Origin of the sequence: Pseudomonas sp. DC3200b2, from assembly GCF_049895785.1 — a bacterium.
In the GTDB taxonomy this organism is placed as follows: domain Bacteria; phylum Pseudomonadota; class Gammaproteobacteria; order Pseudomonadales; family Pseudomonadaceae; genus Aquipseudomonas; species Aquipseudomonas massiliensis.
In genome coordinates, this window is record NZ_JAFCTA010000003.1 from 161,286 (window position 1) to 216,857 (window position 55,572).

A 55,572-nucleotide genomic window follows, 5' to 3' on the forward strand; every position below is an offset into this window, starting at 1 on the left:
TGTCCCCTTCGTCTAGTGGCCTAGGACACCGCCCTTTCACGGCGGTAACAGGGGTTCGAGTCCCCTAGGGGACGCCAATAAGCGGGAATAGCTCAGTTGGTAGAGCACGACCTTGCCAAGGTCGGGGTCGCGAGTTCGAGTCTCGTTTCCCGCTCCAGTTACTCAGGCTTCGCCTTTGGCGGTGCCAGTAAACCCGAGGCCTTCGTGGTCGCGGTTGCTGAAATGGCCGAGGTCATTTCGGGCAGTTGTCCCCTTCGTCTAGTGGCCTAGGACACCGCCCTTTCACGGCGGTAACAGGGGTTCGAGTCCCCTAGGGGACGCCAATAAGCGGGAATAGCTCAGTTGGTAGAGCACGACCTTGCCAAGGTCGGGGTCGCGAGTTCGAGTCTCGTTTCCCGCTCCAAATTGCAGGTCCGAGCGTGTATGACTCGCTTGGGCCCAAAGAAAAAAGGACCTTCGGGTCCTTTTTTCGTTTTTGCCTCGCATGCGCTTCAGGCCTTGCACAGGTTCCGCCCTTCGGTAGTTTCGCTACCTCCTACGGTACGCATTATTCCCGTGGGACCCAGCGCCAGCTGGGGAAGGCCGCTGGAAATCTCTACATCCGGTTACGGCCCTGGCGCAACGTTGTCAGTGCCTGGGATCGCTATCGGGCAAGGCCAGCAATTGCTTTTCCTGAGTCCAATCGAACGGCTCGCCGTTCAGTTCGGCTTCGTGCCGACGCTCTTCCAGCTGTTGGTAGAGGTCGATCTCATCATCGGGCATGTAGTGCAAGCAGTCGCCGCCGAAGAACCAGAGCAGGTCTCGTGGCACCAGGTGGGCGATCTGGGGGTAGCGGGTAAATACCTGGCAGAGCAGGTCCTGGCCCAGATAGAAATTCTCCGGGGCTTCATCGGCCAGGGCAGCGATCAGCTCATCGAAACGCTCGACGAACAGATCATGGCTTTCCTCGGGCACTTGCTCGGCTTCGCCCAGGGCCACGAGGATCCCGCGCAGGTGGCGCAGCAGCGCCAGATGATGCTCGATGATGGGGTTGGCCATGGAGTTCTCCTGATGAAAAAGCGCGGCAGTATAAGCGCCGCCGGGCCAATTGTCCCGGACTGGGTCAACGCACCTGCCTATCGGCGCGGGCGAACCTTCCCTAAGCAGGTCATCGACGTCGATTCCGCTCAGCGCTGCGCGGAACAGCCCCGCCTGGCGCGCCAATCCCGGCATCCGTTGAACGGCTCAGGTCCTACCGGGTACGACAGGGCATGGCGTGCCCTCGAGACGCCGGGGAAACTTAGCCCACTGCTTTCCGGTCGGTGCTTAGGCAGCCCAGGCGCGCGCAATGGCCTGGGGCTGATAGTGACTATCGACACCCTCGACTGTACGCGCGCGTCTGGCCTGGTCAGCATCGGGCTCAGAGAAGCATTGAATTTCACCCCGGCGAGCCTTAAGTTTCCGGCCACCTTCTTATCGGTAATCAATCTGTGACCAATTCCGCACTGTCTATCCGGCAGCTAACCAAGACCTACGGCAACGGTTTCCAGGCGCTCAAGGGCATCGACCTCGATGTGGCCGAAGGCGATTTCTTCGCCCTGCTCGGCCCCAATGGGGCGGGCAAATCCACCACCATCGGCATCCTCTCTACCTTGGTGAACAAGACCAGCGGCAGTGTGAATGTGTTCGGCCATGATCTGGACCGTGACCCCGCGCGGCTGAAGCGTTCCATCGGCGTAGTGCCTCAGGAGTTCAACTTCAATCAGTTCGAGAAGACCTTCGACATCGTCGTCACCCAGGCCGGTTACTACGGCATACCTCCGAAGATCGCCAAGGCGCGCGCCGAGCAATACCTCACCCAGCTCGGCCTGTGGGAAAAACGTGACGTGCCGTCGCGGTCCTTGAGCGGCGGCATGAAGCGTCGCCTGATGATCGCCCGCGCGCTGATCCACGAGCCGCGTCTGTTGATTCTCGATGAGCCCACCGCTGGCGTGGACATCGAGTTGCGTCGCTCGATGTGGTCGTTCCTGACGGAGCTGAACCGCAAGGGCATCACCATCATCCTGACCACTCACTACCTCGAGGAAGCCGAGCAGTTGTGCCGCAACATCGGCATCATCGATCACGGCACCATCGCCGAGAACACCAGCATGCGCGAGCTGCTGGGCAAGCTGAACGTGGAAACCTTCGTGCTCGACCTGCGCCAGGACCTGGCCTGCGCACCGCAGCTGGCCGGGTACCCGTGCCGCCTGCTCGACCCCCACACCCTCGAGGTGCAGGTAGGCAAGCAGGCCGGTATCACCGAGCTGTTCGGCCAGCTGGCCGCCAGGAACATCGACGTGCTGAGCCTGCGAAACAAAACCAACCGCCTGGAGGAGCTGTTCGTGTCCCTGGTTGAAAAGAACCTTTCAAAGGTGGCCCTATGAGCACGGAGTTTTCCCACAACCTGGTAGCGCTCAGGACCATCGTGTACCGCGAGATCCGGCGCTTCATGCGCATCTGGCCGCAAACCCTGCTGCCTCCGGCCATCACCATGGTCCTGTATTTCGTGATCTTCGGTAACCTGATCGGTCGCCAGATCGGCGACATGGGTGGCTTCAGCTACATGCAGTACATCGTACCCGGGCTGATCATGATGTCGGTGATCACCAACTCCTACGGCAACGTGGTTTCCAGTTTCTTCGGGGCCAAGTTTCAGCGTTCCATCGAGGAGCTGATGGTATCGCCGGTATCGGCCCACACCATCCTGATCGGCTATACTCTCGGCGGCGTGCTCCGTGGCCTGGCGGTCGGCGTCATCGTGACCTTGCTGTCGCTGTTCTTCACCCATCTGCAGGTCCATCATCTGGGCGTGACCCTGGTGGTAGTGTTGTTGACGGCGACCATTTTCTCCCTGCTGGGCTTCGTCAACGCTGTGTTCGCACGCAATTTCGACGATATTTCCATCATTCCGACCTTCGTGTTGACGCCCCTGACTTACCTGGGCGGGGTGTTCTATTCCATCAACCTGCTCCCGCCTATCTGGCAGACCATCTCCCTGGCCAACCCTGTGCTGCACATGGTCAACTCGTTCCGCTATGGCATCCTCGGCGTGTCCGATATCCGGATCGGCACCGCCCTGACCTTCATGGCCGTGGCTACGGTAGTGCTGTATTTCGTCTGCGCGCGCCTGCTGGTCAGCGGCCGCGGCATGCGCACCTGAGTTTCGCCGGCCTCATGGTCGGTAACAGGGCTACGCTTCCCCGGCGCTGCGCTCACCCTTAGGCTATCTCGGTAGTCGTGACTCACGGACGAGTCGGGGAGGGGAGGAGATGGTTCGGGCGCTGCTGGCCTTGGCCTGTGGGATTCTCGCGGCACGTGCCTGGCCGGGGCCGCCATCGTCCTGGGTAGCGAGCTTGCTAGCCAGCGCTGCCCTGGCACTGTTGGCGCTAGCCTGGCGTCCGGCCCTGTGGCTTGGCCTGGGCTTGGCGGGCCTGGCCTGGGCCTTGGCCGCAGCCCTTCAGGTACAGGCTGACCAGTTGGCCACCAGCCTGGAGAACAGAACCCTGTGGCTGGAGGGGCGAGTCGCCGGCTTGCCCAGCCGTGCCGGGGGCGTGACCCATTTCGAACTGGTGCAGGCCCGATCCCGGCGCGCAGCGTTGCCTTCCCGCGTGCGGCTGCGCTGGCACGGTGCGCCCACCCTGCGCGAAGGCGAACGCTGGCGTCTGGCCGCTACCCTTGCCCGGCCCCGGGGCCAGGTCAACCCCGGCGGGCTGGACTACGAAGCCTGGCTGTTCGCTCGTGGCATCGGAGCAACAGGCAGCGTGAAGGATGGCCAGCGCCTCGAAACCCGTGCAAGCAGCCTACGCGAACGGCTTCGCCAGCGCTTGCTGGAGGCTCAGGCGCATCCTTTGCTGTTGCCCCTGGTACTGGGCGATGGCTCCGGCCTGACCGAGCGACACTGGCGTGTGCTCCAGTCCACCGGCACGGTGCATCTGTTCGTGGTCTCCGGCCAGCATGTGGGCCTGGCCGCGGGCCTGGCCTACGGGCTGATCGCCGGGTTGTGGCGCCTGGGGCTGTGGCCCCGGCGCTGGCCGTGGCTGCCGTGGGCCTGCGGTTGTGCGCTGCTGTCCGCTCTTGGCTACGGCCACATGGCAGGGTTCGCGGTGCCCGTTCAGCGTGCTTGCCTGATGATCGCCGTCGTCCTGCTCTGGCGCTTGCGCTTGCGTCAGCCAGGCGTGTTCACCCCGCTGCTGTTGGCCCTGGTCGCTGTTCTGGTGGCCAGCCCGCTGGTCATGCTCATGCCGGGTTTCTGGCTTTCCTTCACCGCCGTGGGCGTATTGCTTTTCGGCTTCGCCGGCCGACTCGGGCCCTGGCCCTGGTGGCGAGCCTGGGCACGCGCGCAATGGCTGGTCGCCCTTGGGCTGGCTCCCGTGCTGGCGCTGCTGGCCCTGCCCATCAGCCTGAGCGGGCCCTGGGTGAACCTGTTCGCCGGGCCCTGGATCAGCTTCGTCGTGCTGCCCCTGGCACTCCTGGGCAGCGTGGCGCTGGTGCTTTCGCCCTGGGGCGGGGAAGCGCTACTCGGGTTGGCTGGGCGAGGGCTGGAGGCATTATTGAAGGTGGTGGCGCCCGTCGCCGACCTGGCGCCTGCCTGGCTGGGCCCGGGCCTGCCCCTGTGGAGCGCCGTGCTCGCCCTGCTGGGCGCTCTGCTGCTGTTACTACCAATGGGCCTGCCGCTGCGCGTGCTGGGGCTGCCCTTGCTGCTTCAGCTCGGCTTTCCAAGCCTGGCGCGGCCACCCTGGGGCCAGGCCCAGGTGATGCAGCTGGACGTTGGCCAGGGCTTGGCAGTGCTGGTACGCACGCGAGACCATGTCTTGCTGTTCGATGCCGGGCCACGTTATTCCAGCAATGACGCCGGAGAGCGTATCGTAGTGCCGAGCCTTCGCCGTCTGGGTATCTCACGTCTGGATACACTGATCATCAGTCATGACCACGCCGACCACAGCGGCGGCGCCCAGGCGGTACTGAAGTCCCTCAAGCCAGCCCGGGTACTGGCGGGTGAGCCCCTGGCCGCCCCGGATGCATGGCGCGCGCAGCCCTGTGAAAACGCTGCCGGTTGGGAATGGAACGGCGTGCGCTTCCAGACCTGGCGTTGGAGCGCGGCACAAGACAGCAACCCGTCTTCGTGCGTACTTCTAGTGGAAGCCGAAGGCGAACGCCTGCTATTGACTGGCGACATCGACGCCCGCGCCGAACGAGCCCTGGTATCAGCCTGGCCCGGCCTGCAAGCGCGCTGGCTGCAGGCGCCCCATCACGGCAGCCGCACCTCCAGCTCCGCGCTGTTGCTCGATAGCCTGCAGCCAGAGGCGGCGCTGATTTCCCGCGGCTGGAACAGCCGGTTCGGCCATCCTCACCCCGAGGTAGTCCGACGCCTGGACGAGCGGGGCATTGCCCGCTGGGACAGCGCATTGCACGGAGCGGTGGAACTGCGCTTGGGCGCGAGCCAGCCTGCCCAGGGCTGGCGGCAGCGGGCCAGGTTGTGGCGGGCGATGGCCGCCGACGAGGCGCAATAGGCGGCGGGCTTGCCTGTGGACGGTTGTGATAGAGTGGCGCAATTTGCTGGAGAGGGACTTCATTGTGTGGGAACTGGTCAAAGCCGGCGGCTGGATGATGCTGCCGATCATCTTGAGCTCCATCGCAGCCCTTGCCATTGTGGCCGAGCGCTTGTGGAGCCTGCGAGCGAGCCGGGTCACTCCGCCAAACCTGGTTGCCCAGGTATGGAAATGGATCAAGGACAAGCAGCTCAACAATGAGAAGCTGAAGGAGCTGCGGGCCAATTCGCCCCTGGGGCAGATACTGGCGGCGGGCCTGGCCAACTCGCGTCATGGCCGCGACATCATGAAAGAGTGCATCGAGGAGTCGGCCAGCAGTGTGATCCATGAGCTGGAGCGCTATGTGGGCGCCCTGGGGACCATCGCCGCGATGGCGCCCCTGCTCGGCCTGCTGGGTACGGTGCTTGGCATGATCGATATCTTCAGCGCTTTCAACGCCAGCGGCAACACCACCAATGCGGCGATTCTCGCCGGTGGTATCTCCAAGGCACTCATCACCACGGCCTCCGGCCTGATCGTGGCGATCCCCGCCGTGTTCTTCCACCGCCTGCTGCAACGGCGCATCGACGAACTGGTCGTGCGCATGGAGCAGGACGCGGTCAAGCTGGTCGAAGTCGTGCACGGTGACCGCGAAGTGGATATCGAGGGAGGCCGAGCGTGAAGTTCCGCCGTAGCCGTCGACGGCGCGAAGACATCGAGATCAACCTGACGTCCCTGATCGACGTCGTGTTCATCCTGCTGTTGTTCTTCGTGGTCACCACCACCTTCAAGCGGGAAAGCCAGCTGCAGGTCGACCTCCCCGAGGCGGTGAGCGGCGCGCCCGAAGACCACCCGCCCAAGCGGTTGGACATCGCCATCAGCGCCGATGGTGACTATGCCATCAATGACCATCGCTTGCCCAAGAGCGACCTGGATACGCTGATCAGTGCCTTGCGTGCCGAATCCGGCGGCGATACCAGCCTGCCACTGTCGATCAGCGCCGATGGCAAGACGCCTCACCAGGCCGTGATCACGGCCATGGACGCGGCGGGCAAGCTGGGCTTCAGCCGCCTGAGCATGACTACGGTCGAGGCCCAGGGGACACCCTGATGGGACTATCCGATCGCCTGCTGGCCGCCTGGTACCACGGCCATCCAGCCCTGGCCTTGTTGCGCCCTCTCGAGACGCTGTACAAAGGGGTCGCGCTAGGCCGCCGGCGTGACTTCCTGGAAGGGCGAAAGCCTGGCTGGAAAGCTCCCGTGCCGGTAATAGTGGTAGGCAATATCACTGTTGGGGGTACCGGCAAGACCCCGACCATTCTCTGGCTGATCGAGCATTGTCGTCGCGCGGGCCTGCGCGTGGGGGTCATCAGCCGCGGCTATGGCGCCCGGCCGCCGCGCTTTCCCTGGCTGGTCAGCACTCAGGACAGCGCCAGCGTGGCGGGGGATGAGCCCCTGTTGCTGGTCCGTCGCTCCGGCGTGCCCTTGGCCATCGATCCTGACCGCGCCCAGGCCGCCCGGGCCTTGTTGGCGGCGCATCCCCTGGACCTGATCCTCTGCGACGATGGTCTGCAGCATTACCGGCTCGCCCGCGATCTGGAACTGGTGCTGATCGACGCGGCCCGTGGCCTCGGCAACGGCCGTTGCCTACCGGCCGGTCCCTTGCGCGAACCGCCGCAGCGCCTGGCGGCGGTGGACGCAGTGCTTTGCAATGGCCAGTCAGGCGATACCGCTCTGGGCTATGGGATGACCCTGGCACCGGTGGCCCTCGTCAATCTGGTATCGGGCGAGCGCGTCGGCCTGGATCACTTTCCCGCCGGCCAGGCCCTGCACGCAGTGGCCGGCATCGGCAACCCGCAGCGTTTCTTCTCCACCTTGCAGGGGTTAAACTGGCGGCCGACCGAGCATGCCTTTGCCGACCATGCCCTGTACAGCGCGGCGCAGTTGGCCTTCGAGCCGCCGCTGCCGTTGGTGATGACCGAAAAAGACGCGGTCAAGTGCCAGGCCTTCGCTGGTCCTGACTGGTGGTACCTGGCAGTGGACGCCCAACCGTCTCCCGCTTTCGTGGCCTGGTTCGACGCCCGCCTCGCACAATTGATGGCCGGCGTGCCTCCAGCCACCGGTTCTCCCTGACCCAAGGATTCCTATGGACACCAAACTGCTCGACATTCTCGCCTGCCCCATCTGCAAGGGCCCGCTCAAGCTCAGCGAAGACAAGACCGAACTGATCAGCAAGGGCGCTGGCCTGGCATACCCCATTCGCGATGGGATTCCGGTGATGCTGGAAAGCGAAGCCCGCACCCTTACCGATGACGAGCGCCTGGAAAAATGACTGTCGCGTTCACTGTGGTGATACCTGCCCGGTATGGCTCGACCCGCTTCCCGGGCAAGCCGCTGCAGGCCATCGCCGGCAAACCGATGATCCGCCACGTCTGGGAGCAGGCCCAGCGCAGCGCGGCCGCTCGAGTCGTGGTCGCCACCGATGATGAACGTATCGCCCTGGCCTGCCGGGAATTCGGCGCGGAGGTGGTGATGACCCGCGCGGACCATGAGTCCGGGACCGATCGCCTGGCCGAGGTGGTGGCGGTCCTGGGCCTGGCCAACGACGCCATCGTGGTCAACGTTCAAGGCGACGAGCCTTTGATCCCGCCGGCGGTGATCGACCAGGTAGCCGCCAACCTGGCTGCCAATATCGAGGCCCGCATGGCCACCCTGAGCGAGCCGTTGCTCGAGGCCCGGCAACTGTTCAACCCCAATGTGGTGAAGGTGTCCACCGACCTGGCCGGCCTGGCGCTGACCTTCAGCCGGGCGCCCTTGCCCTGGGCTCGTGACGCGTTCGCCCAGCGACCCGGCGAGCTGCCCGAGGGTGTGCCCTACCGCAGGCACATCGGCATCTATGCCTACCGCGCCGGCTTCCTCAGCGATTTCGTGGCCTGGGGGCCTTGCTGGCTGGAGAAAACCGAGTCATTGGAGCAGCTCCGCGCGCTTTGGCATGGGGTACGTATCCATGTGGCCGACGCCGTGGTAGCGCCTGCGCCGGGGGTGGATACTCCCGAAGACCTGGAGCGCGTGCGGCGCCTGCTGGAGGCCGAATGACCCTGGCTATCGGCCGGGGCGTGTCGCTCAAGCCCTACAACACGTTCGGCGTCGACGGCCAGGCGGAGTATTTCGCCGAGGTGGCCGATGAGCAGGCGCTGCGCGAAGCGCTTGCGTTCGCCGAGGCGCATCGGTTGGACGTCTCCCTGCTCGGCGGGGGCAGTAACCTGCTGCTGCTCGGTGATGTGCCTGGCCTGGTGATCCGTATGGTGGGGCAGGGCCGGCGCCTGCTGCGCGAGGAGGGCAGCAGGGTGCTGGTGGAGGCGGAGGCGGGCGAGCCCTGGCATCCTTTCGTCACCTGGACCCTCGGGCAAGGCTTGGGTGGGCTGGAAAACCTCAGTCTGATCCCCGGCACCGTGGGGGCGTCACCCATGCAGAACTTGGGTGCCTATGGGGTTGAGGTGAAGGACCTCTTCGCCGGCCTGACCGCGCTGGATCGCCATACCGGCGAACTCTGTGAGTTCGGCCTGGCCGATTGCCGTTTCGGCTATCGTGACAGCCTGTTCAAGCAGACCCCCGGTCGCTGGGTCATCCTGCGCGTGCGTTTCTGGCTGGACCGCCATGGCCCGCTGCGTCTGGACTATGGCCCCGTGCGCGATCGCCTGCGCGAGCAAGGGGTGACGGAGCCAACCTTCGCGACGGTAAGCGCGGCCATCACTTCCATCCGCCAGGAAAAGCTGCCCGATCCGGCCCGTCTGGGCAATGCCGGCAGTTTCTTCAAGAACCCGGTCGTGGACGGCGCCATGGCGGCTGCCATCAAGGCGCGCTGGCCCGGTCTGGTGGTTTATCCGCAGCCGGGCGGGCAGGCCAAGCTCGCCGCCGGTTGGCTCATCGAACAAGCAGGGTGGAAGGGCTACCGCCGCGGTGATGTCGGCGTGCACAAGGACCAGGCCTTGGTGCTGGTCAATCATGGCAACGCCACGGGCGCCGAATTGCTGGCGCTGGCCCGAGACATTCAGGGCTCTGTCGAAGCACGTTTCGGTGTAGCGCTGGAAATGGAGCCCAACCTGCTGCCACGCCCCTGAACCCCAGCGCTTCGTTGCCGTCCGATGCTTGGAATTCCTGGCTGGCGAGACATGAAGGGGCAAGGGCATGAATAGCGTCGACCTCGGCGTTTTGCAGGATGTACGAACCTGGGCGGACGAGGGCCGACAGGTTGTCCTCTACACCGTAGTGCAGACCTGGGGCAGCGCGCCTCGTCCGCCCGGTGCCCTGCTGGCCCTGCGTGACGATGGGGTGGTCAGCGGATCGGTGTCAGGTGGGTGTATCGAGGATGACCTGATTGCGCGCCTGCGCGATGGTCGTCTGCGGCAGGAAAAGGAGCGCGTGTCCATGGTCACCTACGGGCTGACCCTGGAGGAGGCCGCTCGTTTCGGCTTGCCCTGTGGCGGTACCCTGCGCCTGACTCAGGAACGAATCGAAGACGCGGCCTGGGTGGACGAACTGCTGCTTCGCTGCGCCAACCATCAGGTGGTGGTGCGTGAGCTGGACCTGGCCACCGGAGCGGTACGTTTGGTCACCGCCGGTCGAGAAGCGATACATGAGTTTGATGGCCAATACCTGCGAACCGTTCATGGTCCCCGCTGGCGCCTGCTGCTGATCGGGGCGGGGCAGTTGTCCCGGTATGTGGCGGACTTGGCGACCATGCTCGATTTCGAGGTTCTGGTGTGCGACCCGCGCGATGAGTTCAGCCAAGGCTGGGAGAGCAACCACGGCCGTTTCGTCACTGGCATGCCCGATGATGCCGTGCTATCCATCGAACCGGACGAGCGCACCGCCATCGTGGCCTTGACCCATGATCCTCGTCTGGATGACATGGCCTTGCTCACCGCCCTGACTTCCCGCGCCTTCTATGTTGGCGCCCTCGGGTCGCGGATCAACAGTGAAAAGCGCCGCGCCAACCTCGCTGCCCTGGGGCTTGCCCCGGAAGCGCTCGCCCGGCTTCATGGCCCCGTTGGCCTGCCTATCGGCAGCCATACGCCCGCCGAGATCGCGCTTTCCTTGATGGCGGAAATCGTCGCCGTGAAGAACCGAGTCGCATGAAGTACCCCTGCGCTGTGGTACTGGCCGCCGGTTATGGTCGGCGCTTCCGCGCCCAGGGCGGCGCCGGGCCTCACAAGCTCCTCATGCCGTGCACCGGCCTGGATGGCAGCCTTCGCCCCGTCGTGGAACATGCCCTGGCGCCTTTGGGCAACTGGCCTGGCGAGCGGTTGCTGGTTATCCGTCAGGGCAGCGATGAGCGGGAGCGGTTAAGCGAACTGGCTCGTCGGCACGGCTTCGAAACCCTTGCAGTGCCCTCCGCTGGCATGGGCGATAGCCTGAGCGCGGCCGTACGCGCCCGGCCGCAAGCCTGCGGCTGGCTGGTGCTGCTTGGCGACATGCCTTGGATCCGCTCACAAACCCTGCACCAGGTGGCCGCTGCCCTGGCTCAGCATTCCATCGCTGCGCCCTTGTACCAAGGGCGGCGAGGGCATCCGGTGGGTTTCGCGGCGAGCCAGCGGGCCGGGCTGGAACAGCTTAGTGGGGACGTCGGCGCCCGTCAGTTGCTGTCTCAGCCCGATGTAGGCTGGGTGGAGGTCAGCGACCCCGGCGTGGTGCGTGATGTCGACGTACCTGCCGACCTGGAGGGTGCGCGTCAGCGCTGACACCTACGCTGAATCGCGCCCAAGAAAAAGCCCCTGCGATCTTGCGATGGCAGGGGCTTTTTCTACGTCAGGCGCTTATGCCAGGGGCTTGGGCGTCTTGTTGGCTTCCTCAGCCTGCTCGGTCCCGGCAGCAGCTTCCTCGGCGGTCTTGACGTTTTCGTCCAGTACCAGGGAAGGCTCGGCCTGTGCAGCTTCACCTTGCACAGCCTCAGGGGCTGCGACTTCGGCGTCTGCCGCCTTGGCCTGAGTTGGCACGGCCTCGGCCGGAGAGACCTCGATCGGCGCCTGCTGCACGGGCTCGACCTGTGCATCAGCCGCGGCGCGGTGCTCGGCCGCTGCGCTCAGGGCCTCGGCGGCAGCCTCAGTGGCGACAGCCTGGTTGGGTTCAACCTCGACCGGAGCGGCCACTTCAGCCTGCACCGGTGCTTCGGCTTCGGCCAGGGCGGTGGCGCCGGCCAGGCGAGCGGCTTCCTCGGCTTCCCGCGCGGCAGCGGCGGCCAACTCGGCTTCACGCTTGCGACGGCGGACTTCCCGCGGATCGTTCGGTGCGCGGCCGTTGCTGAGCATCACCGGCGCCGGAGCTGGCGCCTCGACGACAGGCGCCTCGGTGGCCGGAGTGGCTTCGGTGAAGCGTTCCTGCGAGGGCACCATGGCTTCGCTTGCGCTAGCGGCGACAGGTGAGTCCGCCACCGGGGCGACGGGTTGTTCGGCGGCCGCGGTCGCCGCAGGCACCTCTACCTGTTCTACCGGCTGCTCCACCACAGGCGCGACCGCTACCTCAGGCAGCGGCTCTGGTGCTGGCTCGGCGGCTGCCGGAGCTTCGACCAAACGCTCCAGAGGCGCTGGCACGATAGCGTTCGCCTGTTCGGCAGGGGTGGCCACGATTTCCGGCGCGGCGGTGGCCTGGTCGCCTGGCTTGCTGGCTTCCCCGGTGGCAGGCAGGCTGGCGGTGGCGGCCTCGGCGCGTGCGTGAGCCTGGGCTTCGGCGGCGGGGCTGATAGCGCCTTCCGCGGCCGCGGCGGTAGCGGCAAGGGCGGACAACTCGGTGCCTTCCGCTTCCTCGCCTTCACCGCCGATCAACTCGCCGTTGGCGTCACGCTGACGCTCGCGACGGTTGCTGCGGCGACGCTGGCCACGAGAGCGGCGGCGTGGACGTTCGCCTTCCTGACCTTCCTGGTTGTCGTGATTGTCGTCCAGCGACTCTTCATTGAGCGCGGCTTCCTCAGTGGCGGCCGACTCGGAGCTGGCAGCGTCCTCGCGGGCGGGACGCAGCTGGCGTTCCTCGCGAGGAGCACGCTCCTCACGTGGCGCGCGCTCTTCACGCGGGGTGCGCTCCTCACGACCTTCCCGTGGGCCACGCTCTTCACGCAGCTCACGCGGGGCCCGCTCTTCACGAGCGGGGCGTTCGCTGCGCTCGGCACGGGCCGGGGCCTCGTCACGCGCCGGGGTGGCCGGAGCGTCCAGAGGTTCACGCAGCTCACGCACAGGGCGGTCTTCACGGCCACGGCGGTCTTCACGGGGAGCGCGACCTTCACGCGCTGGGCGGGGCGCGCGTTCCTCGCGAGCGACTGGCGCTTCCTCGCGGGCGACACGTTCTTCACGCGGGGCCCGGTCCTCACGCGGCGCACGCTCTTCACGCGGGGCACGTTCCTCACGCGGTGCGCGCTCCTCACGACCCGCGCGCTCTTCGCGTGGCTTGCGCTCTTCGTCGCGCCGGCCGTTGCGGTTGCGGCTCTGCTGGCGGCCGTTGCGGCGCTCTTCGTTGCGGCTGCTCCGTTCGCTGGTCGGCTTGGGGGTGGCGGCGGTGGCCACGGGCGCCGGGGCGGCAGGGGTTTCCTTGCCGGCGAACAGGCTGACCAGCGACTTCACCAGGCCCTTGAACAGGCTAGGCTCGGCGGTAGCCGGCGCGGTGCTCGGCACTGGCTCAGGCTGGGCCTCTTCAGTCGCGGGCATCGGCGCGTTGGCGCGGGCCGGGGCGGTCTTGACCGCGGCTTCCTGGCGGACCAGGGTGCGGGTAGCGGCCACTGGCTGGACATCCTCGGCCTCGGCCGCGGCGATTTCGTAGCTGGATTGGGCGTTCAATACTTCGGGATTGTCGTCGCGCAGGCGCTGGACTTCGAAGTGAGGGGTTTCCAGGTGGTCGTTGGGCAGGATGATGATGCGGGCCCGGGTGCGCAGCTCGATCTTGGTGATGGAGTTTCGCTTTTCGTTGAGCAGGAAAGCGGCCACCGGGATAGGTACCTGGGCGCGTACTTCGGCGGTACGGTCCTTCAGGGCTTCTTCCTCGATCAGGCGCAGGATGGCCAGGGACAGGGACTCCACGTCGCGGATGATCCCGGTGCCGCTGCAGCGCGGGCAGACGATGCCGCTGCTTTCGCCCAGGGAGGGGCGCAGGCGCTGGCGGGACATTTCCAGCAGGCCGAAGCGGGAGATGCGCCCCACCTGCACGCGGGCACGATCAGCCTCCAGGCACTCACGCACACGCTCTTCCACGGCACGCTGGTTCTTGGCCGGGGTCATGTCGATGAAGTCGATGACGATCAGGCCGCCGATGTCGCGCAGGCGCAGCTGGCGGGCGATTTCCTCGGCCGCTTCCAGGTTGGTCTGCAAGGCGGTTTCTTCGATGTCGCTGCCCTTGGTGGCGCGCGCCGAGTTGATGTCGATGGACACCAGGGCTTCGGTCGGGTCGATCACGATGGAGCCGCCGGAGGGCAGCTCGACCACGCGCTGGAAGGCGGTTTCGATCTGGCTTTCGATCTGGAAGCGGTTGAACAGCGGGACGCTGTCTTCGTAGAGCTTGATCTTGCTGGCGTACTGCGGCATCACCTGGCGAATGAAGGTCAGGGCTTCTTCCTGGGCCTCCACGCTGTCGATCAGTACCTCGCCGATGTCCTGGCGCAGGTAGTCGCGGATGGCGCGGATGATGACGTTGCTTTCCTGATAGATCAGGAAAGGGGCGGCGCGGCCCACCGAGGCTTCCTTGATGGCCGTCCACAGCTGCAGGAGGTAGTCCAGGTCCCACTGCATCTCTTCGCTGCTACGGCCCAGGCCGGCGGTGCGAACGATCAGGCCCATGTCGGCCGGCGCGACCAGGCCGTTCAGGGCCTCGCGCAGTTCGTTGCGCTCCTCGCCTTCGATACGGCGTGAAATGCCCCCGGCGCGTGGGTTGTTCGGCATCAGCACCAGGTAGCGGCCAGCCAGGCTGATGAAGGTGGTCAAGGCGGCGCCCTTGTTGCCGCGCTCTTCCTTCTCGACCTGGACGATGACTTCCTGGCCTTCGCTCAGTACTTCCTTGATGTTGACCCGGCCTTCCGGAGTCTTCTTGAAGTATTCGCGGGAAATTTCCTTCAGCGGCAGGAAGCCGTGGCGCTCGGAGCCGAAGTCCACGAAGGCGGCTTCGAGGCTGGGCTCGATACGGGTGATGCGGCCCTTGTAGATGTTGGCTTTCTTCTGCTCGCGTGCGCCGGATTCGATATCCAGGTCATAGAGCCGCTGGCCATCTACCAGGGCGACACGCAACTCTTCGGGTTGAGTTGCGTTAATCAACATTCTTTTCATGTAGTACCGTCGGTTTCCGGGCTGCCGGAAACGGCGTTCGGCACACACGACTTCTCACGGTCGGTGTTCAGGTGCGAGGAAGGTAGCTCGCCTTCCTGCCAGGAACCAGGCTCTTTCCGGGCCCTACCTGGCGACGCGTCCTGCCTTTGTGTGGTGTCAAAAGCACTCAGTCAGGAGGAGGAATCAGACAGCGCGCCGCGGAAGCCTTCGAAGGCGTCTGCGCGGGGCCGACCGTGCCGTGGTTCGATTGCTGGGGCGGCCGGAAGTACTTCGTTCGGTAAGGCCGGGTTGAACACAGGCCGCCAAACCACTCCATCTCCACCCAGGTCGATCCTGGCAGGGCTCGGTGCCACACGGCACGTTACCTGTGCATCTCCACCCTACACGTATCCCTGATAATTCGGGTGCTGCCGCGCGCTGAATCCGCAACGGGTTGGCATTTATCACGGCGCCGGTGGGCTGCCGCACGTAAAAAATCAAGGCTTGTATTTCCGAAGCCAACAGCTTGGGCCGGGCATGAACGGCTGGGCTCTTGTCATAGCCACAGGTTCGAACACCCAGGGCTGATAAGACTACCCTGCTGGTATCGACTCGTTCTGCCAGGCCGCGCCCTTGGTGCGCCCAGGGGGCACCGCGCGCTGAAAGCCCCGTCGGACGGCCTCGCGTCCTGTTTGACCAACTGGGTAAGCGGCGGTCGTTTACCGTCTGTCACTCCCCAGCCGCTTATGGCGGCGTTCGGGACTATAGCAGCAAACATTAAGTGCTTCAAATGGCTCAAAAATTGATATTATCCGCGCCATGACCACGACCTCTCCTCCAACTTCAGGCGTCCAGATGCTTGAAGTTGCGCCGGAACTTGCCGGCCAACGCATCGACAATTTCCTTATCACCGCGCTCAAGGGCGTTCCCCGGACGCTGGTATATCGCATCCTGCGCAAGGGCGAGGTGCGAGTGAACAAGGGGCGGATCAAGCCTGAATACAAGTTGCAGGCTGGCGATATCATCCGCGTGCCGCCGATACGCCTGCCCGAGCGCGACGCTCCGGTCCCGGTGGCCCAGGGCCTGCTCGAGCGGCTGGAGGCGGCCATTGTCCATGAAGACAAGGGGTTGATCATTCTCAACAAGCCCGCGGGCATCGCCGTTCACGGCGGCAGTGGCCTGAGCTTTGGGGTGATCGAGGCCTTCCGTCAGCTGCGGCCCGACGCCAAGGAGCTGGAACTGGTCCATCGCCTGGACCGCGATACCTCCGGGCTGCTGATGATCGCCAAGAAGCGCAGCATGCTGCGGCATCTGCACGAGGCTCTGCGCGGGGATGGCGTGGACAAGCGCTACATGGCCCTGGTGAGAGGGCACTGGCCTACCGGCAAGAAACAGGTCAGCGCGCCCTTGCTCAAGAGCAACCTGCGCTCGGGCGAGCGGATGGTCGAGGTGAATCCGGAAGGCAAGGAGGCGTTGACACTGTTCAAGGTGCTGCGCCGCTTCGGCGATTTCGCCACGCTGGTGGAGGCGCGCCCGGTCACCGGGCGCACTCATCAGATCCGCGTCCATGCCTTGCATGCTGGCCATTGCATCGCCGGCGATCCAAAATACGGCGACGAAGCCTTTACCCGCGAGCTTCGTGAGCTGGGTGGCAAGCGTCTGTTCCTGCACGCCTACGCTTTGTCGCTGACCCTGCCCGATGGCAGCCGGCTGGAAGTCAAGGCGCCGGTCGATGATACCTGGGCCTCGGCCGTGGAGCGCCTGGCCAGTGCCTGACTATGACCTGCTTGTCTTCGACTGGGACGGCACCCTTGCCGATTCCATCGCCCGCATCGTCGATGCCATGCAACATGGCGCGCGGGCCATGGGCCTGGCGCCCAGGGATGCGACACAGGTCAAGGGCATCATCGGGCTTGGCCTGCCCGAGGCCATCCAGGCCTTGTATCCCTTGCTGGATGAAGCGTCCATCCCGTTGTTCCGCGAGCATTACGCCGAGCGCTACATAGCGCTTGAAGCCACGCCTTCGCCGCTGTTCGAAGGCGTGGCCGAAGGGCTGGTCGCCTTTCGTCGGGCGGGCTATCGGCTGGCGGTCGCCACCGGCAAGGCGAGGCGCGGGCTGGACCGAGTACTGAAAGGCCACGACCTGGCCGATTTTTTCGATATCACCCGCGCCGCGGATGAAACCCGCAGCAAGCCGGACCCTCTGATGCTCGAGCAGATCCTGACTCACTGTGGCGTGCGCCCGCAGCGGGCCCTGATGATCGGTGACTCGGCCTTCGACCTGCAGATGGCGCGCAATGTCGGCATGCCTTGCGTGGCGGTAGGTTACGGCGCCATGGAATTGAGCGCGCTGATGGCTTATGAGCCAGTGCTGGCGATCGAGCATTTTTCCCAATTGACCGTCTGGCTGCAGCCGGGCGGACCCTTATCAGCCAAAGGTGAGTAGACGGATGTCGGATGAATGGAAAGCGCCTCCCGCCGCGGATGAGTCCGGTCGCGCAGGCGATGAACGCAGCTGGAAGCTGCTGGAGAAAACCCTGCTGGCCAGCGTGCAGGAACAGCGCCGCGCCCGTCGATGGGGGATCTTCTTCAAAAGCCTTACCTTCCTTTACCTGCTGGGCATGCTCATCCTCTTTTCCCCCATTGGGAAGCTGGAAAAAAGCGCTGGCAAGGGCGACAGCTATACCGCGCTGATCGATGTGAAAGGGGTGATCGCCGACAAGGAAGACGCCAGCGCCGACAACATCGTGACCAGCCTGCGCCGGGCCTTCGATGATCCTCGGGTCAAGGGTGTGGTGCTGCGCATCAATAGTCCGGGCGGCAGTCCGGTGCAGTCTGGCTATGTGTATGACGAGATCAAACGTCTGCGCGCGTTGCATCCAGGTATCAAGCTCTACGCGGTCATCGCTGACCTGGGCGCCTCTGGGGCCTATTACATCGCCAGTGCGGCGGATGAAATCTACGCCGACAAGGCCAGCCTGGTGGGGTCCATTGGTGTGACTGCGGCAGGCTATGGTTTCGTCGGTGCCATGGAAAAGCTTGGGGTCGAGCGTCGGCCCTACAGCTCAGGCGAGCACAAGGCCTTCCTCGATCCGTTCCAGCCGGCCAAGGAATCGGAAACCCGCTTCTGGCAGGGCGTGCTGGACACCACCCACAGGCAGTTCATTGCTCAGGTCAAGGCTGGCCGTGGCGAGCGCCTGAAGGACAAAGACCACCCCGAGCTGTTCTCCGGGTTGGTCTGGTCGGGCGAGCAGGCGCTTGCCCTGGGGCTGATCGACGGGCTCGGCAGCAGCAGCTACGTGGCCCGGGAGCTGGTCGGCGCCAAGGATCTTGTAGAGTTCACGGTCGAGGAGTCCCCGCTCGATCGCTTCTCCAAGAAGCTGGGTGCCAGCGTTGCCAGCGAAATGGCCATGTGGCTTGGCTTCAATGGTCCCACGCTGCGCTGAAGCCGGTCAGGGCACGGCGATACCTGCCGCGCCCAGCATCCCGACCAGGCGTATGAGTGGCAGGCCTACGAGGCTGGTGGCGTCCGGCCCTTCGGTACGCTCGAACAGACTGACCCCAAGGCCCTCGGCCTTGAAGCTGCCGGCGCAGTCATAGGGCTGTTCGGCCCTCAGGTAGCGAGCCAGGACGTTTTCCGGTAGCTGGCGCATGTGTACGGTGAACGGCACCACATCTACCTGGCATTGACCGCTGTGGCTGTCCAGCAGGGCCAGGCCGGTGAGAAAGGTCACCACGCGTCCGCTGGCGGCGATCAGTTGTTCCAAGGCCTTTTCGAAGCCGCCGGGCTTGCCCAGTACCTGGTCGCCCAGCACTGCCACCTGGTCCGAGCCGATGATCAGGTGGTTCGGGTAGCGCTTGGTCAATGCCCTGGCCTTGCTTTCAGCCAGGCGTGTCACCAGGGCGCTGGGCGGCTCGCCTGGCTCGCGCCGTTCGTCCACGTCGGGCGCCTCGGCCTGGAAGGGCAGGCCCAGGCGGCTCAGCAGGGCGTGGCGGTAGGCTGAGCTGGAAGCCAGGATCAATGGCGGCATCGGGGTCTCTCCTTGTAAGGGGGGGGGCTTGATTCTACCCGGCCACTGTCGGGCTGCCGATGGCCGAATTTCCTTTGACACAGCCAGGGGGCATCCCTAGAATGTCGCGCCTATGTTGAATGACCCGATTCCACCTCACGTTGACCCGCGCAAACTGGCCGATCGAGGCGCTACCCTTGAAGGGAGCCTGCCGCTCGCCCAGTTGCAGAGACTTTGCGACCTGCTTTCCGATGATGTCGGTACAGTCCAGGGTAAATTCATCTTCGAACGAGACGAAGACCATACCGTGGTGATCCACAGTGATCTCGACGTCGAAGTGAAGATGGTTTGCCAGCGTTGTCTTGAGCTGGTCACCCTTCCCATCCACAGCGAATGTACATACGCGGTGGTGAAGGAGGGTGCGAATACCCAATCGTTGCCGAAAGGTTATGACGTGCTGGAACTGGGCGAGGATCCCTTGGATCTGCGGGCGATGGTCGAAGACGAGCTCCTGCTCGCGCTGCCGATCATCCCTGCTCATCATCCGGAAGAATGCCAGCAGCCGGCGGGCCTTCAAGAGCCCGAGCCGAGCGAGGACGAGGTAACGCGGTCCAACCCGTTCAGTGTATTGGCGCAGTTAAAGCGTGACCCAAACGTTTAGGAGTTAATCAGTTATGGCTGTTCAGCAGAACAAAAAATCCCGCTCTGCCCGCGACATGCGCCGTTCCCACGACGCCCTCGAGGCCAATGCGCTGTCCGTTGAAAAGAGCACCGGTGAAGTTCACCTGCGCCACCACGTTTCGCCAGAAGGCGTTTACCGTGGCCGTAAGGTGATCGACAAGGGCGCTGACGAGTAATCCTTGTCCGCTCAGATCATCGCGATCGACGCAATGGGCGGGGACTTCGGTCCCCGCGGCATTGTTCAGGCCTGTGTGGCCTGCCTGTCCGAACACCCCTCGCTGTACCTGGCCCTGGTCGGCCAACCTCAACTTCTTGAAAGCCTGCTTGCCGCCTACCCTGGCGTCGATCGCGCGCGCCTGCAGATTCTTCCCGCCAGCGAAGTCATCGCCATGACCGACAAGCCGTCCCAGGCCTTGCGAGGCAAGCCGGACGCCTCCATGCGCGTCGCGCTGCAAGCCCTGCGTGACGACAGGGTGCAGGCCGTGGTAAGCGCGGGCAACACCGGGGCGTTGATGGCATTGTCGCGCCACGTGCTCAAGACGCTTCCGGGAGTGGATCGTCCCGCCATGGTCGCGGCCATACCGACCCGCTCCGGCCATTGCCAGTTGCTGGACCTTGGCGCCAACGTGGATTGCGACGCCGAGCATCTGCACCAGTTCGCCCGGATGGGCGCGGTGTTGGCCCAGGCCCAGGGCGTGGACCGACCCCGGGTGGCCCTGCTCAACGTGGGCACCGAAGACATCAAGGGCAACCAGCAGGTTCGTGCCGCTGCGGCCTTGCTGCAGGACAGCGGGCTCAACTATGTGGGTTTCGTGGAAGGCGACGGGCTTTATCGCGGCGAAGCTGACGTGGTGGTATGCGATGGCTTCGTGGGCAATGTGCTGCTCAAGGCCAGCGAAGGTTTGGCCAGCATGATCGGCGAGCGCATCGAGGCTCAGTTCAACGCCACCTGGGCTACGCGCCTTGCTGGCGCCGTGGCCTTGCCCTTGCTGAGGCGGCTGCGTGAAGAGTTGGTGCCGGCCCGTCACAACGGCGCAAGCTTCCTGGGCCTGCAAGGGATAGTGGTGAAAAGCCATGGCGCCGCGGGGGTCGAGGGCTTGCGCGCGGCCATCGAGCGTGCCCGTCGCCAGGTGCAGGATGACCTGCCACGCCAGCTCGCCACAGGGCTGGCGGCCTGGAGTGCGCCGGGGCAGGCTGGCGAGGGTAGAATGTGACCGGCCGGTTCCCACTATCATCCAACTCTGGGTTTATCGTTCCATGCCGTGGCCTGGAACACTTTCGACCACAGCATCAATAAGGGCGCATCAATGTCTGCATCCCTCGCATTCGTCTTTCCGGGGCAAGGTTCCCAGACGGTTGGCATGTTGGCCGACCAGGCTGCGCGACACTCTCTGATCGGCGAGACCTTCAAGGAAGCGTCCGACGCCCTTGGTTATGACCTCTGGGCCTTGACCCAGCAAGGGCCGGCCGAGACGCTGAACCGCACCGACAAGACTCAGCCGGCCATTCTTGCGGCATCCGTGGCCCTCTGGCGCCTGTGGCAGGCCGAAGGCGGCGCTACGCCAGCCTACGTGGCAGGGCATAGTCTTGGTGAATACAGCGCGCTGGTAGCAGCCGGCAGCGTCGGCCTGGCCGACGCGGTTCGCCTGGTCGAGCGACGCGGTCAGCTCATGCAGGAAGCCGTGCCGGCAGGGCAGGGCGGCATGGCCGCCATTCTGGGTCTCAAGGACGAAGACGTGATCGCGGCTTGCGCCGAGGCAGCCGCGGGCGAAGTGGTCAGCGCGGTGAACTTCAACTCTCCGGGACAAGTGGTCATCGCCGGCAGCGCCGAGGCGGTCAACCGCGCCATCGAAGCCTGCAAGGCCCGCGGCGCCAAGCGCGCCCTGCCATTGCCGGTCAGTGTGCCCTCCCACTGCGCGCTGATGAAGCCGGCGGCCGAGCGTTTCGCCCAGTCCATCGAGGCCATCGACTGGCAACTGCCGAACATTGCCCTGGTGCAGAACGTCACCGCCACGGTGCCGGCCAACCTCCAGGATCTGAAACAGAACCTGCTGGCGCAGCTGTACATGCCGGTGCGCTGGGTCGAATCCGTCGCCCTGCTGGCACAGCAAGGCGCGCGGCAGCTGGTGGAGTGCGGCCCGGGCAAGGTGCTGTCGGGGCTGAACAAGCGCTGCGCCGATGGCATCGAAACCTTCAATCTGGATACCCCCGATGCCATGGCCGCCGCCCGCGCGGCCCTGGCTTGATACAGGAGAAGCTGGCATGAGCCTGCAAGGTAAAGTGGCACTGGTGACCGGTGCGAGTCGTGGCATCGGCCAGGCGATTGCCCTGGAACTGGGCCGCCAGGGCGCGGTTGTGGTCGGTACCGCAACCAGCGCTTCCGGGGCCGAGCGCATCAGCGCCACCCTCAAGGAGCACGGCATCGACGGTATCGGCCTGGAGCTGAACGTCTGCGATGACGCGTCCGTGGCCGCGGCCCTGGCCAGCATCACCGAGCGCTTCGGCGCGCCTGCGATTCTGGTCAACAACGCCGGCATCACCCGTGACAACCTGATGCTGCGCATGAAGGACGATGAATGGTTCGATGTCATCGACACCAACCTGAACAGCCTGTACCGGCTGTCCAAGGCGGTTCTGCGGGGCATGACCAAGGCACGCTGGGGCCGTATCATCAGTATCGGCTCGGTGGTGGGTGCCATGGGCAACGCCGGCCAAGTAAACTACGCCGCGGCAAAGGCTGGCCTGGAAGGGTTCAGCCGCGCCCTGGCGCGTGAAGTGGGCTCGCGCGGGATCACCGTCAATTCGGTGACCCCAGGGTTCATCGACACGGACATGACCCGCGAGCTGCCGGAAGCGCAGCGTGAGGGGCTGCTGAGCCAGATCCCTCTGGGCCGCCTGGGCCAGGCCGAGGAAATCGCCAAGGTGGTGGGTTTCCTGGCTTCCGAGGGCGCCGCTTATGTCACTGGCGCGACCGTTCCGGTCAACGGCGGCATGTACATGTGATCCAGCTCAATCGGGCGTGGCGGAAAAAATGTCATACATAGCGCCCGAAAATCCGTTATAAAGCTGCATCCGATTATCGAGGTCGCTGGCCGGTGTTCAGCGGGGGCGCATTCAGCTTGAAATGCGGTCCCCTTCCTATAAACTTACACACCGGCCAGTTGCCAGACTATCCACTAGGAGTGAAAACTAGGTATGAGCACCATCGAAGAACGCGTCAAGAAAATCGTTGCCGAGCAACTGGGCGTGAAAGAAGAAGAAGTCAAAAACGAGTCGAGCTTCGTTGAAGACCTGGGTGCCGATTCTCTTGACACCGTCGAGCTGGTAATGGCCCTCGAAGAAGAATTCGAAACCGAAATTCCAGACGAAGAAGCCGAGAAGATCACCACCGTTCAGGCAGCCATCGACTACGTCAACGCCCATCAGGGCTGATTGTCGCACTCGACGCTTCTTGTCTTGGGAAAACCGCACTGCCTTCGTGGGCGTGCGGTTTTTTCATTAAATGAGGCAAGAAGGTGAAACAAAGTATTGAAGGAGAACCCTGTGTCGCGTAGACGCGTCGTGGTCACTGGAATGGGCATGCTGTCGCCATTGGGCGTGGACGTGCCGAGCACCTGGCAAGGCATTCTGGCCGGCCAAAGCGGCATCGGTCCTATCGAGCATACGGACCTCTCAGCGTTTTCCACCCGTTTTGGCGGTTCGGTCAAGGGTTTCGATGTAGCTCAATACCTTGCACCGAAAGAAGCGCGCAAGCTCGATCTTTTCATCCAGTACGGCCTCGCCGCCGGCTTTCAGGCCGTGCGCGATGCCGGGCTGGACATCACCGACGGCAACCGTGAACGCATCGGCGTGGCCATGGGTTCCGGCATCGGTGGCCTCACCAACATCGAAGACACCAGCCGCACCTTGCATGACCAGGGGCCACGGCGGATATCGCCCTTCTTCGTGCCGGGCTCGATCATCAACATGATCTCAGGCTTTCTGTCCATCCACCTGGGCATCCAGGGGCCGAACTATGCCATCTCCACGGCATGCACCACGGGCACCCATTGCATTGGCATGGCCGCGCGCAACATCGCCTATGGCGAAGCGGACGTGATGATCGCCGGCGGTGCCGAGATGGCTGCCTGCGGCCTCGGCATGGGTGGCTTCGGCGCGGCACGGGCATTGTCCACGCGCAACGACGAGCCTACCCGGGCCAGCCGTCCCTGGGACAAGGGCCGCGATGGCTTCGTGCTGTCCGATGGCGCAGGCGCCCTGGTGCTCGAGGAACTGGAACACGCCCGGGCCCGTGGCGCACGGATCTATGCCGAGTTGGTGGGCTTCGGCACCAGTGGCGATGCCTTCCACATGACCTCGCCACCCGAGGATGGCGCCGGCGCCGCCCGCTGCATGGCCAATGCCCTGAAGGATGCCGGCCTGGCGCCGGAAGCCGTTCAGTACATCAATGCCCATGGAACCTCGACCTCGGCGGGTGACCTGGCCGAAGTACGCGCGATCAAGACAGTCTTCGGGGAGCATGCCCACAAGCTGGCGGTGAGCTCCACCAAATCCATGGTTGGCCATCTGCTGGGCGCCGCGGGCGCGGTGGAAGCCATCTTCAGCGTCCTGGCGATCCGCGATCAGGTGGCGCCACCCACCATCAACTTGGACGAGCCCGACGAAGACTGTGACCTGGACTTCGTGCCCCATGAGGCACGCAAGATGCCGATCGATGTGGTGTTGTCGAACTCGTTCGGCTTTGGTGGTACCAACGGCTCCCTGGTATTCCGCCGGTTCGCCGAGTGATGGAACCCTGGGTCGATGGCCAGCCGGCGTCCGACATAAACCTGGCCAATCGCGGCCTGGCCTATGGTGACGGGCTGTTCGAAACCATCGGTGTGCGCGGCGGCCGGCCCAGCCTGCTGGAGCGCCACCTGGCTCGCCTGGCCCTGGGATGCCAACGGCTGGGGTTGGCCTACGACGAAGCGGTCATCCGCGATGAGCTGCGGGTCTATGCTCTGAGGCTGGGCAAGGGTGTGCTCAAGCTTATCCTCACCCGGGGCGACAGCCCGCGCGGCTATGCGGCGGATGACGCCACCGCGCCCAGGCGCATCCTCCAGGGGGGGCCCTGGCCGGACTACCCAGCGCAGCGGCAGCAGGAGGGCGTCGCGATCTTCCCGTGTCGCACACCGCTGGCGCTGCAACCCGCCCTGGCAGGCCTCAAGCATCTGAACAGGCTGGAACAGGTGTTGGCCCGCGCCGAGTGGCAGAGCCCGGAGTACGCCGAGGGCCTGATGCTCGATACCCAGGGCCGGGTCATCGAAGGTGTGTTCAGCAACCTCTTCCTAGTGCATGAAAAGCGCTTGCTCACCCCGGACCTGCGCCGTTGTGGAGTAGCGGGTACGCTGCGTGCCGAGCTGCTGGCCCTGTGCGCCGCCGAGGGCGAGCCTGTCGCGGTCGAGGACGTGTCCCTGACAAGACTCGGGGAGGCCAGCGAAGTGTTCATGTGCAATAGCCTCTATGGTATCTGGCCGGTGCGCCGTTGCGGCGGGCTGAGCTGGCCGGTAGGGCCGCGCACCCGTAAACTCCAGCAGATCGCCCGCGAACTTGTGGATACCTGATAGTGCTACGCAAATTTCTGCTGCTACTTGAAACCCTGGTGATCCTTGCGGGCATAGCCATCGGCCTGGCCGTCTGGCGGGTACAGGCAGTGTTGGACCAGCCACTGACCCTGCCTGGCGAGCAGTTGATCGATGTTCCCCAAGGCGCGTCGCCGGGGGGCATGCTCAATCGGCTGGAAGAGCAGGGCGCACTCAGTGGCGCGTTCTGGGCGCGGCTGTACTGGCGCTTCAATCTGGATGGCCAGCCGCTGCATGCCGGGGAATACCGGGTCGGCCCCGATACCAAGGTACGTGAACTGCTCGGCCTGTGGCAGCGTGGCGAGGTGGTGCAGTACAGCCTGACCCTGGTGGAGGGCTGGACTTTCCACCAGGCACGCGCGCTGCTGGCGCGCCAGGAAAAGCTCAAGCAAACCCTCACCGGGCTCAGCGACGAACAGGTGATGGAAAAGCTGGGCCATCCCGGGGTGGTGCCGGAAGGGCGGTTCTTCCCGGATACCTATCGCTACGTCAAGGGGATGACCGATGCCCAACTCCTGGAGCTGGCGTTTACCCGCCTGGAGACGGTGCTCGCCCAGGAATGGCAGAACCGGGCGCAAGGCCTGCCCTACAGCGACCCTTATCAGGCTCTGATCATGGCCTCGCTGGTGGAAAAGGAAACCGGCGTACCCCAAGAGCGCGGGGAGATCGCCGGTGTCTTCGTACGCCGCCTCGCCGCCGGCATGCTGCTGCAAACGGACCCGACCGTGATCTACGGCATGGGCGAGCGCTATACCGGTCGTATCACTCGCGCCGACCTGCGCGAGCCCAGCCCGTACAACACTTACCTGAATCCCGGCCTGCCGCCGACGCCGATTGCCCTGGCCGGGCGCGAGGCGATCCATGCCGCGCTCAATCCGACCGAAGGCAGCAGCTTGTATTTCGTTGCCAAGGGCGATGGCAGCCATGTGTTCTCCGATGATATCGAGGCGCACAACCAGGCCGTGCGCCAGTATCAGCTCAAGCGCCGAGCCGATTACCGCTCCAGCCCAGCGCCATTGCCCTCGACCGATTCCGACGGTCAGGGGCAACCGGCCCCGGAAACGCCTGCCGAGGCTCCGTCACAACCATGAGGAATGTCTGCTTGAGCGGTTTGTTCATCACCTTGGAGGGCCCGGAAGGGGCCGGAAAAAGCACCAACCGCGAGTTCCTCGCCGCGCACTTGCGTGCCGCCGGGCTGGAGGTCCAGCTCACCCGCGAACCAGGTGGCACGCCCCTGGCCGAACGGATCCGCGAGCTATTACTGGCACCCAGCGACGAGTCCATGGCCGTGGATACTGAATTGTTGCTGATGTTCGCCGCCCGCGCCCAGCACCTGGAGCAGGTGATACGGCCTGCCCTGGAGCGCGGCGCCATCGTGTTGTGCGATCGTTTTACCGATGCTACCTACGCCTACCAAGGCGGCGGCCGTGGCGTACCGCTGGCCCGCATCGCGGAGCTGGAGGCCTTCGTCCAAGGGCCGTTGCGCCCTGACCTGACCCTGGTGTTCGACCTGCCGGTTGAAGTGGGCCTGGCCAGGGCGGCGGCACGCGGGCAGCTGGATCGCTTCGAGCGCGAGGGGCAAGGCTTCTTCGAAGCGGTGCGCCAGGCCTACCTGGCCCGAGCCAAGGCTGACCCACAGCGTTATGAAGTCATCGACGCCAGCCAGTCCCTGGCCGAGGTCCAAAACCGCCTGCTGGCAGGCTTGCCGCGTTGGCTGGAGCGCGCCCGTGGCTGAGCTCTACGCCTGGCAGGCTGCGCTCTGGGCTCAGCTCAGCGGCCGTCGGGAACACGCCCACGCGTATTTGTTGCAAGGGCCTTCGGGCATTGGCAAGCGCGCCCTGGCCGAAAGTCTTGGGGCCTTGCTGCTCTGTCATTCACCGAAGGACGGGCAGGCGCGCAGCGCCTGTGGTGAGTGCAAAGGCTGCCGCTTGTTGGCCGCCGGGAGCCATCCGGACAGCTTCCTGCTTCAGCCCGAGGAAGCAGACAAGGCGATTCTTGTGGACCAGGTCAGGCGCCTGGTGGATTTCGTCGCCCAGACCGCCCAGCTAGGAGGGCGGAAGGTGGTACTGGTGGAGCCGGTGGAGGCCTTGAATCTGAACGCGGCCAACGCGCTGCTCAAGAGCCTCGAGGAGCCCTCTGGCGATACGGTTATGTTGCTGGTCAGCCATCAGCCCAGCCGCTTGCTACCGACCATTCGCAGCCGTTGCGTCCAGCAGCCGTGCCCATTGCCGAGCCCGAGCCAGGCCAATGAGTGGCTTGCCGATCGCTTGCCGGATGTAAGCGCGCAAGCGCGCCAGCAGTTGCTTGCCTTGGCGGCGGGTTCACCCCTGGCCGCGGTACAGCTGCAGGAGCAGTCCGTGCTCGACCAGCGCGCCCTGGTGGTAGAAGGGATAAAGCGTTTGCTCAAGCAGCAGCAAAGCCCTACGCAGTTGGCCGAAAGCTGGAATGGCGTTCCCCTGATCTGGCTGCTCGACTGGTTCTGTGACTGGTCCCAGCGTATCCTGCGCTATCAGCTGACCCAGGATCCGGAAGGCCTGGGCTTGAGCGACATGCACAAGGTACTGCAATATCTCGCCCAGAAAGCACCAACTGGCAAAGTAGTGGCCATTCAGGATTGGTTGCTTCAACATCGCCAGAAGGTGTTGACCAAGGCGAACCTCAACCGTGTATTGCTACTCGAAACCTTACTCGTCTCCTGGCTGGGCTTGACCGGCCAGGCGTGAGTGCAGGTTTGCTCGTAGTAAGGAATCACCATGAACCAGCCCACCGCTTCCGGGCCGCGCAGCGGCATACTTTCTCTGACGATCAAGGACAAGGCGGTGCTGTATGCCGCGTACATGCCGTTCATCAAGAATGGCGGCCTGTTCATTCCCACGGCTAAAAGCTATCACCTGGGCGACGAGCTGTTCATGTTGCTCAACCTGATGGATGAACCCGAAAAGATCCCTGTAGCTGGCAAGGTCGTCTGGATCACTCCCCGTGGCGCTCAGGGAAACCGAGCGGCCGGTGTAGGGGTACAGTTCAACGAGGGGGACGATACCGCGCGCAACAAGATTGAAACCTACCTTGCCGGCGCGCTCAAGTCAGACCGCCCCACCCATACCATGTAGATGCCCATGACTGCCTGTGTTCCCCTGCTTGTCGATTCCCATTGCCACCTTGACCGTCTTGACCTCAGCGCCCACAACGGCTCGTTGGAGGCAGCCCTCGATGCTGCCCGCGCGCGAGGCGTGGGGCACTTCCTCTGCATTGGCGTGAGCGCCGAGAATGCCGAGGCGGTGCGCAACCTGGCCAGCCGCTACTCGGACGTGGATTGCTCGGTGGGCATTCATCCATTGGACGTGGCGCCCACGGGCATACCAGACTTGCAGTGGTTGCTCGGCGAGCTGGACTACCCCCATGTGGTAGCTATCGGCGAGACCGGCCTGGATTACCACTACGAACCGGACACCGCCGAGGTTCAGAAGGCTTCCTTCCAGTTGCATCTGGAAGCTGCCAGGGTCACGGGCAAGCCGGTGATCATCCATACGCGTGCGGCCCAGGCAGACACCCTGGCCCTGCTAAAAGCCGCGGCGTTGCCCCAGGCCGGCGTACTGCACTGCTTCACGGAAGACTGGGCAATGGCCGAGGCGGCCCTTGACCTGGGCTTCTACATTTCCCTGTCCGGCATCGTTACCTTCCGCAACGCGGAGGCGTTGCGAGAGGTGGCTCGCAAGATCCCGGCGGATCGGCTGCTGGTGGAAACGGACTCGCCTTACATGGCGCCCATTCCCTACCGGGGCAAGCCCAACCTTCCCCAGTATGTGTATGAAGTAGCCGCCTTCCTGGCGGATCTGCGCGGCGTGCCATTCACGGAACTGGCCGCTCAGACCACCGAAAACTTCCGTCGGCTGTTTCCACTCTCCCGAGCGCGCTCAGCGTAACGGCGCCAGCCGGGCAAAAAAAACCCGGGTTCTGGGGGGGAATCCGGGTCAAGACCATTAGGAGTAAAACAAAGGTGCGCGGTCCGTCGACACCTTTATCGGCGTACCCTATGGGGGGTAGGGGCGCCAACATCTTTAGTATCGGCGAGCTTTAGCCCTCGTCCACCGGCTGGTGATCATTTTTTAAACAAATTTGGAATGAAAAGCCTCTCCCTTGACACCTCAAGCGCTCAAACGCCGCACTATCGACAGAGCCCGGTCGACCGTTTGCTCACTGGTATAGAAATGGGGCGAGAAACGCACTCCCTTTCCGCGAGGAATACAGATCACGCCTTCGGCCATGAGTCGTTGCTGCAGGGCAATGCTGTCCTTGCCTTCCAGGCTGAAGGAAAAGATGCCAGCCCGCTGCTGCGCTGCCCGGGGCGAGTGAATGCGCGCGCCAGGCAGGGCTTCGATGCCGGCGATCAGCTGATCGATCCGTTGTTGAATGGCGGACTGCACGTTTTCCATTCCGACTTCCTCCAGCAGGCCAAGGCTTGCCTCCAGCGCCATGGTGCCAAGGATGTTCGGGCTGCCGCATTCGAAGCGCCGGGCGCTTTCGGCCGGCGCCCAGCTGTTACGGCTGTAGTCGCCCATATGCTGCACCATGTGCCAGCCATACTCCTGCAGCCGCAGACGCGGGCGTAGCTCGGCCCGGCAATAGAAAACGCCAAGACCTTCCGGGCCAAGCATCCATTTATGGCCATCGGCCATGGCGAAATCGCATTCGTAGGCCTGCACGTCGAAAGGCGCGGCTCCGAGCTGCTGGATGGCATCGACGCAAAAGAGCACATCCAGTTCCTGGCAGCCACGGCCGAGCCGCGGCAGGTCCATTTTCAGGCCACTGGCATATTGCACGGCGCTGATCGCCAGCAGTCGGGTGCGCGGACCACAGGCCGCGAGCAAGGCGGCTTCTGGATCAGGCTGGTTGAGGTCGACCTTGACCACCCGTACGCCCTGGGGCGCGAGCGCCTCCCAGACGATGCGGTTGGAAGGAAATTCCTCGGCGCTGATGACAACCTCGTCGCCGTCAGCCCAATCCAACCCGAACGCCACGAAGGACAGCGCCTCGGACGTATTCTTCACCAAGGCGATGTCATCGGTTGAAGGGGCGTTGAGCAGCCGGGACAAACGTTCGCGCAGGCGTTGCTCCACAGTCAGCCAGGCCGGGTAGTGGCGGGCACCCTGTTGGACGTTTTCCTGGGCGAAACGGGCAACCGCCTCGGCGCTGCGACGGGGCCAGGGCGAAACTGCCGCGTGGTTGAGATAAACAAGGCCCTCGGCCTGGGGAAATTCGTCGCTGAACCTGGACATAAATGGATGATCCGTGCAATTTGACGCCATATAGGCATAATACCCGCTTCGATTCAGCCCCCGGTCCGTGTATGCAGAAAGAACCTCGAAAGGTCCGCGAATTCCGCCGAAGGGAACAGGAAATCCTCGACACGGCGCTCAAGCTGTTCCTTGAACAGGGCGAGGACAGCGTTACGGTGGAGATGATCGCCGATGCGGTGGGCATCGGCAAAGGGACCATCTACAAGCATTTCAAATCCAAGGCCGAGATCTACTTGCGGTTGATGCTCGACTACGAGCGCGACCTCAATAGCCTGCTCCAGTCAGCGGACGTGGATCGCGACAAGGAGGCCCTGTCCCGCGCGTATTTCGAGTTCCGCATGCGCGACCCGCAGCGCTACCGCCTGTTCGACCGGCTCGAGGAGAAGGTGGTCAAGGGCAGCCAGGTGCCCGACATGGTCAGCGAGCTGCACAGCATCCGTGCCTCGAACTTCGATCGCCTCACCCAACTGATCAAGGGGCGCATCGATGAGGGCAAGCTCGAAGACGTGCCTCCTTATTTCCACTACTGTGCCTCATGGGCGCTTGTCCACGGCGCGGTGGCCCTGTATCACTCGCCGTTCTGGAGCAGCGTGCTGGAAGATCAGGAGGGCTTCTTCCAGTTTCTGATGGACATCGGTGTGCGCATGGGCAACAGGCGCAAGCGCGAGGGTGATAGCGGGGGCGCCTGATCTTTCCCCAGGCGCCTATGCCGACGTGCTGATCCCCAGGGCGCTGCCCAGGGCCAACAGTGCCGCCGCAACGGACAACTGCCAGCGCATGATCCGCGTATGGCCGGCCCTTGTGGCAACCTGAGCGTTGGCTATTTCCGGCAATCGCGCGAGGGTCACCCGGGCCCAGAGCGCGCCCGCGCCCAGGGTAGCGCCCAGTTGCCACTGAACGGGACGCGGCGCGGTTTCCAGGCCGGGAAAACGGGCGCGGAACCAGATCACCAGACACCCGACGGTCAGAGCCAGCGCGAGCCCAGCCAGGATGCAAGCGCGACGAAGGGCCGCTTCGTGGCCCGAGCGGCAGGCGGCATACAGTAGCGCCGCGCAGCCAAGGGCGCTCGCCATGGCCAGGGCGATCTGGCTGTTGAAAAGAAAAGTTGTGGAGTTCATCGGGGTTTGGGTCGGCGGCCTGGGCAATAGCGGGTATGATAGCCTCCTTCCTCGAAATACTGATAATCCATACAGCCCTCCGGGCCGCGCGTACCCATGCTCAGCACTGAATTGAAATCCACTATCCAGGGCGCCTACAGCCGCTTTCTCGAGGCCAAGGGCTTGAAGGCTCGCTATGGCCAGCGGCTGATGATCGCCGAAGTGGCCAAGGCCCTCGGCGCCGTGCCCGTGGATGAAGAAGGCCGTCGCCTGGGCGAGCCCGCCGTGGTGGCCGTGGAAGCGGGCACCGGTACCGGCAAGACGGTTGCCTACAGCCTCGCTGCCATTCCCGCCGCCAAGGCGGCCGGCAAGCGGCTGGTCATCGCCACGGCCACCGTTGCCCTGCAAGAGCAGATCGTCCATAAGGACCTGCCCGATATCATGCGCAACGCCGGGCTGAACTTCAGCTTCGCCCTGGCCAAGGGGCGCGGCCGCTACCTGTGCCTGTCCAAGCTCGACGCCCTGCTGCAGGAGGGCCAGGCGCAGAACGCCACTGCCCAGCTGTTCGAGGACGAAGGCTTTTCCATCGACGTGGACGAGGCCAGCCTCAAGCTGTTCACCAGGATGATAGAAAAACTGGCGGGCAACCGTTGGGACGGTGACCGGGACAGCTGGCCGGAAGCCCTGGAGGATCCGGTATGGTCGCGCCTGACCACTGATCATAGCCAGTGCACCAACCGGCACTGCCCCAATTTCCAGCAGTGCACCTTCTTCAAGGCCCGGGAAGGCATGGGCAAGGTAGACGTGATCGTCACCAACCACGACATGGTCCTGGCGGACCTGGCCCTTGGCGGTGGCGCGGTATTGCCAGACCCGAAGGACACGCTCTACGTGTTCGACGAAGGCCATCACCTACCCGACAAGGCTATCGGCCACTTCGCCCATTTCACCCGATTGCGTTCCACCGCCGACTGGCTGGAGCAGACGGCGCGCAACCTGACCAAGCTGCTGGCGCAACATCCTCTGCCTGGAGACCTGGGCAAACTCATCGAGCAGGTGCCTGAGCTGGCCCGCGAGCTCAAGGCGCAACTACAGTTCATGTTCGGCGCGTGCGAGCAGTTGGCGGACTTTCGCCCCGGTGAAGACATGGAAGGCCGCGAACGCCCGCGCCATCGCTTCGTCGGCGGCGTGGTGCCCGAGCATATCCGCGAGATGGGGCTGGAGCTGAAAAAAGGCTTCGCCCGCCTGACGGACCTGTACACCCGGCTGGCGGAGTTGCTCAAGGAAGGGATGGAAGGCGAGGTGAATATCGGCATCGCCAGTCATCAGGCGGAGGAGTGGTACCCCTTGTTCGGCAGCCTGCTGGCCAGGGCCCAGGGCAGTTGGGAACTGTGGGTGGCCTTCACCGCCGAAGATCCGGAAGGCAGCCCGCCCATGGCCCGTTGGCTGACCCTGGTGGAAGCCGGCTCGTTCCATGACCTGGAGGTGAACGCCAGCCCCATCCTGGCGGCGGAAATGCTACGTCGCAACCTCTGGAGCGTCGCCTTCGGCGCCCTGGTGACATCCGCCACCCTGACGGCCCTGGGGCGTTTCGATCGCTTCCGCATGCGCGCGGGCCTGCCACGGGACGCGGTCACCGCCGTGGTGCCGAGCCCCTTCCACCATGCCGACGCCGGGCTCCTTCGCGTGCCGGACCTGCGGGCGGACCCGCGAGACGCGGCGGCCCATACCGCCGCGATCATCCGGGAGCTGCCCGGGCTGGTGGAGGGCTCTCGGGGCTCGCTCGTGCTGTTTTCCTCGCGGCGGCAAATGCAGGATGTGTTCGACGGCCTGGACCGGGAGTGGCGGCGCCAGGTGTTCATCCAGGGCAACCTGTCAAAGCAGGAAACCTTGAACAAGCACAAGGCGCGGGTGGACGGCGGCGAGAGCAGCGTGCTTTTCGGCCTGGCCAGTTTCGCCGAAGGCGTGGATTTGCCTGGCGCCTACTGTGAGCACGTAGTCATCGCCAAGATTCCCTTCGCGGTACCCGACGACCCCGTGGAAGCGGCCCTGGCCGAATGGATCGAAGCACGCGGCGGCAACCCCTTCATGGAGATCGCCGTGCCCGATGCTTCCCTGCGCCTGATCCAGGCCTGCGGCCGGTTGCTGCGAACCGAGCAGGACCGGGGCATGATCACCCTGCTGGATCGCCGCGTAGTCACTCAACGGTATGGCAAGGCCATTCTCGATGCATTGCCACCATTCCGCCGGGAGATAGCCTAGTGTTGACTCGAGGGCGCTTCCCAAAGGCTTGAATCGCTGAAACAATGCGCAGCATTCAGATTCCTGCCTTTCTCGGAGCCTCCCGTGCTGATCAACGGCCATTATTCGCTGGAATTCGAGCCCGTGCGCGAAGCCTTCGCCGCGCTGTTCGAAGACCATCAGGAGCGTGGGGCCGCGCTTTGCGTTCAGGTGAACGGCGAAACCGTGATCGACCTCTGGGCCGGCACCAGCGACAAGGACCGCAGCGAGGCTTGGCATGGCGATACCCTGGTCAACCTCTTTTCCTGTACCAAGACATTCACCGCGGTGGCGGTGCTTCAATTGGCAGCCGAAGGCAAGCTTGGCCTGGACAAGCCAGTAGCCGACTATTGGCCGGAGTTCGCCAGCAATGGCAAAGGTGCCATCACGGTGCGTCAGTTGCTCTGCCATCGTGCTGGGTTGCCGGCGCTGCGTGAACTGCTGCCAGCCGAGGCATTGTACGATTGGAACGCCATGACTCGCGCCCTGGCTGCCGAAGCGCCCTGGTGGGAGCCTGGCACCGCCCATGGCTACGCTGCCATTACCTATGGCTGGCTGCTGGGTGAGCTGATCCGCCGAGTGGACGGGCGTAGCCCTGGACGCGCCATTGTCGAGCGGGTCGCGCGGCCCTTGCAGCTGGATTTCCATATCGGCCTGGCCGATAGCGAGTTCCACCGGGTGGCCCATGTAGCCCGAGGCAAAGGCAACCCCGGTGACGCGGCCGCCCAGCGGCTGTTGCAGGTCACTCTGCGTGAGCCCGAAGCCATGCCGACCCGAGCCTTCACCAATCCGCCGTCCATCCTCACCAGCACCAACAAGCCGGAGTGGCGGCGGATGGAACAGCCCGCCGCCAATGGTCACGGCAACGCACGCAGCCTGGCCGGCTTCTATCAGGGGCTGCTCGAAGGCAGCCTGCTCGACAGCGAGTGGCTTGCCGAACTTACCCGGGAGCATAGCCAGGGTGAGGACTTGACCCTGCTGACGCCGACGCGCTTCGGCCTGGGCTGCATGCTCGATCAACCGGGCCTGGCCAACGCTACCTTCGGTCTGGGGCCCTATGCCTTCGGCCATCCTGGAGCGGGCGGCTCTGTAGGCTTCGCCGACCCGCAACGGGGCGTGGCCTTCGGCTTCGTTACCCATACATTGGGGCCATATATCCTGATGGACCCGCGTGCCCAGCGCCTGGCCACGGCAGTAGCGCAATGCATGTGAATGCGATGCGACCGACGGTATCCCAGCAGACGCGGAATGTTCTACCATCCAATCAACGATTTATGTGGGTTTTTTAACCCAGTTTATTGACACCAAATTTCCGGACCGATCATGTACGCCAAGAAGACTCTCGCTTTTGCCCTGTGCCTGGCCATCACCGGCTGCGCCCATACCTCGCAGGACAACACTGGTGACGCCGGTGCGAGCTGGTGGCCCTTTGGTAAGGGTAAGGACGCTACCGCTGAAGTGGTCAAGGATGACAGCGTAGAGCAGGCCGTGCAGGATCGCGTCGCCAAGGCTGAAGCCGCCTCGGACGCCAAGGCCGCCAGCGAGGGACACTGGTGGTGGCCGTTCGGCGGTGACAACAAGGCCGCGCCTGCCCAGGCGGCCGCGGGTAAGGGCGCGCCCCCCGCGGCGATCGCCGCCGCCGCCAAGGTGGACCCGCAGGTGACCAAGGCATGGCTGGATGCCTATGAGCCCAAGCTGCGGGAAGCGATCAAGGGCAGCAAGTTCCAGCTGGAGCGTCACGAAGACATGCTGGTGGTCACCGCCCCGGTCGATGGCTCCTTCAACCCGGACCGCCCCGCCATGTTGTTGCCCGTGTCCCTGGCACCCATCACCAACGTGGCCAAGGCCCTGGAAAATGATTCGAAGACCTCCGTGCTGATTCTCGGCCACGCCGACAGCTCGGGCACGGCGGATGTGAACAAGAAGGTGAGCCTGGAACGAGCCCAGTCTGTCGCGGCCATTTTCCGTCTCAGCGGCCTGCAGCGTAACCGCCTGAGCACCCGTGGCCTGGGCGCGGTGGTGCCGCGCGCGGCCAATGACAGCCCGGCGGGCCGCGCCCTCAACCGTCGCGTGGAAATGCTGGTCACGCCTGAAAGCGGCATGGCCACGCTGATGGCCAAGTATGACCAGCCGACGCCCGTCGCAGCCGCCATAGTCGCGCTGCAAGACGTGAAGGCTGTGCCGGACGCGCCAAAGGCCGCGCCGGCCGCCCCGGCCAAGAAAACCGCCAGTGGCAAGAAGGGCAGCGCCAAGCCTGCCGCGACCACTGCCAAGAAAAAGGCTACCCCGGTCAAGAAGGTGACCACGGCCAAGAAAGCCGTTGCCGACCAGCAGGCCAAGAACTGAGCGAGCCGCGGCCATGAGCAAATCCCTGGCGGACATGCGCCGCGACTACACCCGCGACGGCCTGAGTGAAAGTCAGGCCCCAGCGAGCCCTTTCGAGCTGTTCCGGCAATGGTTCGGCGAAGCTGTCGAGACCGAGCAATTGCCGGTCGAGGCCAACGCCATGTCCCTGGCCACGGTAGACAGCGAAGGCCGGCCCCATTGTCGGGTGTTGCTGCTCAAGGGAATGGATGAGCAGGGCTTCACCTTTTTTACCAACTACGAGAGCGCCAAGGGCCAGCATCTGGCCCTTAATGCGTTCGCGGCCATGACGTTCTTCTGGCCTACCCTCGAACGCCAGGTGCGGATCGAAGGGCGAGCCCTGAAGGTCAGCGCGGCGGAATCCGAGGCCTATTACCAGGTGCGACCGCTTGGGAGCCGTATCGGTGCGTGGGCGTCTCCGCAAAGCAGGCCGATCGCCGATCGCGCAGAGCTGGAGGCACTGCTGGCGGCTACGCATGAACGTTTTGGCGACACGCCTCCCAGTTGCCCGGACCACTGGGGCGGGTATCGCCTGGTGCCCGACCGTATCGAGTTCTGGCAAGGGCGTTCCAGCCGCCTGCATGACCGTCTGGACTACCGGCTGCATCAAGGGCGCTGGGAGCGCTGCCGCCTGGCCCCCTGATCGGCCCTGCCCGGGAATACTTCAAAATCGCGCGGTTTCGTGACACCCTTCCGGTGGCGGCGTCTAATTGCTGTCTGTCCTACGGAGCTAGATTCATGCGCAATTCTGTTGTTCTTGCCAGTTGTTTCACTGCCCTTACCGTATTGCTCAGCGGCTGTGCATCCAGCCTTACCGGCGATACCTATTCCCGTGACGAAGCTCGCCGTGTCCAGACCGTACGCATGGGCACCATCGAATCCCTGCGCCCGGTAAAAATCGAAGGCACCAAGACGCCTATCGGCGCCGGGGCTGGCGCTGTGGTGGGCGGCGTGGCCGGCAGCTCCGTGGGCGGCGGCCGTGGCAGCCTGGTGGCGGCGGTCATCGGTGCCGTGGCTGGCGGCCTGCTGGGCTCGGCGACCGAAGAAGGCATCACTCGCGCCCAGGGCGTGGAGATCACCGTTCGTGAAGACGACGGCAGCACCCGCGCCTACGTTCAGCAGGTACAGGAAAACGAAGTGTTCCGTGTCGGCGAGCGTGTACGCATCATGACCGTCGACGGCACCAGCCGCGTCAGTCACTAAGCCAGGGAAGGGCGGTTCGATCTCGACAGCCCGACCCTTCAGTAAGGCGCGGCGCCAGGGAAGGGGTGCTGGCAGGCGTTAGCGAATGGCATCGAGCTGAACATTCGCCAGCTCCGCTGGCTCCCTCCACTGCGCCAGCTTGGGCTAGCCCCGGCGCGACGCGACCTTCATGATCAGATAGCCGATGATCGCGGCCAGGAAAGACCCCACCAGAATGCCCATGCGATCCTGGCCCGCGTAAGGGCTGCTCGCCGGGTCGAAGGCCAGCGAGCCGACGAAGATGCTCATGGTGAAGCCGATGCCACAGAGCACCGCGACCCCCAGCAGCTGCGCCCAGTTCGCCCCTGCGGGGAGCGCGGCCAGCCCGCATCTGACGGCTAGCCAGGTCAGCCCGAACACGCCCAGCGTCTTGCCCGCCAACAACCCCAGGGTGATACCCAGCGGCACCGAGTGGGTGAAGCTGTCCAGGCTCATGCCGGTCAAGGACACCCCCGCGTTGGCGAAAGCGAACAAAGGCACGATGCAGAACGCGACCCAGGGGTGGAGTGCATGCTCCAGGCGCAACAGGGGCGGAGTAGCCGGCGCAGCGCCTGCCCGCAACGGAATGAACATGGCCAGGGCCACCCCTGCAAGGGTGGCATGCACACCGCTTTTGAGAACGCAGACCCAGAGCACCAGGCCGATGACCAGGTAGGGTGCCAGATGGCGCACGCCGCCGCGGTTGAGGCCCAGCAGTGCGGCCAGGCAGGCGAGCGCGCCAGCCAGGGCCGCGCCGGACAAGGCTGCGGAATAGAAAAGTGCGATGATCATGATGGCGCCCAGGTCATCGATGATCGCCAACGTCATCAGAAACAGCTTCAACGAGGCGGGCACACGCTTGCCCAGCAAGGCCAGCACACCGAGCGCGAATGCGATATCCGTCGCCGTGGGAATGGCCCATCCGCTCACCGCCGCTGGGTCGTGACGGTTCAGGCTCCAGTAGATCAGCGCCGGCAAGATCATCCCACCCACCGCCGCCGCGCCAGGTAGGATCACTTGCGCGGGCTTGGCCAAATGGCCCTGCAGCATTTCACGCTTCACCTCCAGGCCGATGAGCAGGAAGAACAGCGCCATGAGGCCATCGTTTATCCAGAGCAGCAGGGGCTTGGCCAGTTCCAGCGAGCCGATGCGCAACCACACCGGTGTCTCCAGCAATTCCCGATACCAGGACGATGCCGCGGAATTGTTGACGATGAGCGCGATCACCGCCGCCAGTATCAATAGCAGGCCGCCCGTGGCCTCCATGGCGAAGAACTTGCGCAGTGACGGGCGTACGGACATGGGCCCTCCGGGCTAGAAAATGAAGGAGGCGGTACCCTAACCCGTGCTGGCCGCCAGACAAACAAAAAGTATAAGCTCATAACCTTTGGAAAACGGCCAAGCCCGCGCCAGCCGGGCGTTTCCAGAATCTTCACCATTCAATTTCCGAATATGTCCGAGCGCAGCCCCAAGGCCGCGGCTCCGTTCTTGAAGGGCTCAGCATGACCGACCGCCATTGGGCACTGGACGCCATTCGCCTTATCGAGGCTGATTTCCAGCGTAGCGCCGACACACACCTGATTCCCTTTGCGTTGCCAGGTTTCCCAGGTATCGACCTGTACTTCAAGGATGAGTCCAGCCACCCCACTGGAAGCCTGAAGCACCGGCTCGCCCGCTCGCTGTTTCTCTACGCGCTCTGTAACGGATGGCTCAAGCCAGGCAAGCCTGTCATCGAGGCGTCGAGCGGTTCTACCGCGATTTCCGAGGCCTACTTCGCGCGCTTGCTGGGCCTGCCTTTCATCGCGGTCATGCCCGCGTCCACGTCCCAGGTGAAGATAGAACAGATCGCCTTCTATGGCGGACAGAGCCATCTGGTGGACGATCCCACGCAGATCCATGCTGCCTCGCTGGCCTTGGCCGAGCGCACCGGCGGGCATTTCATGGACCAGTTTCTTTATGCCGAACGGGCGACGGATTGGCGGGCGAACAACAATATCGCCGAGTCCATCTTCCACCAGATGCGTCTGGAACGACATCCCGAGCCGGATTGGCTGGTGTCCAGTCCTGGAACGGGCGGAACGGTCGCTACCCTTGGACGCTACGTGCGCTACCGCCAGCACCGCAGCCGCGTGCTCTGCGCCGATGCCGAGCGCTCGGTGTTCTTCGACGCCTACCGCGGTGGGGACCGCGGGCTTACCCTGGCCCATGGCTCGCGTATCGAGGGGATCGGCCGCCCGCGTGTGGAGCCCTCGTTCATGCCGGGGGTGATCGACGCCATGATCAAGGTGCCAGACGTCCTGTCACTGGCCGCCATGCATTATGTCAGCGGCCGCCTCGGTCGCCGGGTTGGAGCGTCCAGCGGGACCAACCTGGTCGGTGCCCTGGCCGCTGCCACCACCATGCGCGAGGAAGGCCGCCACGGTTCGATCGTGACCTTGCTGTGCGACAGCGGCGAGCGTTACCTGAGCACCTACTATGACCGGTCGTGGCTCCAGGGCAATGGCTTCGACCTCGAGCCCTCGCTGTTGGACATCCGCCGCTGTGTCGAACAGGGCGTCGAACTGCCGGCCTCTGTGCTGGCGCATCGTAGCTGAGGCCTCAGAGCCCTAGCAGGCTCTTGGCCACGGCCTCAGCCACGCGGATGCCATCCACGCCAGCGGAAAGAATGCCGCCGGCATAGCCAGCGCCTTCCCCCGCCGGGAAAAGGCCTTTGAGGTTCAAGCTCTGGAAGCTGTCGTCCCGGGTGATACGCAGCGGCGAGGATGTTCGAGTCTCGATGCCCGTGAGCACCGCGTCGTGCATGCTGTAGCCCTTGATCTGGCGATCGAAGGCCGGTAGCGCTTCACGGATGGCTTCGATGGCGAAGGCTGGCAGGGAAGGCGCCAGGTCCACCAGGGTAACGCCAGGCTTATAGGACGGTTCTACCGAGCCCAGGGCAGTGGTGGCGCGTCCGGCGATGAAATCGCCCACCAACTGCCCGGGTGCCTGGTAATTGCTGCCGCCCAGGAGGTAGGCGGCCGATTCGAGCTTTTCCTGCAGTTCGATACCTGCCAGCGGGCCGCCAGGGTAATCCTGTTCCGGCGAGATGCCGACCACCAGGCCCGAGTTGGCGTTGCGCTCGTTGCGTGAATACTGGCTCATGCCATTGGTGACCACGCGCCCTGGTTCGCTGGTGGCGGCGACCACGGTGCCGCCCGGGCACATGCAGAAGCTGTATACGGAGCGCCCGTTGCTGGCGTGATAGACCAGCTTGTAGTCCGCCGCGCCCAGTTTTGGATGCCCGGCGTACTTGCCCAGGCGGGCCTTGTCGATCACCGACTGGGGATGTTCGATACGGAATCCGATGGAGAATGGCTTGGCTTCCATGAACACGCCGCGGGCGTGCAGCATGCGGAAGGTGTCCCGAGCGCTGTGCCCCAGGGCCAGTACCACATGCCGGGACATGAGTTGTTCGCCACTGGCCAGCTGCACGCCTTGCAGCTGGCCATCCTCCATCAGCAGGTCCGTTACCTTGGACTCGAAACGAATTTCCCCACCCAGGGCGATGATTTGCTGCCGCATGTTTTCCACCATTCCGGTAAGGCGGAACGTACCAATGTGGGGTTTGTTGACGTACAGGATTTCTTCAGGCGCGCCGGCCTTGACGAACTCTTCCAATACCTTGCGGCCGTGATGCTGTGGGTCGCGGATCTGGCTGTAGAGCTTGCCGTCGGAGAACGTGCCCGCGCCGCCTTCGCCGAACTGCACGTTGGAATCGGGGTTGAGCTGCGCCTTGCGCCACAGGCCCCAGGTATCCTTGGTGCGCTGGCGAACTTCCTTGCCACGCTCCAGCACGACCGGGCGGAAACCCATCTGTGCCAATACCAGCGCGGCGAAGATGCCGCAGGGGCCGAAGCCGACCACCAAGGGGCGCGATGGGACCTCGCTGGGTGCCTGTCCTACGAAGCGATAGGCCATATCTGGCGTAGGCCCGAGGTTATGGTCATCGGCAAACCGCTCGAGCACCACGGCCTCGTTGGCCAGGGCGACGTCCACGGCGTAGATGAACAGTAGCTCGGTATTCTTTTTACGGGCGTCGTAGCTGCGTTTGAAAATGCTGAAATCCAGCAGGTCTTGGTCGCTGATGCCCAGGCGCTGGACGATGGCCTGGCGCAAGGCCTCGTCGGAGTGATCCAGGGGAAGCTTGAGTTCGGTAATTCGTAGCATGGGGGGTCCAATGGTCGGCCGCGATGCTGCGGCGCAGATGCAAGCCGGCCATTATACCCGCTCCCGGGGCGCCCGGCAGTGGCCCTCCGACGGCCTCAGTTTCCCTGGGTGCCGCCTGGATAGCCACAGCCGCGCTGCACCTTGTCCGCTATACGCAATTCGGCGCTAAGGAAGCTGACCCGGGACGCCTCAATGCAACGCTGGGGGGCGAGCCAGACTTCGATGCGCTGGTGATCCACTTCACTGGTCAGGCTTGTCCCGCCGCCAGGGAGTTGCTCTTGCACATAAGGCACGGCCAGGTCGGGCTGGCCTTCGCGCTCGAGCCTCATCCCCTGTGCATTGGAGCGCAGGCTCCAGCCCGGCCCCTGGGCCACGTAGCCGCTGAGCTTGAAGTTGGCGTCCGCGCAGGCAGCGGTGCCTCGCTCGAGCCGGTAAAGGGTTTGCAGGTTCAGTGTGCCTGCCTTGCCTTCGACGCTGTTGCCGTCGAAACGGCCTTTCAGGTCGGCGAACAGGGCGCTGGCATCCGTCGCCAGGCCGGCGGCCTCCTGGGCGATACCCGTTTGGCCTTGGTCGTCCACGACGAAGGTGCGCGGCGAATCACAGGGGGTAAATACCCATTGGCCAGCATTCTGGCTGAGCGTGCCCTGCATGCGGCTCTGCCCGGAAAGGGTTGACGGGGTATCGCTGCCAAGGCCGGCAAGTAGCTGACAACCGGCGAACAGCGGCAGGAAAGTGGCGAGCGATAGCGTGCGAACCAGATGCATCGTGGGCCTCCAACACAGGGGAGGGCCCACGTTACCACGGCCAAGGCAGTGAATGGGTGACATTGCCGCCGGTCAGCCCCGGTCGCCCAGGGCCGCTGGGTCAGCCCCCCAGGTAGGCGTCGCGCACCTTCGGGTCGGTGAGCAAGTCGTGGCCGCTACCGGCCATGACCACTCGGCCGTTTTCCAAGACATAGGCGCGGTCGGCTACCTTCAAGGCCTGGTTGGCGTTCTGCTCAACCAGAAAGACAGTGACGCCATCACGACGCAGTTGCTCGATGATGTCGAAGATCTGCTGGATGATGATAGGCGCCAGGCCCAGGGAAGGCTCGTCCAGCAAGAGCAGCTTGGGCTTGCTCATCAGGGCGCGGCCGATGGCGAGCATCTGCTGTTCACCCCCGGACATGGTGCCGCCTCGCTGGTTGAAGCGCTCCTTGAGCCGGGGAAACAGCTCGAGCACCTTCTCCAATTGAGCCTGGTAGTCCTCCTTCTCGGTGAAGAAGCCCCCCATGGCGAGGTTTTCCTCTACCGTGAGCCGGGCAAAGACCCGACGCCCTTCCGGCACGACAGCGATGCTCTTGCGCATGATCTGGGCCGGTTCCAGGCCCACCAGCTCCTCGCCCAGGTAGCGAATGCTGCCGGATTGCGCACGGGGCGCCCCGCACAGGGTCATGAGCAGCGTGGACTTCCCGGCGCCATTGGCACCGATCAGGGTGACGATCTCACCCTGCCGGATCTCCACGTTCACGCCATGCAGCGCCTGGATCTTGCCGTAGAAGGTCGATACGTTTTCGAACTGCAGCATCTCAGGCTTCCCCCAGGTAGGCTTTGATCACGTCGGGGTTGTCCCGGATCTGTTCGGGCGTACCGTCGGCCAGTGGCGTGCCCTGGTTGATCACCACGATATGGTCGGAGATCGTCATCACCAGCTTCATGTCATGCTCGATCAGCAGCACGGTGGCGTTGTACTGCTCGCGCAGCACGCCGATCAAGGCCTTGAGTTCCTCGGTTTCCCGTGGGTTCAGGCCGGCCGCGGGCTCGTCCAGCATGAGGATGCGCGGGCGCGTCATCATGCAGCGGGCGATCTCCAGTCGACGCTGCTGGCCATAGGCGAGCGTGCCCGCCGGGCGGTTGGCCACGTCACGCAGGTTCACCCGCTCCAGCCAGTGCTCGGCGTATTCCATGGCCTCGCGCTCGCTGCGGCGGAAGGCCGGGGTCTTGAACAGGCCGGCCAGGAAGTTCGTGTTCAAGTGACGATGCTGGGCGATCAGCAGGTTCTCGATGGCGGTCATGTCCTTGAACAGCCGCACGTTCTGGAAGGTGCGTACCACCCCCTTGCGGGCGATCTTATGGCCGGCAAGCCCTTGCACCTGCTCGCCATCGAGCGTGATGGTACCGCCGGTCGGGCGATAGAAGCCGGTCAGGCAGTTGAATACGGTGGTCTTGCCAGCGCCATTGGGTCCGATCAACGACACCACCTGTTTTTCCTTGACGGTCAGGGCCACGCCGTTGACCGCCAGCAGACCGCCGAAACGCATCGACAGGTCCTTGACTTGCAGAATTTCGCGGCTCATCGACGCAGCTCCATGTGTGGACGTTGCATGGGCAGCAGGCCCTGCGGGCGCCATACCATCATCAGCACCATCAAGGCACCGAACATCAACATGCGGTAGTCACTGAACTCGCGCATCAATTCAGGCAGCAGGATCATCACGATCGCCGCCAGGATCACGCCCAGCTGCGAGCCCATGCCGCCTAGCACCACGATGGCGAGAATGATCGCCGACTCGATGAAGGTGAAGGACTCCGGAGTCACCAGGCCCTGGCGGGCGGCGAAGAAGCTGCCGGCGAAGCCCGCGAAGGCAGCACCCAGGGTGAAGGCCGAGAGCTTGATCACCGTAGGGTTCAGGCCAAGTGCGCGGCAAGCGATCTCGTCTTCCCGCAGCGCCTCCCAGGCACGGCCGATGGGCATGCGTAGCAGGCGGTTGATGACGAACAGGGCGGCGAGGGCCAGCAGCAGGGCGATCAGGTAGAGGAAGATCACCTTGTCGGCGGCGTTGTAGTCCAGGCCGAAGAACTGGTGGAAGGTCTGCGCGCCGTCGGCAGCGCGGCGTTCGAAGCTGAGCCCGAATAGCGTCGGCTTATCGATGTTGCCGATACCGTTGGGCCCACCGGTGATGCTGGTGAGGTTGCGCAGGAAGATGCGGATGATCTCGCCGAAGCCCAGGGTGACGATGGCCAGATAGTCTCCACGCAGGCGCAGCACCGGGAAACCCAGCACGAAGCCGAAGAGCGCGGCCAGCAGGCCCGCCAGCGGCAAGCACTCCCAGAAGCTCAGCCCCAGGTAGTGGGAAAGCAGGGCATAGCTATAGGCACCGACGGCATAGAAACCAACGTAGCCCAGGTCCAGCAGGCCGGCCAGGCCGACCACGATATTGAGCCCCAGCCCGAGCATGACGTAGATCAGCACCAGAGTGGCGATATCCACCGCGCCCCGGGAGCCGAAGAAAGGCCAGATGAACGCCAGCACGATCAAGGCGGCCAGCCCCCAGCGTTGGGTGCCTGGCAGGGTAAGCCAGTTGCTGAAGCTTGCAGGTATCCAGGCCCGGCGTTCAACGGACTGCCCGCCGCGCCTGCTGGCGACCAATACCCGTACGAACATTGCAATGGAGCACAACGCAATGATAAGGATAGTCGTGCTGTCGGCGCCCTGCACTTGCAGGTTGACCCCGGCGAACACCAGTTTCAGGCCAAAGACCGGGTAGGCCACGGCCCACACCAGCAGCGCGCTGAAGAGCGCGGTCTTGATCGACTTGCTCATACCTTTTCAACCTCAGGACGGCCCAGGATCCCGGTGGGGCGGAACAGCAGCACCAACACCAGCAGGCCAAACGCGACCACGTCCTTGTATTGATCACCGAAAATGTCAGCACCGAAGGCCTCGGCCACGCCCAGCACGAGGCCGCCCAGCATGGCGCCCGGGATGCTGCCGATGCCACCCAGCACGGCCGATGTGAAGGCCTTGAGGCCGACCAGGAAGCCGGCGCTGGGGTTGATGACGCCGTATTGCATGCTCAGCAGCATGGCTGCCACCGCTGCCAGGGCTGCACCGATCACGAACGTCAGCGCAATCACGCCGTTGGTATTGATGCCCAGCAGGCTGGCCATTTTCATGTCTTCGGCGCAGGCGCGGCAGGCGCGACCCATGCGGGAGCGAGAAATGAACAGGGTCAGCCCATACATGGTGGCCACGGTGACCACGAATACCAGGATCTGCATGTAGGAAATCAGGACTTCCTCAGCGCCGCCGGGGCCGAAGCTGATGCTGCCCGGTAGCAGGTTCGGAATGGCAAAGTTGCCGGAGCCTTGGGAAAGCTGCACGGCGTTCTGCAGGAAGATCGACATACCGATGGCGGAAATCAGCGGTATGAGCCGGTTGCTGTTACGCAACGGTCGGTAAGCCACACGCTCGATGCTGTAGCCATAGGCACTGGTGACCAGGATAGCCGCGGCGAAACCGGCGATCATCAGTAGGGGCAGGCTGTGGATGCCCATCATGGCAAGGCCCGCCAGCACCATGAAGGCTACGTAGGAACCGATCATGTAAACCTCGCCGTGGGCGAAGTTGATCATGCCGATGATGCCGTACACCATGGTGTAGCCAATGGCGATCAAGGCATAGGTGCTGCCAACGGTCAGGCCGTTAACCAGCTGTTGCAGGTAGTGAAAAATCTCGGGCATTTTTGCCGCGCTCCTAAAAACCTGTCTGCATTTCTCCGGCGAGCCGGGCGGGGTGGGCGCTCTCGGGGCGCCTTGGGCCTGGGCGGGTCCGGTGAACCGCGTGTAACGGTTTTAAGATTTTCAGGGAAAGCCGTCGCCGGATCGCGGCTTGGGCTTCGTGCTCATTTAAAACAAAGCCCACTGCGTGACAGCAGTGGGCTTCGAAGGACGAAGGCTCAGTGATTACTTCGCTTCGGTCTTGGGCTTGCCGAAGTGCCATTCGTAGACCACGAACTGGAAGTTCTTCAGGTCACCCTTGTCGTCGTAGCTCAGCTCGCCCATGGGGGTCTTGAAGGTGCCAGCGTGAATGGCGGTGGCGACCTTGTCGGTGTCCTCGCTCTTCGCGGCCTGGATGCCATCGGTGATGATCTGCACGGCGGTGTAGGACGGGTACACGAACGGGCCGCTCGGGTCTTCCTTCTTGTCCTTGAAGGCCTGGGTCAGGGCCTGGTTGGCCGGATCCTGGTCGAAGGACTTCGGCAGGGTCACCAGCAAGCCTTCGGAAGCGTCGCCGGCGATCTGGGAAATGGAGTCGTTGCCTACGCCTTCTGGCCCCATGAACTTGGCGTTCAAGCCCTTTTCCTTGGACTGGCGAAGGATCTGGCCCAGCTCTGGGTGGTAGCCACCGTAGTAGACGAAGTCCACATTGGCCTGCTTGAGCTTGGCGATGAGCGAGGAGAAGTCCTTGTCTCCGGCGTTGATACCTTCGAACACCGCGACCTTCACACCCTTGCCCTCGAGGGTCTTCTTGACGGCGGTGGCGATGCCTTCACCGTACTGCTGTTTGTCGTGAACCACCGCGACGATTTTCGGCTTGATGTGGTCGGCGATGAAGTTGCCAGCCGCCGGGCCTTGCGCGCTGTCCAGACCGATGGTGCGGAACACCAGCTTGTAGCCGCGGCTGGTGATGTCCGGGCTGGTGGCCGCAGGGGTGATCATCAAAACACCTTCGTCTTCGTAGATGTCCGAAGCGGGCTGGGTGGAGCTGGAGCACAGGTGACCGACCACGAACTTCACGCCGTCATTGACCACCTTGTTGGCCACGGCGACGGCTTGCTTCGGATCGCAGGCGTCGTCGTACTCGACGGCTTCGAGCTTCTTGCCGTCGACTCCACCCTTGGCGTTGATCTGTTCGATGGCCATCTTGGCGCCGCGGAACTGCATGGCGCCGTATTCGGCGACAGGGCCGGTTTTCGGGCCGGCGATACCGATCTTGATGGTGTCGGCGGCGAAGGAGTAGCTGGTGGCTCCAGCCAGTACCATGGCGGCGAACAGCTTGGACAGCTTGATAGCGTTGTGCATAGTGCTCCACTCTCGTGTTTTAGTTTTTATAGTCCGTGCGGCTGGGGCCGTTGGACCGGTATCGCTGCCTGCTCCGGCAGGCTGCACCAGAATCGAGCCGCTGCCCAGCCCCCTGCGGTATCACTGGCGCAGTGTAGATTGCCCCCTGATCCGTTGAAAAGCTGGCCAGTTGCCGACTCTTGATGCTGTGTCGCTTTTATGAAAGTTTCTTATAGATACGGAGCCATGGCTTGCCATTCATCGCTGCCAGGGCCCGTGATTGCAGGCTTTTCAGACGCGGCGCACATATTGAAACCGGGTTTTGCAAGCACGGCGGCCTCGTTATCATCACCGCCTTTCATTCGGACAGGTTCATCATGACCCAACAGACAAGCACCCTCTATGCCAAATTGCTTGGGGAAACGGCCAGAATTCACTGGGAAGAGTTGCAGCCATTCTTCGCCCGAGGCGCACTGTTGTGGGTCGCCGAAGAACTCGACCTGATAGCCGTGGCCGAAGCCATGGCCAGCAACGATACCGAGCGTGTAAGGGCTTGGCTTGAGGGCGGAGAAGTTGCGAAGGTAGGCGAGGCGAAGGCAGCCGATCTGGTCGAGCGTAAGCCTGAACTCTGGGCTGTAGTGGTTTCTCCCTGGGTTTTGTTCCAGGAGAGGGCAAGCAATTGAGGTGCCGCGCCAATTCGGTGCGGCATTGGGGGTAATAGGCGGCGAGCAGCCTCGATGGCTCGCCGCCTTGGTTGTCAACCCGCTACCAGTACCCTGATCGCTTCCAACCGTAGCGCGGCCTTGGCCAGCAGGGCCAAGCCCTGCTCTCGCTGGTCGCGCAGGGCCTGGATCTCGCTTTCCCGCACACTGGGGTTGATGGCCCGCAGGGCAGTGAGGCGGGCGATCTCTTCGTCCAGCTCAGCGGCAAGGCGCTGCTGGGCTTGCGCGACCCGCTCGGCATGGCGGGGCGCCACCTTGGCTTCGGCACCGTTGATCCTTGGTGCCAGGGCGTCACGCTGGGCCTGGATAAACTTGTTGGCGCTGCCCTTGGGCACGCTTTCAAGTTGCTCGTTGAGGGTCTCGAACGCCACGCGAGGCGCCAGGTCGTTACCGTTTCCGTCCAACAGGCAGCGCAGCGCCATGGGCGGAAGGAAACGCCCCAGTTGCAGGGCGCGAGGCGCCACGGCTTCGCTCACGTACAGCAATTCAAGCAGCACGGTGCCCGGCTTGAGCGCCTTGTTCTTGATCAGGGCAACCGCAGTGTTGCCCATGGAGCCGGAGAGCACCAGGTCCATGCCACCCTGCACCATGGGATGTTCCCAGGTCAGGAACTGCATGTCCTCGCGGGACAAGGCCTGCTGACGGTCGTAGGTGATGGTCACGCCTTCGTCGTCGCCCAGCGGGAAGCTGGCGTCGAGCATCTTTTCGCTGGGCTTGAGTACCAGCGCGTTCTCGGAGTGATCTTCGCTGTCGATGCCAAAGGCATCGAACAGGGTTTCCATATAGATAGGCAAGGCGAACTGGTCGTCCTGCTCCTCGATGGCCTCTACCAGCGCCTGGCCTTCCCCGGCACCGCCGGAGTTCAGTTCCAGCAGTCGATCGCGGCCGGCATGCAGCTCCGCTTCCAGCCGCTCGCGTTCGGCCCTGGCCTCCAGGATCAGTGCTTCGAAGGCTTCGTCATCTCTTTCCTCCAGCTGCGCCCGCAAGCGTTCGGCGAAACGCTGCTGAAGGGTGTTGCCCGTGGGGCAGGTATTGAGGAAGGCATTGAGCGCTTCGTGGTACCAGCGGAAAAGGCGTTGTTGCGCCGTTTCGGCCAGGTAGGGCACGTGCAGCTGGATAACGTGCTTCTGACCGATACGGTCCAGGCGGCCGATGCGCTGTTCGAGCAGATCCGGGTGAGCGGGCAGGTCAAACAGTACCAGATGGTGCGCGAACTGGAAGTTGCGCCCTTCGGAACCGATTTCGGAGCAGATGAGCACTTGCGCGCCGTATTCTTCATCCGCGAAATAGGCCGCCGCGCGGTCCCGCTCGAGGATGCTCATGCCCTCATGAAAGGTCGTGGCGGCGATACCGGAACGCACCCGCAGGGCGTCTTCCAGGTCCATGGCGGTTTCGGCCTTGGCGCAGATCACCAGTACCTTGACCTTCTTCAAGGCCTTGAGTGTGTCGATCAGCCAGCCTACCCGAGGGTCGAACCGCCACCAGCGGTTTTCGTCGTCTGCGGTCTGGCTGCGTTGGAGGCCGGTTTCAGGCTGCAGGGCATCGCTGGCACCGAGGCCGGCGTATTGCTCGGGGGTAGGCAGGGCATGGTCATGCAGTTCGCGCTCGGGGAAGCCCTGGATGGCCGCCCGGGTGTTGCGGAACAGCACGCGACCGGTGCCGTGGCGGTCGAGCAGCTCACGGATAAGGCGAGCGCTGGCCTGGGTGTCGCCGTCTTGTACCGCCCCCAGCAACGCCTCGCCTTCGGCGCCGAGGAAGTCATGGATGGTCTTGTGGGCCGCTTCGGAGAGCCGGCCCTGGTCGAGCAGCTCCTGCACGGCTTCAGCCACCGGCCGGTAATGCTCGCTTTCCTGGCGGAACGCCTCTAGGTCATGGAAGCGGTTCGGGTCCAGCAGGCGCAGGCGGGCGAAGTGGCTGTCCAGGCCCAGTTGCTCTGGGGTGGCGGTCAGCAGCAGCACGCCCGGTATCACCTGGGCCAGCTGTTCGACCAGCGCGTATTCAGCGCTGACTCGGTCCGGATGCCAGACCAGGTGATGAGCCTCGTCCACCACCAGCAGGTCCCAACCGGCGGCAAACAGCGCGTCCTGGGCCTTTTCCGAGTGGGTCAGCCATTCCAGGGAGACCAGCGCCAGTTGGGCGTCGTCGAAGGGGTTGCTGGCGTCACTTTCCAGGAAGCGCTCGGCATCGAACAGGGCAACCTCGAGGTTGAAGCGACGGCGCATTTCCACGAGCCACTGGTGCTGCAGGTTCTCCGGCACAAGGATCAGCACGCGGCTGGCCCGGCCACTGAGCAGCTGACGGTGAATCACCAGGCCCGCTTCGATGGTCTTGCCCAGGCCCACTTCGTCCGCCAGCAGAACACGGGGCGCGATCCGATCAGCCACTTCCCGGGCGATATGCAACTGGTGTGCGATGGGTTGGGCCCGTACCCCGCCCAGGCCCCACAGGGGCGACTGGATGACCCGGCTGCTGTGCTGCAGCGTGCTGTAGCGCAGGGAGAACCATTGAAGAGGGTCGATCTGCCCGGCGAACAGGCGGTCGCTGGGCAGGCGGAACTGGATGAAATTGGACAGTTGGGTTTCCGGCAGAGTACGCGGCTGGTGCTGGGCATCGAAGCCGTGGTACACCAGCAGGCCGTCGACGTCTTCCACCTCGCGTACCGTGAGCTTCCATCCTTCGAAATGAGTGATGCTGTCACCAGGGGAGAAGCGTACCCGCGTCAATGGCGCGTTACGCAAGGCGTATTGCCGGGTATCCCCAGTGGAGGGGTAGAGCACCGTCAGCAGGCGACCGTCCTGGGCAATGATGGTGCCCAGGCCAAGCTCCGCTTCGCTGTCGCTGATCCAGCGTTGTCCTGGTTGATACTGCTGCGCCATGCCTTACTCCGCCTGCAAAAACCGAGGATTCTAACGGATCGTCTGAAGAGAACCAAAGCCGGCGGCATCTTTGCCTGCCTGTGCCAGCCCACACCCGCCGCGTTCACCCGACGAACAGCCTCAAGTCTAGCAGCGCCTGGCCGATAACCCGGTCAGCCAGTACTTCGCCTGCCGATCAGGTAGGCGCGCCCTCCATCATGCTGGCCGGAGGCGAAACATGATTCCACCCGTGACATTGCACCCTTTCGTGCCAGTGAACCCTCAGTTGGACCCGGTAAAGCCGACCCCCGAGATACCACCGGTGGCCGCGCCCCAGGCGCCGTCCGCCGAAACCGACATAGACCTGCGCAATCGCGAACGGGAGGAAGCCGCGTTGCTGTTACGCGAGCATGAGCAACGGCGCCAACGCCAACGCCGGGAAGGCGAGCCGGAAGAAGCTCTGGTAGTACCGGGTGATGTGCTCAATGCCGATAACACCGTGCCGGCGGTGCCTTTGATGGATGCCCCGCCGCGCCAGGGATTATGGGTAGATCTGCAAGTGTGACTGGCAAGCGGCCTGGAGGCAGGCCATGATAGTCTCTCTCTTTTTGTAGACCGGCCTGATCATGAGCCAAGACGACAACCTATTCGACTTCGCCGCCGAACGCGCCCGCCGCCAACACGACCTCAACGACAGGCGTCTGGCTGACATGCGCCGCGCGTTCGAGCAGGCCATGCCCATGGCGGGCAAGAAAAAAACGAAGAAAAAACCGAAGAAGCGTTGATCTCGGTCAGTACAGTGCGTCCCGCCACGCGGGATGATTGGCTCGCGAGGCAGTGGTACCCCTACTGTCCTCGGGCACGCAAGGCATATTCAGGCGACTTCGGTCGCCTTTTTTTCGTTCTGGGAATCTGCGGCAGGGCGCGCGGCATGAGCAGGTCTCGCTTGAAGCCGCGGCCAGCATCCTGCGCATCTCAACCGATGGCTATGTCCGGCAGGGTGGCCAGGGTGACGCTCTGGGATTTGCGCGGGGCAAGGATTTCAGCTTCGCCATCGACCACCAGCTCATCGGCCTGGTTGAAGACCCGTGTGGCAATGCGCACCTTGAACTTGGGCAGCTTCTCGAGGATTTCCAGGCGCACGGTCAGGGTGTCGCCAGGCTTGACCGGCTTGACGAAGCTCATCTGCTGGCCCAGGTAGATGGTGCCGGGGCCGGGCAGCTCGCACGCCACCGCCGCGCTGATCAGCGCGCCGGTGATCATGCCGTGGGCGATGCGCTCGCGGAAGATGGTCTTGGCGGCGAACTCGTCATCCAGGTGAACCGGGTTGCGATCACCGGACAGCGCGGCGAACAGCTGGATCTCTCGGTCGGTGACCTGCCGGGTGTAGCTGGCGGTCTGGCCGACTTCGAGCGTTTCATAAGGGGTGTTGGTGCTTTGGGTCATGCGGGATGTCCGGTTCGCGAGAAAGCCTCTAGTGTATCGTCATGTGGCTTCGGCCAATCAATTCAGGATGTAAATAACGCCCCTTTGCGGATGCTCCCCAGAGAAGCAACTGCTACTTTCGCCTCAAGGCTGCGTGAGCATGAAGCCCGCGCTTCAAGCAGGGGAAAACAACAATGCAACCCGACTTCTGGCAGGACAAACGCCCCCAGGGCGTACCTTCGGTAATCGATTTCAACGCCTGGCAATCAGTGGTTGAGGTCTTCCAGCACGCCTGTCGCCGTTTCGCCGACAAGCCTGCCTTCAGCAACATGGGCCGCACCCTGACCTATGCGGAGCTGGAGCGAGAGGCCCTGGGCTTCGCTTCATGGTTGCAGCAGCACACGAATCTGCTGCCTGGCGACCGCATCGCGGTGCAGCTGCCCAATGTTTCCCAATACCCTATCGCCGTGTTCGGCGCCCTGTGCGCCGGCTTGATCGTGGTGAACACCAATCCCTTGTACACGGTTCGGGAAATGCGCCATCAGTTCAAGGATTCCGGCGCGCGGGCGCTGGTGTACCTGAATCTCTTTGGCGACCGGGTGCAAGAGGTGGTCAAGGACACACCCATCGATTACCTGATCGAGGCGCGCATGGGCGACCTGCTGCCTCCCGCCAAGGGCTGGCTGGTCAACCTGGCGGTGGCGCGCTTCAAAAAAATGGTGCCCGAATATCGCCTGCCGCGGGCGGCTCGCTTCAACGAGGCCTTGCGTATCGGGCGCAAGGGCGCCGTCACGCCGGTACCCTTGCAGCGCGGCGACATCGCCGTGTTGCAGTACACCGGCGGCACCACGGGGCAGGCCAAGGGCGCCATGCTGACCCACGGCAACCTGTTGGCGAACATGCAGCAGATGCACGCATGGTTCCACCAGTTGGGGCCCGACGGGCGCCCCCTGGTGGGCGAGGGAGAGGAAATCGCCATCGCACCCTTGCCGCTCTATCACATCTATGCGTTCACCGCTCACTGCCTGTGCATGATGGTGGCCGGCAACCATAACGTCCTTGTCACCAATCCGCGGGACATTCCGGCCTTCATCAAGGAGCTGGGGCGTTGGCGCTTCACGTCCTTCGTGGGCCTCAATACGCTGTTCGTGGCCCTCATGGATCATCCCGGGTTCGCCAGCCTCGATTTTTCGGGGCTCAAGGTGACCAATTCAGGCGGCACCGCGCTGGTCAGGGCCACCGCCGAGCGCTGGGAAGCCATGACCGGTTGCCGCATCGCCGAAGGCTATGGCCTGACCGAAACCTCGCCGGTGGTATGCACCAACCCTTATGGCGCGGCCGCTCGCCTGGGCACGGTGGGCTTGCCCCTGGTTGGCACGGCCTTGAAAGTGGTGGACGAGCAGGGCAACGAATTGCCTCTCGGCGAGCCTGGCGAGCTTTGCGTGCAAGGCCCCCAGGTCATGAAAGGCTATTGGCAGCAGCCCGATGCCACGGCTCAGGCGCTGGACGCGGACGGCTGGCTGCGCACCGGCGATATGGCGGTGATCGAAGCCGATGGTTTCGTGCGCATCGTCGATCGCAAGAAAGACATGATCATCGTTTCCGGCTTCAACGTTTATCCCAATGAGGTGGAAGACGTGGTGATGGCGCATCCCCAGGTACTCAACTGCGCTGCCATCGGCGTTCCGGATCCGCGTACGGGTGAAGCCGTACGGCTGTACGTCGTGCCCCGTGAAGGCGGCTGCGACGAAGCCAGCCTTCAGGCCTGGTGCAGGGAAAACCTGGCCGCCTACAAGGTGCCCCGTCAGATGATAGTCCGCCAGAGCCTGCCCATGACACCGGTAGGCAAGATCCTCCGGCGTGCCCTGCGCGACGAGGCCCTCGTCGCGGAAGTCTCGAACCAGGCGGCGGGCAAGGTTTAGAGCAAACACTCTAAACGTGACCAAGGTTTCACGGTGGGTTTTCAATATGACTTGATAGCCTGCCGTGGCTCTAGGCGGTATCTGGCAAAACTGCTAATCTCGGCGCGCTTTTGACATATCTATAAAAACCGCATCGAATGCGCTGATCTCGCTGCACGAGGAGCAGGGTTCCATGGCCGACAATTTCTGGACAGACAAGTACCCTCAGGGCATTCCCGCCGAGATCGATCCAGACGCCTATCCCAACATCCAGGCTGTGCTGCGAGCGTCGTGCCAGCGTTTCGCCGACAAGCCAGCCTTCAGCAACCTGGGCAAGACACTGACCTATGGCGAGCTGTATGAACTGTCCGGGGCGTTCGCGGCCTGGCTGCAGCGACATACGGACCTGGTTCCTGGCGACCGCATCGCCGTACAGTTGCCCAACGTCCTTCAATACCCGGTGGCGGTGTTCGGTGCCATCCGTGCCGGCTTGATCGTGGTCAACACCAATCCGCTGTACACCGCGCGGGAAATGGAGCACCAGTTCAAGGATTCGGGCGCCAAGGCCCTCGTATGCCTGGCCAACATGGCTCACCTGGCGCAGGCCGTGGTTCCCCGTACTTCGGTGCGCCATGTGATCATCACCGAAGTGGCCGACCTGTTGCCGCCGGTCAAGCGCCTGCTGGTGAACAGCGTGGTGCGCTATGTCAAAAAGATGGTGCCGCCTTACCACATCCCGGATGCCGTGCCTTTCAACCAGGCCCTGGCCCTGGGGCGCGGTATTGCGGTAACCGAAGCCAACCCGCCCTGCGGCGATGTGGCCGTGCTGCAGTACACGGGCGGCACCACCGGGGTTGCCAAGGGCGCGATGCTGACCCATCGCAACCTGGTGGCCAACATGTTGCAGTGCAAGGCGCTGATGGGTTCCAACCTGGCCGAGGGATGCGAGATTCTCATCACCCCGCTGCCGCTCTACCATATCTACGCCTTTACCTTCCATTGCATGGCCATGATGCTCATGGGCAACCACAACGTGCTCATCAGTAACCCCCGCGACCTGTCGGCCATGGTCAAAGAGTTGGGCAAGTGGAAATTCACCGGTTTCGTAGGCCTCAACACGCTGTTCGTGGCCTTGTGCAATAACGCTGAATTCCGCCGGCTGGACTTCTCGCCCCTCAAGCTCACGCTCTCCGGCGGCATGGCCCTGCAGGTGGCGGTGGCCGACCGCTGGCAGGAAGTCACCG

54 protein-coding genes, 4 tRNA genes and 1 pseudogene (1 of these 59 cut by a window edge) are annotated in these 55,572 nt (G+C 63.9%); 44 read left to right on the top strand and 15 right to left on the bottom strand.

From position 1 onward, the window contains the following. Window position 1 precedes the first annotated feature (1 nt). The 4 genes from ACP691_RS10155 (at window position 2) to ACP691_RS10170 (ending at window position 403) form a co-directional block, all read left to right on the top strand. Window positions 2–77, top strand: a tRNA-Glu gene (locus ACP691_RS10155). A gap of 4 nt (window positions 78–81) precedes the next feature. Next, window positions 82–157, top strand: a tRNA-Gly gene (locus ACP691_RS10160). Between the two features lie 90 nt (window positions 158–247). Then, window positions 248–323: transfer RNA gene (locus tag ACP691_RS10165), tRNA-Glu, on the top strand. 4 nt (window positions 324–327) lie between these two features. Continuing rightward, window positions 328–403, top strand: a tRNA-Gly gene (locus ACP691_RS10170). A gap of 224 nt (window positions 404–627) precedes the next feature. Here the strand turns inward: ACP691_RS10170 and ACP691_RS10175 are convergent. Continuing rightward, on the bottom strand, window positions 628–1,038 hold the full coding sequence (locus ACP691_RS10175) for a PA2817 family protein (protein ID WP_426149345.1): 411 nt from the start codon (window positions 1,036–1,038) through the stop codon (window positions 628–630). A gap of 12 nt (window positions 1,039–1,050) precedes the next feature. On the opposite strand from ACP691_RS10175, the gene ACP691_RS10180 reads away from it, so the two are divergent. The 12 genes from ACP691_RS10180 to ACP691_RS10235 all read left to right on the top strand — a co-directional run bounded on the left by ACP691_RS10180 (window position 1,051) and on the right by ACP691_RS10235 (window position 11,289). Continuing rightward, a complete protein-coding gene (locus ACP691_RS10180; RefSeq protein ID WP_426149346.1) occupies window positions 1,051–1,473 on the top strand; it encodes a hypothetical protein in 423 nt (140 codons plus the stop codon). Further along, window positions 1,470–2,405, top strand: a complete 936-nt coding sequence (locus tag ACP691_RS10185; protein WP_426149347.1) for an ABC transporter ATP-binding protein — start codon at window positions 1,470–1,472, stop codon at window positions 2,403–2,405. The genes ACP691_RS10180 and ACP691_RS10185 overlap by 4 nt, the downstream gene beginning before the upstream one ends. Further along, complete coding sequence (locus ACP691_RS10190) at window positions 2,402–3,181, top strand: ABC transporter permease (protein ID WP_040260979.1); 780 nt, start codon at window positions 2,402–2,404, stop codon at window positions 3,179–3,181. The genes ACP691_RS10185 and ACP691_RS10190 overlap by 4 nt, the downstream gene beginning before the upstream one ends. A 109-nt stretch (window positions 3,182–3,290) precedes the next feature. Continuing rightward, window positions 3,291–5,531 (top strand): DNA internalization-related competence protein ComEC/Rec2, encoded by a 2,241-nt coding sequence (locus ACP691_RS10195; RefSeq protein ID WP_426149348.1) that lies wholly within the window; start codon window positions 3,291–3,293, stop codon window positions 5,529–5,531. Between the two features lie 64 nt (window positions 5,532–5,595). Beyond that, window positions 5,596–6,231, top strand: coding sequence for a MotA/TolQ/ExbB proton channel family protein (locus tag ACP691_RS10200; RefSeq protein ID WP_426149349.1), 636 nt, complete (start codon window positions 5,596–5,598; stop codon window positions 6,229–6,231). Then, window positions 6,228–6,659, top strand: coding sequence for an ExbD/TolR family protein (locus tag ACP691_RS10205; RefSeq protein WP_426149350.1), 432 nt, complete (start codon window positions 6,228–6,230; stop codon window positions 6,657–6,659). Before ACP691_RS10200 ends, ACP691_RS10205 begins: the two co-directional genes overlap by 4 nt. Further along, window positions 6,659–7,681 carry a tetraacyldisaccharide 4'-kinase gene (lpxK, locus tag ACP691_RS10210; protein WP_426149351.1) on the top strand — a complete coding sequence of 341 codons (1,023 nt, stop codon included), beginning with the start codon at window positions 6,659–6,661 and terminating at the stop codon, window positions 7,679–7,681. Before ACP691_RS10205 ends, lpxK begins: the two co-directional genes overlap by 1 nt. Window positions 7,682–7,694: 13 nt before the next feature. Continuing rightward, window positions 7,695–7,880 (top strand): Trm112 family protein, encoded by a 186-nt coding sequence (locus ACP691_RS10215; RefSeq protein WP_040260976.1) that lies wholly within the window; start codon window positions 7,695–7,697, stop codon window positions 7,878–7,880. Continuing rightward, a complete protein-coding gene (gene kdsB, locus ACP691_RS10220) occupies window positions 7,877–8,644 on the top strand; it encodes a 3-deoxy-manno-octulosonate cytidylyltransferase (protein ID WP_426149352.1) in 768 nt (255 codons plus the stop codon). Before ACP691_RS10215 ends, kdsB begins: the two co-directional genes overlap by 4 nt. Then, window positions 8,641–9,669 (top strand): UDP-N-acetylmuramate dehydrogenase, encoded by a 1,029-nt coding sequence (gene murB, locus ACP691_RS10225; protein WP_426149353.1) that lies wholly within the window; start codon window positions 8,641–8,643, stop codon window positions 9,667–9,669. The genes kdsB and murB overlap by 4 nt, the downstream gene beginning before the upstream one ends. 67 nt (window positions 9,670–9,736) lie before the next feature. Then, a complete protein-coding gene (locus ACP691_RS10230; protein WP_426149354.1) occupies window positions 9,737–10,687 on the top strand; it encodes an XdhC family protein in 951 nt (316 codons plus the stop codon). Beyond that, window positions 10,684–11,289 carry a nucleotidyltransferase family protein gene (locus ACP691_RS10235; protein ID WP_426149355.1) on the top strand — a complete coding sequence of 202 codons (606 nt, stop codon included), beginning with the start codon at window positions 10,684–10,686 and terminating at the stop codon, window positions 11,287–11,289. Before ACP691_RS10230 ends, ACP691_RS10235 begins: the two co-directional genes overlap by 4 nt. A 501-nt stretch (window positions 11,290–11,790) precedes the next feature. On the opposite strand, the pseudogene rne reads toward ACP691_RS10235, so the two are convergent. Then, window positions 11,791–14,847: pseudogene (gene rne / locus ACP691_RS10240) on the bottom strand (ribonuclease E); the annotation flags it as partial. 798 nt (window positions 14,848–15,645) lie between these two features. Between rne and rluC the strand changes: the two are divergent. Genes rluC through ACP691_RS10255 form a run of 3 tightly spaced genes read left to right on the top strand, consistent with a single transcriptional unit; the run spans window position 15,646 to window position 18,272 of the window. Beyond that, on the top strand, window positions 15,646–16,602 hold the full coding sequence (gene rluC / locus ACP691_RS10245; protein WP_426149356.1) for a 23S rRNA pseudouridine(955/2504/2580) synthase RluC: 957 nt from the start codon (window positions 15,646–15,648) through the stop codon (window positions 16,600–16,602). Then, entirely contained in the window at window positions 16,559–17,272 is a 714-nt protein-coding gene (locus ACP691_RS10250) for an HAD-IA family hydrolase (RefSeq protein ID WP_426149357.1), read from the top strand. Before rluC ends, ACP691_RS10250 begins: the two co-directional genes overlap by 44 nt. 4 nt (window positions 17,273–17,276) lie before the next feature. Beyond that, window positions 17,277–18,272 (top strand): S49 family peptidase, encoded by a 996-nt coding sequence (locus tag ACP691_RS10255; RefSeq protein WP_426149358.1) that lies wholly within the window; start codon window positions 17,277–17,279, stop codon window positions 18,270–18,272. 6 nt (window positions 18,273–18,278) lie between these two features. Here ACP691_RS10255 and ACP691_RS10260 read toward each other — a convergent pair whose 3' ends face one another. Then, window positions 18,279–18,857, bottom strand: coding sequence for a Maf family protein (locus ACP691_RS10260; protein WP_426149359.1), 579 nt, complete (start codon window positions 18,855–18,857; stop codon window positions 18,279–18,281). Window positions 18,858–18,969: 112 nt separating this feature from the next. Between ACP691_RS10260 and ACP691_RS10265 the strand changes: the two genes are divergently transcribed. The 13 genes from ACP691_RS10265 to ACP691_RS10325 all read left to right on the top strand — a co-directional run bounded on the left by ACP691_RS10265 (window position 18,970) and on the right by ACP691_RS10325 (window position 29,061). Continuing rightward, window positions 18,970–19,497 carry a YceD family protein gene (locus ACP691_RS10265; RefSeq protein ID WP_084596183.1) on the top strand — a complete coding sequence of 176 codons (528 nt, stop codon included), beginning with the start codon at window positions 18,970–18,972 and terminating at the stop codon, window positions 19,495–19,497. Window positions 19,498–19,510: 13 nt separating this feature from the next. Further along, the gene (rpmF, locus tag ACP691_RS10270) at window positions 19,511–19,693 is read left to right on the top strand and encodes a 50S ribosomal protein L32 (RefSeq protein WP_013791824.1); all 183 of its coding nucleotides are present in this window, start codon (window positions 19,511–19,513) and stop codon (window positions 19,691–19,693) included. Window positions 19,694–19,696: 3 nt separating this feature from the next. Continuing rightward, window positions 19,697–20,731 (top strand): phosphate acyltransferase PlsX, encoded by a 1,035-nt coding sequence (gene plsX / locus ACP691_RS10275; RefSeq protein WP_426149360.1) that lies wholly within the window; start codon window positions 19,697–19,699, stop codon window positions 20,729–20,731. A 93-nt stretch (window positions 20,732–20,824) separates the two neighbouring features. Next, the gene (fabD, locus tag ACP691_RS10280; RefSeq protein WP_426149361.1) at window positions 20,825–21,763 is read left to right on the top strand and encodes an ACP S-malonyltransferase; all 939 of its coding nucleotides are present in this window, start codon (window positions 20,825–20,827) and stop codon (window positions 21,761–21,763) included. 16 nt (window positions 21,764–21,779) lie between these two features. Beyond that, window positions 21,780–22,520 (top strand): 3-oxoacyl-ACP reductase FabG, encoded by a 741-nt coding sequence (gene fabG, locus ACP691_RS10285; protein ID WP_426149362.1) that lies wholly within the window; start codon window positions 21,780–21,782, stop codon window positions 22,518–22,520. 192 nt (window positions 22,521–22,712) lie between these two features. Further along, complete coding sequence (gene acpP / locus ACP691_RS10290) at window positions 22,713–22,949, top strand: acyl carrier protein (RefSeq protein WP_125463231.1); 237 nt, start codon at window positions 22,713–22,715, stop codon at window positions 22,947–22,949. Between the two features lie 111 nt (window positions 22,950–23,060). Then, window positions 23,061–24,305, top strand: a complete 1,245-nt coding sequence (fabF, locus tag ACP691_RS10295) for a beta-ketoacyl-ACP synthase II (RefSeq protein ID WP_426149363.1) — start codon at window positions 23,061–23,063, stop codon at window positions 24,303–24,305. Further along, entirely contained in the window at window positions 24,305–25,120 is an 816-nt protein-coding gene (gene pabC / locus ACP691_RS10300; RefSeq protein WP_426149702.1) for an aminodeoxychorismate lyase, read from the top strand. The genes fabF and pabC overlap by 1 nt, the downstream gene beginning before the upstream one ends. Before the next feature lie 2 nt (window positions 25,121–25,122). Then, the gene (gene mltG, locus ACP691_RS10305; protein ID WP_426149364.1) at window positions 25,123–26,229 is read left to right on the top strand and encodes an endolytic transglycosylase MltG; all 1,107 of its coding nucleotides are present in this window, start codon (window positions 25,123–25,125) and stop codon (window positions 26,227–26,229) included. Between the two features lie 11 nt (window positions 26,230–26,240). Further along, window positions 26,241–26,873 (top strand): dTMP kinase, encoded by a 633-nt coding sequence (tmk, locus tag ACP691_RS10310; protein ID WP_426149365.1) that lies wholly within the window; start codon window positions 26,241–26,243, stop codon window positions 26,871–26,873. Further along, window positions 26,866–27,861, top strand: coding sequence for a DNA polymerase III subunit delta' (locus ACP691_RS10315; RefSeq protein ID WP_426149366.1), 996 nt, complete (start codon window positions 26,866–26,868; stop codon window positions 27,859–27,861). The genes tmk and ACP691_RS10315 overlap by 8 nt, the downstream gene beginning before the upstream one ends. A gap of 30 nt (window positions 27,862–27,891) precedes the next feature. Then, window positions 27,892–28,248, top strand: coding sequence for a PilZ domain-containing protein (locus ACP691_RS10320; RefSeq protein ID WP_040260959.1), 357 nt, complete (start codon window positions 27,892–27,894; stop codon window positions 28,246–28,248). A 24-nt stretch (window positions 28,249–28,272) separates the two neighbouring features. After that, window positions 28,273–29,061, top strand: coding sequence for a TatD family hydrolase (locus tag ACP691_RS10325; RefSeq protein WP_426149703.1), 789 nt, complete (start codon window positions 28,273–28,275; stop codon window positions 29,059–29,061). A gap of 222 nt (window positions 29,062–29,283) precedes the next feature. On the opposite strand, the gene ACP691_RS10330 is transcribed toward ACP691_RS10325, so the two are convergent. Continuing rightward, on the bottom strand, window positions 29,284–30,414 hold the full coding sequence (locus ACP691_RS10330) for an aminotransferase class V-fold PLP-dependent enzyme (protein WP_426149367.1): 1,131 nt from the start codon (window positions 30,412–30,414) through the stop codon (window positions 29,284–29,286). Between the two features lie 71 nt (window positions 30,415–30,485). Here ACP691_RS10330 and ACP691_RS10335 point away from each other — a divergent pair, with 71 nt between their 5' ends. Continuing rightward, window positions 30,486–31,124 (top strand): TetR/AcrR family transcriptional regulator, encoded by a 639-nt coding sequence (locus tag ACP691_RS10335; protein ID WP_426149368.1) that lies wholly within the window; start codon window positions 30,486–30,488, stop codon window positions 31,122–31,124. Window positions 31,125–31,139: 15 nt separating this feature from the next. On the opposite strand, the gene ACP691_RS10340 is transcribed toward ACP691_RS10335, so the two are convergent. Further along, entirely contained in the window at window positions 31,140–31,553 is a 414-nt protein-coding gene (locus ACP691_RS10340; protein ID WP_426149369.1) for a hypothetical protein, read from the bottom strand. Window positions 31,554–31,649: 96 nt separating this feature from the next. Between ACP691_RS10340 and dinG the strand changes: the two genes are divergently transcribed. The 5 genes from dinG (at window position 31,650) to ACP691_RS10365 (ending at window position 37,379) form a co-directional block, all read left to right on the top strand. Beyond that, complete coding sequence (gene dinG / locus ACP691_RS10345) at window positions 31,650–33,794, top strand: ATP-dependent DNA helicase DinG (RefSeq protein WP_426149370.1); 2,145 nt, start codon at window positions 31,650–31,652, stop codon at window positions 33,792–33,794. 84 nt (window positions 33,795–33,878) lie between these two features. Beyond that, complete coding sequence (locus ACP691_RS10350) at window positions 33,879–35,024, top strand: serine hydrolase domain-containing protein (RefSeq protein ID WP_426149371.1); 1,146 nt, start codon at window positions 33,879–33,881, stop codon at window positions 35,022–35,024. 111 nt (window positions 35,025–35,135) lie between these two features. Beyond that, window positions 35,136–36,158 (top strand): OmpA family protein, encoded by a 1,023-nt coding sequence (locus ACP691_RS10355; protein WP_426149372.1) that lies wholly within the window; start codon window positions 35,136–35,138, stop codon window positions 36,156–36,158. A gap of 13 nt (window positions 36,159–36,171) precedes the next feature. Further along, window positions 36,172–36,819 (top strand): pyridoxamine 5'-phosphate oxidase, encoded by a 648-nt coding sequence (gene pdxH, locus ACP691_RS10360; protein ID WP_426149373.1) that lies wholly within the window; start codon window positions 36,172–36,174, stop codon window positions 36,817–36,819. A gap of 95 nt (window positions 36,820–36,914) precedes the next feature. After that, a complete protein-coding gene (locus ACP691_RS10365) occupies window positions 36,915–37,379 on the top strand; it encodes a glycine zipper 2TM domain-containing protein (protein ID WP_040260950.1) in 465 nt (154 codons plus the stop codon). A 144-nt stretch (window positions 37,380–37,523) separates the two neighbouring features. Here ACP691_RS10365 and nhaA read toward each other — a convergent pair whose 3' ends face one another. Next, window positions 37,524–38,699, bottom strand: a complete 1,176-nt coding sequence (gene nhaA, locus ACP691_RS10370; protein ID WP_426149374.1) for a Na+/H+ antiporter NhaA — start codon at window positions 38,697–38,699, stop codon at window positions 37,524–37,526. 200 nt (window positions 38,700–38,899) lie between these two features. On the opposite strand from nhaA, the gene ACP691_RS10375 reads away from it, so the two are divergent. Next, a complete protein-coding gene (locus ACP691_RS10375) occupies window positions 38,900–39,991 on the top strand; it encodes a PLP-dependent cysteine synthase family protein (RefSeq protein WP_426149375.1) in 1,092 nt (363 codons plus the stop codon). Window positions 39,992–39,995: 4 nt separating this feature from the next. On the opposite strand, the gene ACP691_RS10380 is transcribed toward ACP691_RS10375, so the two are convergent. The 7 genes from ACP691_RS10380 to ACP691_RS10410 all read right to left on the bottom strand — a co-directional run bounded on the left by ACP691_RS10380 (window position 39,996) and on the right by ACP691_RS10410 (window position 47,446). Then, the gene (locus ACP691_RS10380) at window positions 39,996–41,603 is read right to left on the bottom strand and encodes an NAD(P)/FAD-dependent oxidoreductase (protein WP_426149376.1); all 1,608 of its coding nucleotides are present in this window, start codon (window positions 41,601–41,603) and stop codon (window positions 39,996–39,998) included. A 95-nt stretch (window positions 41,604–41,698) separates the two neighbouring features. Then, on the bottom strand, window positions 41,699–42,367 hold the full coding sequence (locus ACP691_RS10385) for a hypothetical protein (RefSeq protein ID WP_426149377.1): 669 nt from the start codon (window positions 42,365–42,367) through the stop codon (window positions 41,699–41,701). A gap of 100 nt (window positions 42,368–42,467) precedes the next feature. Next, window positions 42,468–43,169 carry an ABC transporter ATP-binding protein gene (locus ACP691_RS10390; RefSeq protein ID WP_426149378.1) on the bottom strand — a complete coding sequence of 234 codons (702 nt, stop codon included), beginning with the start codon at window positions 43,167–43,169 and terminating at the stop codon, window positions 42,468–42,470. A gap of 1 nt (window position 43,170) precedes the next feature. Further along, window positions 43,171–43,938, bottom strand: coding sequence for a high-affinity branched-chain amino acid ABC transporter ATP-binding protein LivG (gene livG, locus ACP691_RS10395; RefSeq protein ID WP_426149379.1), 768 nt, complete (start codon window positions 43,936–43,938; stop codon window positions 43,171–43,173). Beyond that, entirely contained in the window at window positions 43,935–45,185 is a 1,251-nt protein-coding gene (locus ACP691_RS10400; protein ID WP_426149380.1) for a high-affinity branched-chain amino acid ABC transporter permease LivM, read from the bottom strand. Before ACP691_RS10400 ends, livG begins: the two co-directional genes overlap by 4 nt. Further along, window positions 45,182–46,105 carry a high-affinity branched-chain amino acid ABC transporter permease LivH gene (livH, locus tag ACP691_RS10405; protein WP_426149381.1) on the bottom strand — a complete coding sequence of 308 codons (924 nt, stop codon included), beginning with the start codon at window positions 46,103–46,105 and terminating at the stop codon, window positions 45,182–45,184. The genes ACP691_RS10400 and livH overlap by 4 nt, the downstream gene beginning before the upstream one ends. A 222-nt stretch (window positions 46,106–46,327) precedes the next feature. Continuing rightward, window positions 46,328–47,446 carry a branched-chain amino acid ABC transporter substrate-binding protein gene (locus ACP691_RS10410; RefSeq protein WP_426149382.1) on the bottom strand — a complete coding sequence of 373 codons (1,119 nt, stop codon included), beginning with the start codon at window positions 47,444–47,446 and terminating at the stop codon, window positions 46,328–46,330. A gap of 356 nt (window positions 47,447–47,802) precedes the next feature. Between ACP691_RS10410 and ACP691_RS10415 the strand changes: the two genes are divergently transcribed. Next, entirely contained in the window at window positions 47,803–48,108 is a 306-nt protein-coding gene (locus tag ACP691_RS10415) for a DUF2288 domain-containing protein (protein WP_040261431.1), read from the top strand. 74 nt (window positions 48,109–48,182) lie between these two features. Here the strand turns inward: ACP691_RS10415 and rapA are convergent, their stop codons facing one another. Then, window positions 48,183–51,023: an RNA polymerase-associated protein RapA gene (gene rapA, locus ACP691_RS10420; protein ID WP_426149383.1), complete on the bottom strand. Its 2,841-nt coding sequence runs from the start codon at window positions 51,021–51,023 to the stop codon at window positions 48,183–48,185. Between the two features lie 217 nt (window positions 51,024–51,240). On the opposite strand from rapA, the gene ACP691_RS10425 reads away from it, so the two are divergent. Both ACP691_RS10425 and ACP691_RS10430 read left to right on the top strand, forming a co-directional pair. After that, on the top strand, window positions 51,241–51,567 hold the full coding sequence (locus ACP691_RS10425; protein ID WP_426149384.1) for an aspartate-semialdehyde dehydrogenase: 327 nt from the start codon (window positions 51,241–51,243) through the stop codon (window positions 51,565–51,567). Between the two features lie 61 nt (window positions 51,568–51,628). Further along, window positions 51,629–51,787: a hypothetical protein gene (locus ACP691_RS10430; protein ID WP_426149385.1), complete on the top strand. Its 159-nt coding sequence runs from the start codon at window positions 51,629–51,631 to the stop codon at window positions 51,785–51,787. A gap of 190 nt (window positions 51,788–51,977) precedes the next feature. Here the strand turns inward: ACP691_RS10430 and ACP691_RS10435 are convergent, their stop codons facing one another. Beyond that, window positions 51,978–52,448, bottom strand: coding sequence for a MaoC family dehydratase (locus ACP691_RS10435; protein WP_040260938.1), 471 nt, complete (start codon window positions 52,446–52,448; stop codon window positions 51,978–51,980). A gap of 173 nt (window positions 52,449–52,621) precedes the next feature. On the opposite strand from ACP691_RS10435, the gene ACP691_RS10440 reads away from it, so the two are divergent. Then, window positions 52,622–54,349: a long-chain-fatty-acid--CoA ligase gene (locus ACP691_RS10440; RefSeq protein WP_426149386.1), complete on the top strand. Its 1,728-nt coding sequence runs from the start codon at window positions 52,622–52,624 to the stop codon at window positions 54,347–54,349. 172 nt (window positions 54,350–54,521) lie between these two features. Beyond that, a protein-coding gene (gene fadD1 / locus ACP691_RS10445) for a long-chain-fatty-acid--CoA ligase FadD1 (protein WP_426149387.1) crosses the window boundary here: on the top strand, window positions 54,522–55,572 show its 5' portion. The gene runs 647 nt beyond the window's last position; the window shows 1,051 of its 1,698 coding nt (coding positions 1–1,051); the start codon lies at window positions 54,522–54,524; its stop codon lies beyond the right edge, outside the window.

Excerpts from the sequence above, each read along its gene's own strand:
- pabC (WP_426149702.1), top strand. The coding sequence starts at position 24,305 with ATGGAACCCTGGGTCGATGGCCAGCCGGCGTCCGACATAAACCTGGCC.
- ACP691_RS10330 (WP_426149367.1), bottom strand. The coding sequence starts at position 30,414 with ATGTCCAGGTTCAGCGACGAATTTCCCCAGGCCGAGGGCCTTGTTTAT.
- lpxK (WP_426149351.1), top strand. The coding sequence starts at position 6,659 with ATGGGACTATCCGATCGCCTGCTGGCCGCCTGGTACCACGGCCATCCA.
- ACP691_RS10410 (WP_426149382.1), bottom strand. The coding sequence starts at position 47,446 with ATGCACAACGCTATCAAGCTGTCCAAGCTGTTCGCCGCCATGGTACTG.
- ACP691_RS10230 (WP_426149354.1), top strand. The coding sequence starts at position 9,737 with ATGAATAGCGTCGACCTCGGCGTTTTGCAGGATGTACGAACCTGGGCG.
- kdsB (WP_426149352.1), top strand. The coding sequence starts at position 7,877 with ATGACTGTCGCGTTCACTGTGGTGATACCTGCCCGGTATGGCTCGACC.
- ACP691_RS10390 (WP_426149378.1), bottom strand. The coding sequence starts at position 43,169 with ATGCTGCAGTTCGAAAACGTATCGACCTTCTACGGCAAGATCCAGGCG.
- ACP691_RS10175 (WP_426149345.1), bottom strand. The coding sequence starts at position 1,038 with ATGGCCAACCCCATCATCGAGCATCATCTGGCGCTGCTGCGCCACCTG.
- ACP691_RS10260 (WP_426149359.1), bottom strand. The coding sequence starts at position 18,857 with ATGCCGCCATTGATCCTGGCTTCCAGCTCAGCCTACCGCCACGCCCTG.
- ACP691_RS10425 (WP_426149384.1), top strand. The coding sequence starts at position 51,241 with ATGATTCCACCCGTGACATTGCACCCTTTCGTGCCAGTGAACCCTCAG.
- livG (WP_426149379.1), bottom strand. The coding sequence starts at position 43,938 with ATGAGCCGCGAAATTCTGCAAGTCAAGGACCTGTCGATGCGTTTCGGC.
- livH (WP_426149381.1), bottom strand. The coding sequence starts at position 46,105 with ATGCCCGAGATTTTTCACTACCTGCAACAGCTGGTTAACGGCCTGACC.
- ACP691_RS10400 (WP_426149380.1), bottom strand. The coding sequence starts at position 45,185 with ATGAGCAAGTCGATCAAGACCGCGCTCTTCAGCGCGCTGCTGGTGTGG.
- ACP691_RS10435 (WP_040260938.1), bottom strand. The coding sequence starts at position 52,448 with ATGACCCAAAGCACCAACACCCCTTATGAAACGCTCGAAGTCGGCCAG.
- ACP691_RS10265 (WP_084596183.1), top strand. The coding sequence starts at position 18,970 with ATGTTGAATGACCCGATTCCACCTCACGTTGACCCGCGCAAACTGGCC.
- ACP691_RS10320 (WP_040260959.1), top strand. The coding sequence starts at position 27,892 with ATGAACCAGCCCACCGCTTCCGGGCCGCGCAGCGGCATACTTTCTCTG.
- ACP691_RS10215 (WP_040260976.1), top strand. The coding sequence starts at position 7,695 with ATGGACACCAAACTGCTCGACATTCTCGCCTGCCCCATCTGCAAGGGC.
- murB (WP_426149353.1), top strand. The coding sequence starts at position 8,641 with ATGACCCTGGCTATCGGCCGGGGCGTGTCGCTCAAGCCCTACAACACG.
- dinG (WP_426149370.1), top strand. The coding sequence starts at position 31,650 with ATGCTCAGCACTGAATTGAAATCCACTATCCAGGGCGCCTACAGCCGC.
- rapA (WP_426149383.1), bottom strand. The coding sequence starts at position 51,023 with ATGGCGCAGCAGTATCAACCAGGACAACGCTGGATCAGCGACAGCGAA.
- ACP691_RS10190 (WP_040260979.1), top strand. The coding sequence starts at position 2,402 with ATGAGCACGGAGTTTTCCCACAACCTGGTAGCGCTCAGGACCATCGTG.
- ACP691_RS10415 (WP_040261431.1), top strand. The coding sequence starts at position 47,803 with ATGACCCAACAGACAAGCACCCTCTATGCCAAATTGCTTGGGGAAACG.
- ACP691_RS10250 (WP_426149357.1), top strand. The coding sequence starts at position 16,559 with ATGATACCTGGGCCTCGGCCGTGGAGCGCCTGGCCAGTGCCTGACTAT.
- fabD (WP_426149361.1), top strand. The coding sequence starts at position 20,825 with ATGTCTGCATCCCTCGCATTCGTCTTTCCGGGGCAAGGTTCCCAGACG.
- nhaA (WP_426149374.1), bottom strand. The coding sequence starts at position 38,699 with ATGTCCGTACGCCCGTCACTGCGCAAGTTCTTCGCCATGGAGGCCACG.
- ACP691_RS10375 (WP_426149375.1), top strand. The coding sequence starts at position 38,900 with ATGACCGACCGCCATTGGGCACTGGACGCCATTCGCCTTATCGAGGCT.
- rpmF (WP_013791824.1), top strand. The coding sequence starts at position 19,511 with ATGGCTGTTCAGCAGAACAAAAAATCCCGCTCTGCCCGCGACATGCGC.
- fabG (WP_426149362.1), top strand. The coding sequence starts at position 21,780 with ATGAGCCTGCAAGGTAAAGTGGCACTGGTGACCGGTGCGAGTCGTGGC.
- ACP691_RS10355 (WP_426149372.1), top strand. The coding sequence starts at position 35,136 with ATGTACGCCAAGAAGACTCTCGCTTTTGCCCTGTGCCTGGCCATCACC.
- pdxH (WP_426149373.1), top strand. The coding sequence starts at position 36,172 with ATGAGCAAATCCCTGGCGGACATGCGCCGCGACTACACCCGCGACGGC.
- ACP691_RS10180 (WP_426149346.1), top strand. The coding sequence starts at position 1,051 with ATGAAAAAGCGCGGCAGTATAAGCGCCGCCGGGCCAATTGTCCCGGAC.
- rluC (WP_426149356.1), top strand. The coding sequence starts at position 15,646 with ATGACCACGACCTCTCCTCCAACTTCAGGCGTCCAGATGCTTGAAGTT.
- ACP691_RS10385 (WP_426149377.1), bottom strand. The coding sequence starts at position 42,367 with ATGCATCTGGTTCGCACGCTATCGCTCGCCACTTTCCTGCCGCTGTTC.
- ACP691_RS10340 (WP_426149369.1), bottom strand. The coding sequence starts at position 31,553 with ATGAACTCCACAACTTTTCTTTTCAACAGCCAGATCGCCCTGGCCATG.
- ACP691_RS10440 (WP_426149386.1), top strand. The coding sequence starts at position 52,622 with ATGCAACCCGACTTCTGGCAGGACAAACGCCCCCAGGGCGTACCTTCG.
- ACP691_RS10235 (WP_426149355.1), top strand. The coding sequence starts at position 10,684 with ATGAAGTACCCCTGCGCTGTGGTACTGGCCGCCGGTTATGGTCGGCGC.
- ACP691_RS10195 (WP_426149348.1), top strand. The coding sequence starts at position 3,291 with ATGGTTCGGGCGCTGCTGGCCTTGGCCTGTGGGATTCTCGCGGCACGT.
- ACP691_RS10335 (WP_426149368.1), top strand. The coding sequence starts at position 30,486 with ATGCAGAAAGAACCTCGAAAGGTCCGCGAATTCCGCCGAAGGGAACAG.
- ACP691_RS10365 (WP_040260950.1), top strand. The coding sequence starts at position 36,915 with ATGCGCAATTCTGTTGTTCTTGCCAGTTGTTTCACTGCCCTTACCGTA.
- acpP (WP_125463231.1), top strand. The coding sequence starts at position 22,713 with ATGAGCACCATCGAAGAACGCGTCAAGAAAATCGTTGCCGAGCAACTG.
- ACP691_RS10380 (WP_426149376.1), bottom strand. The coding sequence starts at position 41,603 with ATGCTACGAATTACCGAACTCAAGCTTCCCCTGGATCACTCCGACGAG.
- ACP691_RS10430 (WP_426149385.1), top strand. The coding sequence starts at position 51,629 with ATGAGCCAAGACGACAACCTATTCGACTTCGCCGCCGAACGCGCCCGC.
- ACP691_RS10255 (WP_426149358.1), top strand. The coding sequence starts at position 17,277 with ATGTCGGATGAATGGAAAGCGCCTCCCGCCGCGGATGAGTCCGGTCGC.